Source organism: Bacillus sp. FSL M8-0277, from assembly GCF_037975305.1.
GTDB classification, from domain to species: domain Bacteria; phylum Bacillota; class Bacilli; order Bacillales; family Bacillaceae; genus Bacillus; species Bacillus pumilus.
Genome location: NZ_CP150255.1, coordinates 1,960,833 through 2,016,236 on the forward strand (window position 1 = coordinate 1,960,833; position 55,404 = coordinate 2,016,236).

A 55,404-nucleotide genomic window follows, 5' to 3' on the forward strand; every position below is an offset into this window, starting at 1 on the left:
TGATTTCACCAATCGACATATTGAGCGAATTCGCAATTTTCCAAAGAGAATCCCCTAATTTGACCTTGTATGTACTTGATGAAGATGAACTATTTGAGTTCGTTGTCTTATTGTTTGAGCTGGAATTAGAAGAGGAGTTTGATGACTGGCTCCCGCTTGTCTTCGTGCTTCCAGATACCTTTAGCTTTTGTCCAGGACGAATTAAGTCACTGTTTAAGCTGTTTAGACTTTTTAAGCTTGCCACTGACATTTTATGATTTTTCGCAATAAGCCATAAAGAATCTCCAAGCTTTACTGTGTAGCTTGATGTCGTTGAAGCATTTGATTTCGTTGCTTTTGAACCAGTTGACGAACTGGATTTTTTGCTTTTTGCGCCAGGAATTTTCAAGCTTTGTCCTGCAAAAATCATCGTCGTTTTTAGTTGATTAAGAGATTGAAGCTCCGAAATACTTGTATTGTACTGTTCGGCAATCTTCCAAAGTGAGTCACCGCTTTTCACCTTGATCGTCTGTGCTTCTGCCGGTGCAGCAAACACAGCTGAGCCAGCGATCGCTGAAACTGTGAGGCCGGTTACTACTTTTTTCTTCATAGATAAATCTCCGCCTTTCATGATTTCATTCAACAAGACTTATGTACTAGTTTTAAGTTTAGCATTTAACGACTCTGCTTCTCTTGCACTATTTTATCTTTATTTCTATTATATTACTCGACATGTAGACGTTGGGCAATAACAAATAGGCTAAAGCAGTCAACTCAAAATGCTAAAACAAAGCCATATCGTTTGTATCGGCCGTTTGCTGTATTTATAAACATTTTTTAAGGAATTTTTAAGTTGACGTTTAGAAATTTGTCAAAACAAGCACGCTGCTAGTTTCATAGTTCTATTCTACATGACAAATTTTTCTGTATCAAATGACTTTTTACTTAATTGCCTGTTTTTTCTCCTCAAATGAAAAAAGCATCCTTCCGAATGAAGAATGCAGCGATTGGTTTTTTATTTTCTGATTTCAGGTTCTTTTACAGTGAGCGGATAAAGGACTCCTTCTTTCGCAAATGACATTTTACCCGTTTCCTCTGAAACGACGAGAACAAGTGCATCGGTCATGCCAGAGAGTCCAATCGCAGCCCTGTGTCTTGTCCCAAGAGAAGGACTGACTTTTTTTGAAGTAAGCGGGAGCACATTTGCCGCAGATACGAGCGTATTTTCTTTGACTAAAAGCGCACCATCATGAAGTGGATTTCCTGGGTAGAAAATGCTTTCAATTAATGAAGCACTAATTTTCGCATGAAGATTTGTCCCTCTTTGAATAAAATCCTCGACCTCATCCCGCCTTTGTATCACAATCAGTGCCCCGTGCTTTTGCTTTGATAAGCTCTCAATGGCTAACGAAAATTGAGCAAATCCAGGTGTGAATTCTTCCATGTACGATTGTAAATAAAACGAGGAAGCCTCTGCATGCATTTCATTAAACTCATCATGTAATGACTCGAGATCACAAAGTAGACATTGCTCAATCTCATCAAGGGTATCGATAATGTCACTTGCATCCTTCATAATTTTCATCAAGTGTGTTCTCATGCCCACTTTAAATTGCACTTCTTCATTCGTACGATTGATCATTTGACCTTTTCCCTCCTCCTTTTCGTTGTCATAAAATAACAAATTATGCGCATTCTATTGTTATGGAGGTGACTTAATATGACCATTCAGAAAGTGATTCAATATGCTTGCAGCATTTTAGGTGTTGTCAGTCTTTCCTTTATTTATGCCCAAATGTTTAAAAAAACGAAGCCATCTAAGAAAAATAATCCGACAGAGAATTGATTTTTTTACATAGCATGATATAATCCTCTCGTTATTTCTGTTCAGAGAGGAACTTATGATGAGAGAAACAAATAGCATTCGAGCTAAGGTGACACTATTTTTAACCATTTTGATTCCGATTTTAATCACTCAAGCGGGTCTTTCGCTTATTACGTTTTTAGACACCGTGATGTCTGGAAAAGTGAGTGCAGAAGACCTTGCGGGTGTTGCGATCGGTTCTAGTATTTGGACACCCGTTTATACAGGACTTGCTGGTATATTAATGGCCGTTACGCCAATTGTCGCTCAGCTGATGGGCGCAGGGCATAAAAAAGATGTTCCTAAGGCTGTCTTTCAGGCGATTTATTTATCCTTTCTTTTAAGTATCTGTGTGATTGCAATTGGAACAATTAGCATCCCTTACGTATTAGGGGGACTTGGACTTGAGCAATCCGTAGAGGATATTGCGCGGCATTTCTTAAGTTTTCTTGCTTTTGGTATCATCCCACTGTTTGGTTATTCGGTGCTCAGGTCATTTATTGATGCATTAGGGAAAACACGTGTAACGATGTTTATCACGTTAACAGCACTTCCGATTAACTTTGTGTTAAACTATGTATTTATTTTTGGGAATTTTGGCTTTCCAAAGCTTGGCGGTGCGGGAGCTGGTCTTGCTTCTGCGTTGACGTATTGGGCGATTTTCATCATGAGTATTTGTATTGTCATGAAAGCAGAACCATTTGCCTCATTTCGTTTGTTTCAGAAACTGCCTCAAATCAATATCTCCCGTATGGGGCAAATACTGAAAATCGGTCTTCCTATTGGGTTTGCGATCTTTTTTGAAACGAGTATCTTTGCAGCAGTTACGTTATTAATGGGTCACTTTGATACTGTGACGATTGCAAGTCACCAGGCTGCGATGAACTTTGCTTCCATCTTATATATTTTACCGCTCAGTATCTCGATGGCTTTAACGATTGTCGTTGGGTTTGAAGCTGGTGCCAAGCGTTATAAAGACGCGCAAAGCTATAGCTATATCGGAATTGGAACGGCGGTATTATTCTCCTTGTGTACGGCAGCACTCATTTTATTATTTAGACCAGAGATTGCTGGTTTATACACAGCTGAATCGGCTGTTTTACAGTTGACACAGCAATTTTTGATTTATGCGATCTTTTTCCAGCTGTCAGATGCCATTGCTGCACCCATTCAAGGGGCGCTGCGCGGCTATAAAGATGTCAACTATACGCTCATTGCCGCATTTGTTTCATACTGGGTGATCGGCCTTCCTTCCGGCTATCTGATTGGCACCTATACCTCGTATGGGGCATTTGGGTATTGGATTGGTCTCATTGCCGGACTTGCCGCTGGTGCCATTGTCCTCTTTATCCGTCTCAGATTGATTGAAAAACGATTGCTTCAACAAGCGCCCAATCACTAAATACGACACAAAAAAAACAGCTGATCGATGTCAGCTGCCTAGCGTGTAGACAAACCCTCGCATTCGTTGTCAGCTCTGCGCGCCGGTACTCACGAATGTCAAATTCACTCCGTTCCGGTGCTCGCCCTTCCTAGACTTCAAAGGTTTTCTATCAAGCTGAAAAGAAGACAAAGGGCTAAAATCAAGATCATTTTAGCCCTTTGTCAACAATTTGAGCAGCTGATCAATGTCAGCTGCTTTTTTTTATTTAGTCATTCCATTGGTACGTCCAGAAAATTTCTTCATCGAACCATTTTTGGACGACAGGTTCTTTGTTTTTCAGCTTCTGTTCAAGCTCTCTCAGCATGCCTTCTGTTTGCGTTCTATGCGCTCTCAGTGCATTTAATTTGATATCTGCTACATCTGTAATGTCGATCGTAATATCTGCATTTCCAAGCACTTCTTCTCTATTTTTCGTAATGGCCATGCAGTATGTGACAGGACGATCTTCTTTTTTCTTACGGTAAAGAGCGCGAATCACCGCTTCCCCTGTCGCATCATGATCAGGATGTACACCGTGTCCAGGATAAAACGTCACAATCAGTGTAGGTTTGACTTCATTAATAATGGTTTCCATCACATCAGCTAAATACTCGTCGTCTTCAAATTCCAATGTTTTATCACGAAGTCCAAGCATACGTAAGTCTGTGATATCCATTTCTTTGCAGGCGCTGATTAATTCCTGTTTTCTTAATTCAGGAAGTGTTTCACGGTTAGCGTATGTTGGGCTGCCCATATTTCTGCCCATTTCCCCAAGTGTCCCGCATGCATACGTGACTGGGATGCCGCGTTTTCTACTTTGTGCAATGAGACCTGCAACCCCAAACGATTCATCATCTGGGTGAGGCAGCATCACTAGTACATGTTCATTCATGACTCGTCACCCTTTCTTCTACACCTGAAATGGTGTTTCACTAATTTGTAATGAGATCGCTAGTTTCCCGTCTGGCAAGTGCCCAGCTAACAGCAGGCGGCCATGGTCATCAAACACATAATCCGTTAATCCTTCTGCATAAATCCAGCCATCTTCTGTTTTCATTCCAACACGGTACGGACCTTGTCCTTTTATTTTCGCCTGTGAATAGACGACTTTCGCATTGCGGATATAGGCAACGACCGTCATATTTTGTTCATTTACATGAGCTGAATAAGAACCAGTGGTCGTTTCAAGATGAACGAAGACTGGACGATTTAAAAACGATTCAAGATGTGCTGTGACATCTTCCGTTTGAATTGGTTTCATGAGTGGTTCCTTCCTTCATTTTGAATTAATTCGCGCAGCTTTTTTGTATGTAAGCTGATCAGCTGCAGCTGATGATCATGCCGAAGCCCACTTTCTAATATTCTCTCTACAGCGAGTACATATTTTTGATGAAATGATTTTCTCGCCCTCGGATGAGTGCGCGCATCGCTTAAATCATCACATATTGCCTCGTGTAAAGAAGACATATCATCGACATCAAGCTGACGATTTTTCCATAAAGATTGATAAGCAGCTGTAAGCTCATTGGCTGATGACATGTAATCACCTCTACAGTTTTGGTAACAACTTATTATGACATGATCCGCCTTCAAAAAAAAGCAAACTGCTCGTAGGACTTAATGAGAATTCGCTGTTTTTTTCATGCGTAATTGAGAGGTCGTAAACAATAAAATCGCCACCCAGATACAAAGAAACGTCACAATTTTAGCTGAAGATAAATGCTCGTGATACACAAATAACCCTAAAAACAGCGTAATCGTTGGTGCAATGTACTGTAAAATACCCACTTGATAAAGAGGAATTCTTTTTGCCCCTTCAGAGAATAAAAGAAGCGGTACCGCAGTAAAGACCCCTGCAAAGAATAAGAGACCAAGCGATCCGAAGCTGTTAGGATTCATTGTCACCACAGGTTCTTTTAAGAAGAACAATAAGTACACAAGAGCTGCCGGGGCTAGAAGCAGCGTTTCAATTGTCAAACCAATGGCACTCGTGAAGCTCATTCTTTTTTTAATCAATCCATAAAAACCGAAGCTAAAGGCAAGTAATATTGCCACGACAGGAAATGAACCGTACTGAATCGTAGAAAGAATCACTCCAGCTGCGGCAATTAAAATCGCAATGGTTTGTAATTTATTGAGCCGCTCTTTCAAGAAAATGATGCCTAGTAAAACAGAGACAAGCGGATTAATATAATACCCTAAACTAGCTTCTAGCATAAGATGATGGTTGACTGCCCAAATGTACACATACCAGTTAACCGATATTAAAATAGCAGATAATAGTAATGAAAAAAGTGCCTTGCCATCGAGCATGAGACCCTTCACTGTCTGCATCGCCGGCCGGACTTGTTTTAAATACAGAAGAATACCGCACATAAAAACAAATGACCATAAAATTCTGTGCGCTAAAATTTCGCCTGACGAAATATGTTCCATCAGTTTCCAATATAACGGGAATAATCCCCATAATGTAAAAGATGCTGCCGTATAGAGAACACCTTTTGATTGCTGTTGTTCGTTCAATCTAACCATTCCTTTCTAAACCTATCGTATATTATAGCACGCACTCAAGTGAATGGGCATATACTAATTCAGGGCATTTAGAAAGGATGATTTGCATGTTTGACTGGAACCGATTATTCCCTTTTCAAAAGCAATTTTCAAAAGAAGCCTTAAAGAATTCAGACCCTAAAGACGTCGAGCAGTACGTCAATCAAGTGATGGAAAGTGTATTCGGATCCAATTATCCTGCTCAGTTCCCTTTTCAGGACCCACTCTCTCAACATCAAAAAACGAGAGAAACAGACGTCAAAAAAGAAAAAGAACCCGAAGTGGAAGTGTTCGAAACCACTGATCACGTGTTCGTTAAGATTGAGCTTGCTCGGCCGAGCACAGAAAAAGTAAAAATTAAACATACAGCCAACCTGCTGTTTATTGATCATTTTCCTGAGGAAGGCACGCAGAAAAAAGTCGTCCTCCCTGCTGCTGTCAAAAGAAAAGGAACGAAGGCTTCGTATCAGGACGGTATTTTGGAGATTATGTTTTTAAAGCATGATGATCCGGGGATTTCTGAAATCGATATTCCATTATAAAAAGCCTGCTTTGATATAGAAGCAGGCTTACTCTTTTTTCTTAATAGTATGGTGGATATCCTCCGCCATAAGGTGGTGGAACAGGCGGTGGTGGTGGTGGGTAATATGGACGGGGATAATTAAAAATCGCACTTCCTAAAAACCCGCCAAGCAGTCCGCCGACTAAAGGAGCGCCAAAACCAAAAAACAAAGGGACTCTGGATTCATATGGCGGAATGCCAGGGGCGCCGCCTCGGAAATACGGAGTATGAGGGTACATGCATTTCTCCTCCTTTGTCATGTGCCTAAGATCAGCATATTCATCAGGAGTCAAAACGTTTGGGCAAACCTGAAACTAGGCTTGTTCCTTTTTTTCATGAGATTCTGTATATTCCCCTGCCCACCTAGATACCTCATGAAACACATCATTTAGCGCATTTCCTTTTTCAGTTAAACAGTAAATGACCTTCACAGGCGTCTCAGGCAATACAGTTCGCTCTATAATCCCTTCTTGCTCAAGTTCCTTTAAACGCTCTGCGAGCATTTTTTGACTGATGGATGGGATAATGTCCGTCATGTCTTTAAAACGCTTTGGACCATCAAGCAATACATGAATAATGAGACCGTTCCACCTTTTGCCTAGCAGTAAAAAAGCTTGCTGAATGTGTGGACATAATTGAAATTCCATAAATTTCAGCCTTTCTTTTCATGATTGTTTGACAAACTAACGGTATACAATTTAAAATATATCTCTAGTTACAATAAGTAAGTTTCTCACTTTTTAGTTATTGTACCATATTATTTGCAAAAACGGGAGGAAATATCCACATGGCGACTGATCAAAAAACGATTGACATTTTAAAACAAAGAGCTTCAGTAAAAGAGTACGATACAACTCATGAAATGACAAAAGAAGAGTTAACAGAGCTTCTTGATATCACAACAAAAGCACCATCCGCGTGGAACCTTCAGCATTGGCATTTCACTGTCTTCCATAGTGCTGAATCTAAAGCGAAGTTACTTCCAATCGCTTACAACCAAAAGCAAATCTCACAAGCATCAGCTGTTATTGCTGTACTAGGTGATCTTGAAGCCAATCAAAATGGTGAAAAAATCTACAGTGAGCTGGCAGAACAAGGCTTCATTACTGAAGACATCAAAGAAACATTGATGACTCAAATCAATGGCGCATACCAAAGCGAGCAGTATGCACGTGAAGCTGCGTATTCAAATGCTTCATTAGCTGCTATGCAATTAATGATTGCTGCAAAAGCAATGGGCTATGATACATGCGCAATGGGTGGTTTCAGTAAAGACGCCTACATCAAAGAATTCAATGTAAGCGGCCGATATGAGCCAGTCATGCTGATTTCAGTTGGTAAAGCAGCGAAAGAAGCTCATAAAAGCAATCGTTTCGACATCGAAGAAGTATCTGATTTCCTTTAAAATTGGCAAGGCCTCAGCTTTCATGCTGAGGTTTTTTTATTTGGTTTCAATATTATTTCTGCATATTTTCTTTTCACTTTACCCCTTTTCACCTCCACTTTTTCTCCTTTTTAAGAATGAAAGCGTTATATTAGTATGATATTCAGCGAAATGATTGTTTTTTCTGAAAATGGTCTTGTGATCTAATCTGACAACTGCTATTATTATGAAATTACAAAAAATTCAGGAGGAAATCATGAATAAAAAATTGATACTGGCACTACTTATAGCGATTCCATTCATCGGACAGCTCGCACTGCTGCCCTTTGCGAATCGTATCCATCCATTTGTGATAGGCCTGCCTTTTTTCCACTTCTGGCTCTTACTATGGATTGTTCTCACACCAGTCTGTACATTCATCATTTACCGCATGCAACATTCAAATGGAGGAACTGACTAATGCAAGGAAATTTAACAGCTTTATTGATTACAGCAAGTATCATTTTCATCGTCGTGGTCATTGGATTTGCCGCTGGCCGTGATAAATCATCCAGACAGTCAGTAGAGGAATGGTCTGTCGGCGGGAGAAAATTTGGCGGGCTGCTCGTCTGGTTCCTCGTTGGCGCAGATTTATACACAGCTTATACCTTTTTAGGGCTCACTAGTACAGCCTATACAGCTGGAAGTGTCGCTTTTTTCGCTATTCCCTATTCAGTTCTAGCGTATTTTATTGCTTATTTCTTCTTACCAAAGCTATGGACGGTTGCGAAGAATCACAACCTCACAACGCTCGCTGATTATGCACGTGAGCGCTTTGACAGCAAGCTGTTATCCAGTCTAATTGCAATTATTGGAGTACTTATGCTCATTCCTTATATTTGTCTTCAACTGAGCGGGATTCAAGATACGTTAACTGTCGCTGGAACTAGTTATATTAATGTGAATGCAGTTGTTATTATTTCATTTATTTTAGTCGCACTTTATACATTTTTCAGCGGGATTAAAGGTCCTACATATACAGCCATTATTAAGGATATTCTCGTTTGGGTCATCATGCTGTTTATGGTGGTTTCACTGCCAATCATTCATTTTAACGGCTGGACTCCGATGATGAATACGTTAGCTAAGGAAGCTCCACAGCTTCTGACAATTCCTGACGGCGGTCCTAAAGGCATTTTATGGTTCATTACCGCTTCAGGTGTTTCTGCCCTTGCTTTGTTTATGTGGGCACATGCGGCAACAGGCGTATTTACAGCAAAAAGTGCAGATGCTATCCGTAAAAACAGCATGTTTTTGCCTCTTTATAACATCGTATTGATTTTGGTCATCTTCCTTGGATTTATTGCCTTTTTGGTCTTACCAGAAGATACGAATCCAAGATTTGCACTTCTTCATTTAATTCAAACGTCATATGGCGGCGTGATGCAGGGTCTTGCTTATTCAACGATTGCACTGGCTTCCCTCATTCCATGCTCGATCATGGCCATTGGTGCATCGAATTTATTTGCCAATAATTTATATCGTGACTTAATTCATCCGAATGTATCACCTAAAAGGTTGACCATCATCACTCGTTCAATGGTGTTTATCGTGATCGGACTGGCTCTATTATTCGGAATGCTCTTCCCAACAGCACTTGTGACGCTTCAGCTCATTGGTGTTTCAGGAATGGTTCAAATCTTCCCAGCCATTGCGATCAGCTTGTTCTGGAAAAAACAATCGAGAGAAGCAACGATTGCGGGGTTAGTTGTTGGCATCATCGTCACCTTTACAGCCAATATCTCACAAGTCACGTTCGGTCTTTATGAAGGGTTTCTTGGTTTACTAGCAAACGTTGTGGTCATCCTGATTTTGAATCCATTCTTCCAAAAGAAGGTCACATCCAATTCTGTCATGAATGAACTATTTGAAAAAGATCAAGACAAAACAGAAGCGATGGGAAACAACGCGTAAATATAAAAAGAGCAGTCCCCCTATGAGGACTGCTCTTTCTTTATTTCATTTCTTTTTTCAAGACTTCAATGGCTTTTTTCATTTGAGTATCATTTTTCTTTAGCTTATCTTGGATCTTTGTCATCAGTACTGTCGTTGTATCTCCCGTCAGAATTCCGTCTGCTTTCAGATCGTTGTCTGTTTGGAAGCTTTTGACGATCGTCTGGAAGGCTTGATCGTACTCACCATTTGCTTTTGCTTTGTAGTCAAGCGCTTGGAACATTTTTTGAGCCGCTTTGACTTCATCTCCATTGTCATTCAGCTGATACGTTTTTTTCGGGCTTAAGTATGGCAGCTTTGCATAACTTGGGAGCGATGCTTTGACCTGTGGTTCAATTCCTTTTTTATGAATCCACGAACCATCCGGCGTTAGCCACTTGGCAATGGTTAACTTGACACTAGAACCATCATTATAGCTTTGCGCATTTTGAACAGTTCCTTTACCAAATGTCTTTTCACCAATAATTTTGATACCTGAAGATTGGTGCAGAGCCGCCGCCATGATTTCTGCAGCGCTGGCTGAGCCACCATTTACAAGGACAACTGCCGGCTGATGAACTTTGCGTTCTTTTTCAGCCTTGTACTCTTCTTTCTTCCCTTTTTCTTCAACTTGCATGATGACTTTCCCTTTATCGATAAAGTCATTACTCATTTCAATCGCTTCTGTCATAATGCCGCCTGGATTATCTCTCAGGTCAATGACAAACCCTTTTGCCCCTTTTTTCTCGAGGTCATCAATGGCTTTATCTAACTCTTTTGACGTTGTTTCAGCAAAGGACGTAATTTGGATTTCTCCTATTTTGTCTTTTGTGAGTTTTGCATACACTGTTTCAACTGGAATGGTGTCTCTTGTGATGGTCACATCAACATTTCCCACTCCTTGGCGGTTAAGGTGAAGCTTGACATCCGTTCCTTTTTTCCCTCTGATTAGAGAGACTGCTTGATTGACCGACATGCCTTTTGTGCTTTTTCCATCCACCTTTAAAATACGATCATGAGGTTTCAACCCGGCTTTTTCAGCAGGAGAGCCTTTAATCGGTGCGACAATTAAAATTTGTCCATCCTTCTCTTCTACTTGAGCACCAATTCCTTCAAATGATGAAGAAATGGTGTTGTTAAATCCTTCGGCTTCCTCCTGATCCATATATGTAGAGTATGGATCATCAAGTGATGCGATCATTCCTTGAATCGCACCATCTACTAGTTTTTGATCATCCGTTTTTTCGTAATACTCATCTTTTACTTTCGTATACGCAGCCATGAGTTTACTAAACTTCTCATCTCCTGAGACATTGACAGTCCCTTGTTTTGTGATCACAAATGTAATCGCTGAGGACAGTGCCGCTGTCACCAAAATAGCGATGACGATCTTAAATTGTTTTTTCAAAAAAACACCACCTTTATCTCCTTTCATTATTATCAAGGACGATGCTTCATCCGTCAACCAAAGGATCGAAGTTCTCTTTGAAAAGATAAGCCATTTGACCTTGCATTGCATAATCTTTAAAGAGGAACTTGATAAGGAAAGAAGGGATTTTATGAGTGATTATGTAGAAATGCTTGCCTATTTTGGCGTATCTAGTGCCCATCCTGGCGGAATTGAGTTAACAAAAACGATGCTTGAGCATATAAAATTGATGCCTGATGCGCGCATACTGGATGCGGGATGCGGGACTGGACAAACGGCGGCATATTTAGGCAATATCGGTTATCAGGTGGAGGCGATTGATACACACCCTTTGATGATTGAAAAGGCTAATCTGCGATTTGAGCGAGAAGAACTGCCGATCCGCGCACTGCAAGCATCGATCGAACAGCTGCCATTTCCAGATGAAGCGTTCACTCTTCTGATCAGTGAATCTGTTTTGAGCTTTACCAACCTTCCAGCGGCACTTGCTGAGATTAAACGCGTGCTTGCCCCTGGAAGTCAACTTGTTGCGAATGAAGCAGTATTAAAAGCACCCCTTACACCGAAGGAGCTTGCCGCCGTTCGAGATTTTTACGGGTTTCACGCACTCTTTTCACTTGAAGAATGGAAGGAGCAGCTAAAAGCAGCAGGATTTCATGACGTTCGAATTCTCTCATTTGATGATCACATGGTACAAGAGGAGCCGACAGAAATGGAATTATCTGAATATATCCCGCCTTCTCTTTACGAAACGATGCAAACACACTACGATCTGATTCAAGCGCACCGAAAGCAGCTAAGCCACATTCTATTTGAATGTACCGTATAAAATGAGCGAATCTCCTATATGTTTTGTCCAAACTCTATGAGGTCTCTCGCATAGGATAAGAGGGAAAAGAGTTTGTCATAAGGAGGAAAAATATGGAGCGCTATCAAAAGCTTTGTCAGCAGCATATGGGGAAAGTCGCTAGAATCACAGATCGTAATGGCAGAGTACATGTCGGACGCATTGAGCGGGTGACAAACCGCAAAGTGTATATTCGTCCAGTCGGCGGTTCTCGCGGCGGCTTTGGCTTTGGTTATTACGGAGGGTATTACGGCTGGGGTGCCGCTTATGGCATCGGGCTTGGTTTCATTACAGGTTTCGCATTAGCAGGATTGTTCTTTTTTTAAAAGAAAAATAAAGAAGGTCCCCCGAATAGCTGGGAGGCCTTTTTATTTGATTAAATTTTCTTCACTTTATTCATGTACTCTTCAAATGTTAAATCGTGATCATGCATCGCTTTTGCTGCTTCTTTTCCAACATAGCGCAGATGCCACGGCTCATATTCATATTTTGTCATGTCTTCTTTTCCTTTTGGATAACGAATGATAAAACCATATTTATAGGCGTTTTTAGCCACCCATTTGCCATCAGGTGTTTCACCAAACTTTTCAGAGATGTCAAAGCCGGCACTTTTTGAGGAAATGTCCATTGCAAGGCCTGTTTGGTGTTCACTTTCGCCTGGTAAAGCTACTGCTTCTTGCGCTTTTTCTTTGCCTTTTAACTTGACTTCACTATCAAAAATGACCTTTTGACGGTCATAGGAGCGATAGCCAGATACGGCAGCCAGCTCAAAGTTTTTCTTTTTCGCATCTTTGAATAATGTCTCAAGTGCTTCTGCTGCTTCTTTACGAATATATCGTTTTTCAATATCCTCTGAAAAAGAGAATTCTACTTTTGGAACAACGAGATCAGAAGGTTTATAGGTTCCTGGTAATGCGTATTCTTTGTTGACAAGTGCTAGCACGTTTGCAGGATTTTGAATGGTTTTCAGCCCGCTTACCACTTTGATGTCATTGAAATATTCACTCTTTAACGTCAGCTCTTGATCCGATGAATCTGCTGTATTGTTTGAGTTTTGCTGGGTAGATGAATTTTCTGCGCTTTTTTGTTCGTTTGTTTTGTTCGATTCAGATGTACCGCTTTTTTGATCCAGCAACTGGCAGCCCGATAGTGCGGCTGTCAAACCAAGAATCGATGCGATTGAGAGTATTTTATAGCTTTTCTTCATGACATACCTTCCTTTTGCTCTTCTAAAAAAATAAAGATGCGCTACATCGTAGCACACCCTTTATACTATTATAAAACGGAGTCTAGCGCAATTAAGATCATTTCGTCAAATGTCGTTTGACGCTCTTCAGCCGTTGTTTCTTCTCCTGTGAGAACATGATCACTCACTGTCAGAATGGATAACGCTTTACGATCAAATTTTGCTGCAAGCGAATATAGAGCGGTTGTCTCCATTTCAATTGCTAGAATTCCGTATTGAGCCATGAGCTCAAGTGGTTTTTCATTGTAAAATTGATCTGCTGTAAATACATTACCGACACGTACAGCGACATTTTTTGCTTCTGCTGTGTCGTATGCTTTCTTAAGCAGTCCAAAATCAGCGCAAGGTGCATAATCAATCGGTCCAAACGCCACACGATTCATTTGTGAATCTGTTGAAGATGTTTGAGCTAAAATGACATCTCGTACGTTGACATCCCTTTTAATAGCCCCGCAAGATCCAACGCGGATTAAGTTCTGAACATCATAGCTTTGAATGAGTTCATTCACATAAATCGAAATAGAAGGTACGCCCATTCCGGTTCCTTGTACAGAAACGCGCTTTCCTTTGTAGGTTCCAGTATAACCATACATTCCGCGCACTTCGTTATAGCATTTGACATCTTCTAAATATGTATCTGCAATATATTTCGCACGAAGCGGATCGCCTGGCAGCAATACCGTTTCTGCAATTTGTCCTTTTTCTGCTCCAATATGTACACTCATTTTTTTAGCCTCCACTTACGTTTACTATGTGTTTTGTCCTATTTAGTATAAACGATTGAGCCCAAAAAAGAAAATACCAGCTAAAGCTCGAGCTGGCATCGAAAATCTCTATTTAACTCATCGTCAACAGTCGCTCACTGCGTTTCCATCCTGCCGGAAAAAGCTGATAATAGCATTTTCCCTTTTTCTTATCATCAATCACAACAATATCACCTGTTGTGATAAACCGTGCATTGTAATCACTAGGGACTGTATCATGTACATTAAATGTCGAGAATGCTTTTTCCAGAACATCCAGGTGTGTTCTGCCGCCAATCTTTGTCCGGTACACAGGCTGATGCCCACTTGCAGCGCCATATTCAGGTGTCTGATAAATGGTTAAGTGAAATGCTGAAGGTTTCTTTTGAAAAAATCTCAACGTCAATTGCATTCAAATCCCTCCCCTTTTATATAAAATTGGCTGGGGTCTGTCAATTTCCTTCTTCTATTTTTGTCGAATGATAGACAATTTTTCGTCAATCTTTTTACAAATGAGAAATAAAGCAAGTCCTATCGCAAAACCGCCTGCGACATCTGTCAAAAAATGAACGCCGATATACATTCGGCTGATCCCAATCAAAACAACACAGACCCCTGTGATCAAGTAGACGATTTTTTGTCTTTCTTTCAGCCATGGAATCATTTCAACTAATAGATAAGCTATAAACGGATAGATTGTGGCTGCATTCATCGAATGTCCGCTCGGAAAGCTGTAATACGTTTCATTGACAAGATGATCAAAGGCCGGACGCTCTCTAGCAAACAGCCCCTTTAGTTCATGGTTGATGGTCTTTTCTGTGAGATATAATAGAAAAAGCATCATGATAGAGTAATAGCGCTTATACATGAATAAAGCGACACTAAAAATGAGCATGATGGGCACGAGCAGCGCACTAATGCCAAAGTCCGTCAAAGTCAGCATGACATCATTTAAAAAAGGGAGTCTGATGCTCTCAAACCATAAGATGATCTGGTTGTCCAATGCTTGACCCGCTCCAGATACCATGAGCGCAGCAATGGCACCAAATAAAATTAAAAGAAATAGGATATACACGCGAAAGATTCTCCTCCCTCTCTTCAGAATCACTTCAAAGTATAGTGCCTACCACGCCTCTTCTTCAACTATCATTGTTTTTTTCAGCATATATTCAAACGTAATGTCAGCCAGCTCAAACGTTTCCAGCTCCGCAGGTATGTACCCTCTTTTGACCAGCTCCATGTAGAAGAATTCCGCAATTTCCTCTGTATCGATCACCAAATCTGCTTCTTTCATGACATTCCGCCTCCTTTTTTATGATGTATGAACGACGCCTGTTTTTTATTACAGTTTGTCATAATGGCTCATTCCATACATATAAATGCAGTAAACAAAAAGAAAAGGGGTTTGAGGAAATGAAATGGTTCAGCATATTAGATGGAGAAATGTTTGATCAGGTGATGGGCCGTATCTTGAGGGGATGGTTTTATGTGATTGTTTTTTTCTGTGTGCCTTATTTTTTATTCGTGTTAGGACAAGTCTTTCTTTAACCAAAATGCTCGTGTAAACTTTCCAATATAAAATCCATCATATCTTTGTATTCTGGATCTTCGAAAAATTCGTAGAGAATTTTATAGTCATTATAAATATCAAGAAGCTCATCCACTATAGATACAGCGAGAAATTCTAGTGATGCTTCGCTTTCTTGTTTCTCTTCTAATTGTAATAGAGCTGTTTGCACCATATCTTCTTCCATTTCTTTTGAGGTTTCACCGACGTAATGCACAAAAAGAAGCTGATGAACGAACTGGTCCATCTCATATTTCCTTAGGACAAGCGTTAAGTCTTCCTCTTCTGTTTCCAGCCACTCTCCGTCCTTTAGCCTCGTGAGTTCATAAATGACATCTTCCCAGCCATCATCAAGGTATCGCCATATTTCAGTCCGATGCCCAATAATTTTAAATAGCTCTTTTCCGTAATCTTTTACATATACAACATCGCCAATGAGGAACTCATATTCAATGTCCAGCTTTTCTGTATCCACAATCACCCCGTCGTACTCATCGTAAAGCTGAAGTGATGTTTCAAAATAAAGCACCTCATTATGATTGACCTCATACAAATAGTGCTGGTCAATTTGATGGACTTTTGTAATCGTTCCAACTGTGCCGTACATGACAACGACGACAATATCCCCTACTTGATATTTTGGTGCTTTCGCCTTCATTCTGTCTCCCCCTTGCCCGACTTTTGGTCTTAACGTATCGTATGCCGGCGCAAGGAATTCTGCATGGGCAACCACACCATGCAAAACGCCATTTTATTTCTCATCAAAAAACCGCTTCTCCCATCTGGAAAAAGCGGTTGTGTGTTATTTTTTTTTGACTTCTACTTCATATTGCTCAAACGCTTCGTCAAATGTTGTCATTGAGCTTAAATAATCGCCATTTAATTCTAAATAGGCACACAGCTCATGATAATCAGTGGACGCTTTCGGGAAGCTGTGATCCTCATAAGCAGCATTTGCAAAATGGCTGATTTCATCTTTCGGTTTTGGATGTCTGTACTTCATTAAATAATGGTAAAACGACTTCACCTGTTTTTCCCTCCGCGACACTCTATTTTGTTGTTATATTATACAGCAATTTGATGACTTGTATAGGCGGAGGTACAACTTATGATGAAAAGTCAAAGTAATTTCGCTTTAATAACCGCTCCATGCTCATTAATTCTTCGTATGAAATTTTTTCTGGAAGTTTTGTCTGATCCACTAAAATTAATTGATCTTCTATCCCTTTAACCGTTTCATCTTTTTGATATGTCATACCGCAGTGCGTGCAGGAAATGGACGGTGTTTCGATGATTTCAATGGATTGTGTGCCAGTGATCAGTTCCCAATAGACTGTTGTCTGCTCTGCGTTTGCTTTGTTTTCCTCACACCAATCACATGTCAGCAAGGTTATTTCTCCTCCTTTACAGTTTGATCTTTTTTGAGCTGCGCTTGATATTTTTTCTCTTTTAATTCATCTCGTTTTTCACGTTTGTTTTTGAGTGTGTCATGCTCAGGATTTGTCTCATATGCTTCTCTTCGTTTCATCCGGCTTAAATTCTCTGGCGTAAACGATTTCGCCTCATCCTCAAATAGTGCGGTAATACCAATTGCCGGGTCTTGTTTCTCTTCATAAATTTCATTAAAATACGCATCTGCCTGGCCTGCGACGTAATGCTCTGGTTCAGGGTAAGAGGTGATGACACCTTCAAAGTTACGAAGGACGACTTTGTCAGGGCTTTGCGATAATAAATAATTTGGCTGCAAGGCGATCTTTCCTCCGCCTCCTGGTGCATCCACAACAAAGCTTGGCACGGCATAGCCGCTCGTATGCCCTCTTAAGCCTTCTATGATTTCAAGACCTTTTGATACTGGTGTTCTAAAGTGGCCAATGCCCTCAGATAAGTCACACTGATAAATATAATATGGTCTGACCCGTATCATCACGAGATCGTGCATCAGCTTCTTCATAATCGGCACACTGTCGTTAATTCCTGCAAGGATGACGGCCTGATTACCTACAGGCACGCCGGCATTTACAAGACGTTCGCACGCTTCTTTTGCTTCTTTCGTAATTTCAATGCTTGTATTGAAATGGGTATTCAGCCAAACTGGATGATATTTTTTCAAAATCTCGCACAGCTCATCTGTAATGCGCTGCGGAAAGACGACCGGCGCGCGGGTTCCTATGCGAATGATTTCAACATGCGGAATGTCTCGTAAGTTTTTCAAAATGTATTCAAGCACTTGATCATTGATTAAGAGCCCATCTCCGCCGGAAATTAACACATCCCGCACCTCAGGTGTTTCTCTAATATATCCAATGGCAGCATCTAACTGCTTTTTTGGCACGCCCATACCGATCTGACCGGAAAAACGTCTTCTCGTACAATAGCGGCAATACATGGAGCACTGATTTGTTACAAGAAAGAGCACACGATCTGGGTACCGATGCGTTAACCCCGGGACAGGTGAGTCTTCATCTTCATGCAGCGGGTCTTCCAGGTCATATTTTGTTTTATGAAGCTCCTCAGCAATTGGCACAGATTGCATACGTACTGGACATCTTGGATCGTCTGGATTCATCAATGAGGCATAGTAGGGTGTAATGTTAAGTGGAATGGTTTTGGTGGAAATCTTCACCCCTTCTCTTTCCTCTTCTGTTAAGTTTACGACTTTCTCTAAATCTTCAAGCGTTTTCACGGTATGCGTCAGCTGCCAAATCCAGTCGTTCCACTTTTCCTCAGGTACATCTTTCCAAAGTTCAATGTCCTTCCAATGACGCGCCGGTTCATATAGTTTTTGATTCATATCCATTCCCCCTATCAGCATTCACCTTATACTATGCAAGTTATGTGCCAACATGGGAAAATGCCCCTATTCTTTATAGAAGGAGCTTTACCCGTGATATTCAATGGATGGTGATGCCTATATTTCGGCATCTGCATATTTCTTCAGTTTATATTGCAGTGTTTGTCGAGGGATTTTTAAAGCGGCAGCGGTTTTTTTAATATTGCCATGATGCTTGTTTAAAGCTTCTTGAATGAGTGTTTGTTCAAATGAAGAAACCTGACTTTTTAAGGAGGCATTGAGTGTTCCTTCCTCAAGCTTCTGCGTACGTAAATGAGCAGGAAGGTATGAAGGTGTGATGTCTTCCGCTTCCTTTGGCATCATCAATACGGCATGCTCAATGGTATGTTTTAATTCTCGAACGTTCCCCGGCCAGTGGTGAGCCATAAACAATTGCTTTGTTTCTTCAGAAAGGCGTTTGACGTTTTTTGAAAACTGCTGATGATAGGTTTGAATGAAATGGCGGGAAAGCAGCGGGATGTCTTGCTTTCTCTCACGAAGCGGCGGGATATGAAAAGATGACACATGCAGTCTATAAAATAAGTCTTCTCTTAAAATTTGCTTTTTCACCGCTTCAAATGGGTCCATATTGAGTGCAGTAATGAGTCTTACATCTACTTGAATCGCTTTTGCATCTCCAATGCGGCGCACCACGCCATCCTCTAACACACGTAATAATTTCGTCTGCAGCGTGAGCGGCATCGCTTGCAGTTCATCAAGAAAAAGCGTGCCTCCATCAGCTAATTCAAAGAGCCCCTTGCGATCAATTGCGCCTGTATAGCTCCCTTTGACAGATCCGAACAATAGGCTTTCAAGTAGCGATTCTGGGAGTGCCGCACAGTTTTGCGGAATGAACACTTGGTTTTTCCGATCAGATTCATGAACGATGGCTTGAACCAGCACTTCTTTCCCTGTCCCTGTTTCCCCGTAGACAACAACTGATGACGGATAAGCAGCAGCTTTTTTTGCCTTTTCAAGCATTTCATTTAAGAGCGGATCATTTGTTAAAAATGAAGAAAAATCATGCATTTGTTCTGCCCCAGCCGCATCGTGTATTCGTTTTTTTTGATCTAAACGATTCGAAAGGGCTGACAGCTTCGATACATCTTTTGCGACTTCGACCGCACCTATTAACTGGCTGTCTTCAATAATAGGCAATGTCGTATTGACGGTCTCAATTCTTTCGCCGTTTTTATTCAAATAGGTTTGCAGCGAATGATAAATGGGCTTCCCTGTTCTCAAAACATGCATGAGCGTACTTGTTTTTTCTGTTAAAGAGGGATACACATCAAGGATGTACTTGCCAATCACCTCTTCTTTTTGTAAACAGTCAAACTTAGCGGCATTATGATTGTAAAAGATCGTCATTCCTTGATCATCTACAACATGGATGGCTTCATCAATGGCTTCTAAAATTAATTCAAACCAGTCCGCTCTTTCGACAACCTTCCCCATTCTTTCCCCCTCACTTTCAGTGCCGAAAAACCGGCATCTATTGCCGGATTTTCAGCGGCTTGATCATCTTCATCACACGTTCTCCTGTCCTTTCATGTTTCGCTTTTTCCTTGCAACTTCCTGCTTTTTTGTCAATAGCGTCAAAAAAGCACCCCTCTTATGAGGAGTGCTTTCGCCCTGATGTTTGATAAAGAGACATATCGAATTCTTGCAGCGATTCCATATACAGCGGCATTATCGGCTTTCCTTCTTGAAATAATGTAAATTGGGAAGGGTATAAATTAATTGGCTGATGATAAAAAGCAAATCGCTTTACAACCTCAGGGTCAATACGACAAAAAGTATGATGCATCAGTAAATAGACATCTTGTTTCCATTTAAAGAGCCGCCTGTTTGGCGGATTAAATACTGGTGACACTTGAATCATGCCGCCCTCTTCATACATCTGAAGCCGTTCATTTGAAATCGTATAGATATCCTTAGGATGAAACTGAAAATATTGCACGTCACGCTTTGAAGCAAACCGCCTTTTTTTCTGACCTTCAATATAATAGAACGTTTTCCCATGATCTGCTGTGACAACTGTATAATTAGGTACTGCCAGCATGTCTTTCATCTCATATTTCATCGCACATAACGACGGAACCCGAATGGCGCGTCTGTTTTTTTCGTTCACCCAGCACCTTTCAATTTCATGAAGATTCCCGCCTGCGATTTGGTAGTAATCCCCTTCCTTTTCAATCACCGTTCCGTCAATGAGATCATACGGCATACTCGAAAACAAATGATGAAAGGAATGAGGCGTTTTATACGTTGTATCAAGTACATCTCTTAATGGAAAAAAAGCAGCAAAATCATTCAGCCTCATCCAAAAAACAGAATCTGCATGATGCCAGTGTTTCGGCTCATCAGCCCAATATTGTCCGTATTTTTCATGAATTAGCGGAAGCAAACGCCTTCTGTGCATGACCGAACAATGGTCCACTTGAAAGGACGCATGCTCCAATATTTGGGCTGCTTCACGCACAAAGCTCATCGTCTCAACTAATTGCTTATCAACATGCACGACCCGCTGCGAGGAATACACGATATCGATATGAGGCTTCGACTGAAAAACATCCACCATTTTCTGCAAACGATCTTGATGATACACGGTATCATCGGTTAAATAACAAATGAGCTCACCTGTTATACGAGCTAGCGCTTCATTAATTAGTGTCGCATACCGTACGGTTAACAGCCGTTTTGCAGGATGAACCGTGCGTGAATACAGATGAATGCGCTCATCTTCTAAATAGGGCTGGATCTTTTGGATGGTGCCTTGTTCTGAGCCATCATCCATAATGAGAAGCTCCCAATTTGAATACGTTTGTTCCACCATACTCTTTAGCACACGATCAATGAAATCAGGTTTATTGTAGCTTGTTAAAATCACCGATACTTTCATGATCATTATCCTTTTTAGTTAGATTAAAAAGCCCCCCAGCTGACGATGTTCACGTAAGGTACATTCACTCTTAGCTGATTTGTCGCGTTTTTAAAGACCGCTACTGTATCAAAGAGCTGCACAACAACTACGTTTTGAAGGACATCTCCATTGACTAAATGAACGCGTGGCACTGGAATGCCAAGTTCAAGCCACGGACGAAGTAATTCTTTGATGTCTGACACACTCTCTTCCTCACTTTCTTCTAATAGACGAAGAAGAAGTAAAATCAAGATGACTTCAAGTACTCCTTCTGCTTCTAGTAATTCTTCGTTCCAACCATTTAATAATTGATCAAATTCCATTCATAATCCCTCTCTCTTCGCATTTAATCTTTACTAGAGTATGAGATTCACTTCATTTAGCCTCAGCATTTGAAAACATTTTTAAAAATGTGTGAAGTGATTAAATGATAAAAAGAGCAAGGAATCAGCGTTCTGCTTATACCAAAAAAAATGAACGGCATATACATAGGGGTGAGTTTGAATTGATGAAGAAAGGATGGGGAAAAAAATGAGCGACAAGCGTGCCGAATTAAAAAAAGAACTATTGAAAGTGTTTTTCAAACCGCTTACTCGTACATTAACAGTTAATCTTGAAGAAGGAGGAGTACAAATGGAAGAAAAATTGAATGATTTATTAAGTGAAGTGGCAGCCGAGGCATCACCTTCAGATTCTGCTACAACACTCGATGTATCTCAGCCAGCAAGATGGATTTTTGCAAGACTTGCACCAGGAACCGTCATTAGCATTGTCACTGACTCAGGTGATTTAATCGGGCCAGTTCAATTCGTAGCATTCAATGCTTTAACGGGTGTTGTATTTGTTACACAAGAAAGCTCAGTTACACCAACAGGCTCTGCAACGACTTTATTAGATGTAGATAAAGTTGAAAGTGTTACGTTCACATCTTAATGTGAGAGGGCCATCATGAAGCTTCTTTATATCAGCTCTGGCTACGGCGGAATCTATCATATGTTTGATCAATGGGTAGAAGAGAGCTTCATTGATTCCCCCTTTTCATGTGTAAAGATTGACAGAGAATCTCTACCCGCTCACATGCACAAAATCCGGACATTTTCTCCGGATTTTGTTTTGATGATGATCGGTGATCATGTTCCGAGCGAAGTGCTTCATCAATTCAAACAAGAAAAGATCCCGATCGTTTTGTGGATGACAGAAGATCCTTTTTATACAGATGTGTCAGCTGCTTGCACGCGTGATGCGCGGCTCATATTAACAATTGATGAAGGAGCTTTGCCTTTTTACAAGCAATTGGGCATAGTTGACGCCTACTACTTTCCCATTCCGGCAAATACACGTATTTTTCAAAAAAATGAATCGCCTGAAAAGATGTGCATCTACGACATTGCACTCGTTGGCTACCCTTATCCCAACCGCATGAAAGCCATTGATACACTCTTACAACAGAAAAAATGGCGAATTCTCGTTGCAGGTAAGGAATGGCATCGTCATTTAAATAAGTCACGAAGACATGATCGCGATCTCACATTAGTGACCAATTGGCTGAGCCCTCAGCAAATGGCGGACATCTATCAGCAATCAGCGATTGTTCTTAACCCGCACAGACCGGCTCAATTTGCCTATAACAAAAACAAAGCCATGATTCAAAATGTAAGCCTGAACAATAGAGCGTTTGATATCGCTGCAGCTGGAAGCTTTCAATTGACGGATCTACAACCGCCTCAAGCTTTTTCAAGCTTCGCTTTTTATAAAGATGAGGACGATTTGCTGGAACAGGTTGAATATTATGGATCAAATGCCGAGAAAAGAAAAGCAATCGCACGAAACAATTACGAACAAGTCGTTTCATGGAATACATTTGAGTCATTTCCACACAGACTTTATGAAATCGTAAAAAGCGCCCTATGACCGGGCGCTTTTCTCGTTGAAATTCTTCTTATACCTAACCCTCCGCATCTCTGCGAGCCAATAAGACTTTCTCCGCTTTCTCAAGATCTTCTTCCTGTTTGACCACAAGTGATTTTTGGGAATCCATGATATACGCTCCAACAGATCCTTCTAAAAAGGAATGAATGCATTCTTTTGCATATGGAACATGAAAAGCATACACTGCTCCATTTAAACGGCCATACGTATATGGCTGCTCATGCTTTGGCATGAAAAAGTAATGATTGTCCTTATATAAAGTGGCTTCATTATTCTCATGCAGTGTCCATGTCTCATTTGGGTTTTCTAGCGCCTCTGTAAAAGATGCCACGCAGTCATAGCTCCCTTCTACTAGAAGCTGCAAGCACTTCTCAATATCTTCCGGCTGTCTTAAAGGAGACGATGGATGCAAATATAGAACAATATCAAAGGTTTTCCCCTCACGCTCTAAGTAAGCAAGCGCATGCTTCACCGCTATGAGTGACGGTGTTTGTTCTGTTACATGACTGTCTGGAAGTTCTATCACACGGGATCCGTAGTGAGAAGAAATGATTTGTGTATTGACATCCTCTGTAGAGACGATGATTTCGTCTAACTCAATCATTTGCAGTAACGGCTGAATGGTCCAATAGATGAGCGGCCGCTCCGCCAATACGCGAATGTGTTCATCATGCTGATCGCGCCTGCTTCTAAAAGCTGGTATCAAGGCTAAAATACGATTTCCCCTATACATGTATTCCCTTCTCCCCTCGCGCAAAGCTCTCTACATATTCTTCCGAGCTGATCGCAGTACTGAAGTGTTCAGGTCTCTCATTTTTCTACTTATTCTCTTATCTCTCCATATTCTATTAAAACGTCATGCAGATGGTTATAATGTGTTCACCTAATTTATATAGAAAGTGGTTCTTTTCCTCAAACGGATACCACTCTTTCACATATGATGCAAAGTAGAGAAATGAGAGTTGGGGGATTAGATATGTCCAAAAAGATAGAAACGAGTTTGAAGGCTTTTTTTCGTGACAAAACGATATTAGTTACAGGCGGTACAGGTTCAATCGGACGTCAAATTGTGAAAAAATTAACATCATGCTCTCCAAAAAAGATTATCGTCTTCAGCAAAGATGACAGCAAACAATACATGATGAAAAATGAGTATGCGGATCACCCAGAAGTCGCCTTCGCTTTAGGCGATGTACGAGATGCAAGCCGCGTGAGACAGCTCGTCAAAGGCGTTGATATCATCTTTCATGCAGCCGCCTTAAAACAAGTACCTACTTGTGAAGACAATCCGTTTGAAGCCGTGCAAACAAATATTATCGGCGGGCAGCACATCATTGAGGCTGCAATCGAACATGAAGTCAGTCATGTTGTCAACATCTCCACAGACAAAGCAGTTTCTCCGACAAATGCCATGGGTGCAACAAAATTAATTTCAGAAAAACTATTTTTCCAAGCAAACGAAAGTATTCTGAACCAAAAAACATTGTTTTGCTCTGTGCGTTTTGGCAATGTGCTTGGATCAAGAGGTTCCGTCATTCCCATCATGCTCCAGCAGCTGTTAAATGAAAAACCTTTGACCGTAACTGATCCTCATATGACACGTTTTTTTATGTCCATCGAAGAGGCTGTCTCCCTCACACTTCAAGCAGCCATCATGATGAAAGGCGGCGAAACGTTCATTCTCAAGATGGAGTCATTACAGCTTGCTGATCTCTTAAAAGCGTTTCATGAATATGCTGCTCAAATCAATGTCTCATCTCCGGAAATTCTCGTTGTCGGGAAAAGACCTGGAGAAAAGCTTCACGAAGAGCTTACATTTCCGCACGAAGCAGATGCACTATTTGAGCATGAACAATTTTATGCCATTTTACCAAGACCAAAACTGCATGCTTCCTTTCAAAAAGTCGACTTAACCAATTACACATCCAATGAAGCGCCTCTCATTACAAAAGAAAAGCTATTCCGTATCATTGAACAATTACATCACACGCATCATAAAAAATAAAAAATCGTCACACGGAAGCAGATGCCTTCCATGTGACGATTTTTTAATAGATCAATCAAATAGATGTTTCAAATCCCCATAGCCTTCTTTTTCAAGATCATCTTTTGGGATAAACTTCAAAGCGGCTGAGTTAATACAATACCGAAGACCATTTGGTCCTGGTCCATCAGGAAAGACATGACCTAGATGAGAATCAGCTGTCTTGCTGCGCACCTCTGTCCGCACCATCCCATGGCTCTTATCCACCTTCTCGGCTACTTCCTCATCTTCAAGCGGCTTTGTGAAACTCGGCCAGCCGCAATGGGCATCAAACTTATCTAAAGAAGAAAAAAGCGGCTTGCCTGAAATAATATCTACATAAATGCCTTCTTCTTTATGATCCCAGAATTCATTTTGAAATGGCGGCTCAGTGCCATTATTTTGTGTGACTTCATACTGCATTCGGTTTAATTCTTTTAGTCGTTTTTCTTTATCGTTTGTCATGATTTATCACTCCAATGGGACTCAATAAAACCCGCTCTGCCAGAACCGACATGATATCGTTCGTAGTGCATTTTGTTCTTTTTATAATAGTGCTGATGATACTCCTCTGCGGGATAAAAAGGAGCAGCATCTAAAATTTCTGTCACAATTGGCTTTTGAAAGATGCCGCTTTCGTTCAGCTTCTCTTTCGATGCCTCTGCAAGCTTTCTCTGCTCATCATGATGAACATAAATACCTGTGCGGTAGGACTTTCCTCTATCACCAAATTGCCCGCCATCATCTGTTGGGTCTATTTGCTGCCAATACAGTTCTAATAGCTTTTCATACGGGAATACGTCTGGATCAAACGTGATTTGAACCGCTTCTCTATGCCCCGTTGTATTTGTACATACTTCTTCATAGGTCGGATTCACTGTATGTCCGCCAGTATACCCTGATTCAACTTTGATAATGCCCGGCTGTTCATCAAAAGGTTTAACCATACACCAGAAGCAGCCTCCTGCAAATGTGGCTAATTCTTGTTTTTCAGACATATTAGTGCCCCCTTCATTTAAAAAATGGTATCATCATATTATAACATGATGAAAAATAATGAAAATGATACGACTTGTCTACCTAAATGATAAAAAAGCATTTTGTCGTATTTTAAAATATAATGGGGGTTTAATGATTGGAACAAAGAAAAAAAATGATGTATGAAATGGATACTTTACTGAGAACCGTATTTAAGCAGATCCGTTATGAGATTAACAGCCTGCTCGAAAACGAATTATCTCGGAATGAATTTCTCATTTTAAATCTGCTTCGTGAGCAAGGTGCAAAAAAAGTAACGGAATTTGCGTCCATTCTAGGAGTGTCAGCAAGCCATATCACAGCTGTGACCGACACACTTGTAGAAAAGGGCTGGATCACCCGTATCCGTTCTAAAGAGGATCGCCGCATCATCAAAATCCACTTAACCGATAAGGGTAAGGAAATTACTGAGCATTTTGAGAAAAAGAAAACAGAATACTTTATGGAGCGATTTGAGTCATTCGACGATGAGGAACTAAAAACAATGATCAAATTATTTAAAAAGCTGGATAAAAGTCAAAAGGATGAAGCATAGAATTTAGCGCACTGGACATGCTACGGATAAAAAGAGGTGGAATGAACCATGACAAGCCCTTATCTTTGTCCAAACTGTAAAACGAACAGAACGCGCTTTAATCTGATTGAGCAGCTTTCAGAACCTGTGAAGCTGGACCCTGCGACCGGAGCAGTTGTCGAAAGATACGAAGGAGAGCAGCTTTCTCCTTTTCACATGAGCTATCAAGGTCCTCAAATAAAAGTCCAGTGCGGTGTTTGTGGTCTCATTGAGGATGAAAAAACGTTCATTAAGCTAGCTGAATATCATCAATATTCTTCTCCTTCTTAACATGCGGGCCTGACGGAAAACGTCAGGCTTTTTTCTATGCTTCGTTTGCCTATACAGATCGCCTTTTTCATGCATACGCTACAAAAAACACCATCGCATAAGAAAGTAGGGATTGATACATGCAGCAGCTCTTTTATCATAATTATCCATACCGTCCACTCGCTGCGGGCTTCGAGCACCCTCAAAGCAGCCCTTCATCCAAAGCCTTTATTCGGCTTTTTCACGCTGCCCCAGATCTTAGTGAGCTCGCTGTTTATGTGAACCGGAATGAGGTTTTGAAAAAAATGCCTTACAGCCAGTTAACAGCTTATATGGAGTGGGATGATGGAATGTATGAGATAGAAGTGTTCAAGCTAGCTACAAAACAAAGAGTTCTTCATTCTCGTATGATGATTAAACGTGACGAGATTTACACCCTATGTATCACGGGTGCACATGCAGGTTTTGCGCTGCTGACAGAGCGGCAAGACCCTCTGATTCAACATAAGGACCTGTCAGCCCTTACATTTGTCCACCTTTCTCCAGACCTTCCTTCCATTGATATATATGAACGTGATCAAGGGGTGTTAGCTAAGGAGCTTCACTATGTAAACAGCACTCACATTCATCATTTCTCCCCAAATAAATATCATTTTGAATTGAAAGCCGCCGGCACTCAAAGTATACTGCTTGATATCCCAAAAGTTCATCTGCAAGCAAACCGGGCATACCTCATTCTGCTTCATGGATTTGCTAACGGAGAGCCAGAGCTTATGGCGAAGGTGGTCTTGTCTCAGCAAATATAAAAAAGAGCCTTTTCCATAAAGGAAAGGCTCTTTACGAGACATCTTCAGCTTTTTCTTGCTTTTGAAAATCAAAAGCAAGAATCATGATACCTAGAAATAATGCACAATAGGCAATATTTAAGTAAAACTGATCGATATTTTCTGCTCTTAAATCAGTGGCAGCTGTGATGCCAAAGTACGCAGCAAATAAAAACGACAGTAAACTAAAATATTGATAGACTCGCTTCATGATTTCACTCCTGACTCACTTTCTATTGCTTTGGATGATAATATGAGAACTCAATTTCATCGTTCTCTAGATCAATTTTGTTTGCTTTCACATACATATCATTCGTCAACGGCATTTCTGAAAGGCGCACTTCAACCGTTTTTTGATCCGGTTTCACATGAACGAATTCTGGCAGTTCATAGAACTGGCCCATGTAGCTTAGAACAAAACTAATCGGAATGCTCAATTGTCCAATTGAAAGGCCATCCACTTTCAAAAGCACATCACCATTATCTTCGACAGTTGGCGTAAATGAGACGTTTGCATCAATCGTCGAAGAGAAAGCTTTAATGGCGCCTGTTACTTTTACATCTTGATCGATCGCCACATGAAAGTCTGGCATATCGCTTGACCCTTGATTTTTCAAGTAATCATTGATAAAGCTGGTGAGTGATTCCTTTGAGCTAGATATATTAAAAGAATACTCGCTTTTCAATTCTTTAGTTGAAGCGGATTGACCGCCTGGCATTAACATCAAAATACCGCAGGCAAGTACAATCAATAGATTGATTGCAAGTAAAATAAAAAATAAGCTTTTCCACTTTTTCATACGTTCACCCTATTCCTTCGGCAGTCCTTCTTTTTTCACTTTGGAGAATAAACGATTTGCCATAAGAGAGTACCCCTTTTGGTTTGGGTGGAAATCATCATCTGCCAGTAATTTTTCATCAGAATCTTCCTCAAATAAATCTGCTACATTGATCATATCAGCGTTGCCATCTTTTTTTAGTTCTTTTTTGGCGACGGCATTCCAGTCTTTGACGACTTCATCAATGTCTTTCAGCTCAGTGAGACTGAATTTAAAGGGATTATACATGCTTACATACATGATCTTCGCATGGTCATTATGTTCTCTCAGTTGAGCAAGAATGGTTTTAAAGCGCTCCTCAAAAGGCCCCTGCTCTTTTTGAAAAGGAGCAAACGTCAAATTGAGTACATTTTGACGAACGACATGCATTAAGTCATTGCCGCCGATCGTAAAGAAAATATAGTCAGCATCTTTCAGACCGTCTTGCACCTTTTTTTCTTTTAATCTTTTTAATAAATCTACCGTTCTACTGCCTTTAATGGCATAGTTTTTTAATGTGACAGATTGCACGCCGTCCACTGCTTCTAACTTGTCACGGGTCATGCCTGCATATCCTTTTTTTTGTTGATCTCCGATTCCTTCTGTTAAGGAATCTCCAACCGCTGCGATGGTAATATGTTCTTTTACGTCTTGTGTGTCTTCTAGTTTATCCTTTATGCCAGCCTCTTGCGCGGAACATGCAGAAAGAACAAAAGCTAGAGACATCACAATCAAAATCAAACGAGCCTTCAAACGATGATGTCCCTCCTTTTTCTGATTAAAAAAGTGTATCATGTTTTTGCTCATTTGAACATCTTTATGCTAGCTACGGATCAGCGTTTTGATGTCCTTGATGATGTCATCATATGGCGTGTTTTGTACACCATCATAATTTTTCATCACTTTTCCTTCTTGATCAACTAGGAAAAACAATGACTGATGGATCACTTGGTCTTCATCTTCAGGTTTCTTCACAATGGTTTTAAAGCTTTTCATTGCGAATTTTTCAATTGCTGACTGCGAGTAACCAGTGAGGAAATCCCAATTTTTAAAGGATAAAGGATATGCTTTTGCAAATTCTTTTAGCTTTTTCGGTGAATCTACCTCCGGGTCCACGCTAAAGGAAATGATATGCGCATCCAATTTTTCTTCTTTTAACCGTTTTTGCAGCTCTGTCATATGTGCAGTCATCGGCGGACAGATCGTTTCACAGCTTGTGAAAATAAAATCTGCCACCCATACTTTCCCCTTCAAATCATCCAATGACACCTTTTGTCCATCCTGATTTTCATATTCAAACGGCTGTATTTGATAATTTAACGCATCTTTGATTTGTCCATTTGAACATGAGACTAAAAGAAGCACGCTTATGATCATAAGCGCACCAAGTGAGGCTCCCCTTTTTTTAAGCATGGTACGTCCATCCCCTTTTCGAAGTCAATCGGTATAAAAAGTAAAGCCTATTGCACCTTTTCCAGTGTGACACGAAATAATTGGTGTTGTGTAGGCGATGTCAACAGGTGCTTCAGGTGTATGATCAAGCAGTGCTGATTTGAGCTTTTCAGCGAGTTCTAATGCATCTGCATGCGCTATCCCAATGGCTTGAACTGTTTTTCCTTTCACCGCATGTACATACTGTTTGGTTAAATAGCGGACAAGAGCAGAATAGCTTCTCACATTCGCTTCTGGCGTGTATACCCCGTCTGTTAAGCTGGCAATTGGTTTGATGTGAAGAAGTGAGCCGATCAGCGCCTTCCCTCTTCCAATTCTTCCACCTTTCACGAGATTTTCTAATGTATCGATTGTGACAAATAGCTTTGTTCCAAGACGGATTTTATCCATTTCTTTGATGATGTCTTCACGGCTTGCACCATTTTGTGCAAGTTCGGCTGCTTTGGTGACTTGAAACCCTAATCCATATGAAATAAAGTTTGAATCAATCACCGTGATGTTTCCGTCTACCATTTTCGAAGCGCTTTCAGCAGTTTGAACCGTACCACTCATCCCACCCGTTAAATGGATACTAATGACTTCGCTTCCATCTGCCGTCAGCCTTTCATATAATTCGACGAATTGACCGATCGCAGGTTGAGACGTTTTCGGCAATTCCTCAGCGGCCTCCATTTTTTCAATAAATTCATCTGGCTGTATATTCACTCGGTCAATATAATCAACCCCAGAAATGGAGATATTGAGCGGAATTACGTGAATGGAAAGATCATTGATTTTTTCTTGCGGAAGGTCCACTGTTGAATCTGTTACAATTTTAATTTGTTTCACTATTGTCTCATCCTTGCTGTCTTAGTCTTTACTTATGATATTACCTTATTTCGTGCAAACTTGAAAACAACTGTCATGACGTTTTTGAAATTGTCACATTTTCTTCTTATCATGAAAAAAATCCTTGCCAAGCTGAGCAGCAGCCATTTTAAAACAGCCGCTCACTCCCTTTGACAAAGATTCCTTTTTACGCATTGTGTTTCAGTGTAGGCTCCTGATAGATCTGCTCATATGTGCTCCACTTGACGTTACGTTTCACATCCTCTCTGAAAGAGTACACAGCTCTCTTTCCTTTAGATACATAGACTTTTTTCAAGAAAGCTTCAAGTCTAAAGGTGAGCATGAAACGATACGGCTCATCTCCCTTTAGTACAGGAACTTCTGTTACCTTGATCTGAGCTCCATCCATCCGTCTAAAACATATTGTTTTGAGCAGCACAAACGATCAATCCTCTTTTCCAATGTTCTGTTACGCCTAAATAAATAGGTGGAATAAATCTTGATCTTTATTCACTTCAACATAATGGAATCCTTTTTTATTCATCCGTTCAATGAGCGCCGCATAGTCATCTCTTTCTTTCAATTCGATGCCAACAAGCGCGGGCCCTTTGCTTCGGTTATTCTTTTTCGTATATTCAAAGCGGGAGATATCATCATTTGGCCCTAATACTTCATCTAAAAATTCCCGAAGCGCACCTGCTCTTTGCGGAAAATTGACAATGAAATAATGTTGAAGCCCTTCATAGATCATCGACCGTTCTTTGATTTCCTGCATTCTGCCAATATCATTATTTCCTCCACTGACAATACAGACAACATTTTTCCCTTTAATCTCCTCGCGATGGGCATCCAGCGCTGCGATCGGAAGTGCGCCTGCCGGCTCTGCTACAATCGCACATTGATTATAAAGCTCTAAAATGGTTGTACATACTTTCCCCTCAGGTACAAGACTAATTTTATCGACAACAGACTGTAACGATGTAAACGTCTTTTCGCCAATCCGCTGAACCGCTGCTCCGTCTACAAACTTATCAATGGAATCAAGTGTCACAACCTTGCCCTTTTCATGAGAGGCATGGAGTGAAGCTGCGCCAAGTGGTTCGACGGCAATGATTTCGGTTTCTGGGGCGATATTTTTGATATATGTACCAACTCCAGATAACAGACCTCCACCTCCAACACTTGCAAATAAAAAGTGAGGCTCCACTTCGATATCATTTAATATTTCTACAGCAGTCGTTCCTTGTCCTGCCATCACATCTAGATCATCAAACGGATGGATAAACTCACGCTTTTCTTCATCTCCGCATTTAACTGCTTCATGATATGAATCATCAAACGTATCTCCGGTTAAGATAATTTCAACATATTCTTTTCCGAAAAGCTCTACTTGAGATACTTTTTGCCTTGGTGTCGTAGCAGGCATAAAGATTTTTCCGTGGATACCTAGATATTTACAAGAATAGGCAACACCTTGTGCGTGATTTCCTGCACTTGCGCAGACAATGCCGTTTTTTAGTTTATCTTTTGGAAGCTGGCTCATTTTATTAAAAGCGCCTCTTAATTTAAAGGAACGAACTACTTGCAGATCCTCTCTTTTTAAGTAGACATTACATTCATATCGTTCAGAAAGTCGCTCATTTTTTTGAAGAGGTGTATGAATGACTACATCCTTCAAATTTTGATGGGCCTTTAAAATGTCTTTCACTTGAATTAGCGTGTTTTCTTTGAGCAACGGTTTCATGTACAAGATCCTTTCTCTTTAACCTTATTTAATTTGTCATTATAACATGAATATTCAAAAAATAAACCAATAGATCATAGATCAAGCATAAATTTCATAAACTTTTTCGTTTCTCTGTACATTTGGTTTTATTGGGTGTTACAATAGAACCAATTAGAACCATAAAGAAAGGAATCACCCGATGACCACACATTCGTTTACATCTATATATGGAGAGCATCAAGAAATGAAGCGTGCCATTCACCTGGCAAAGCAATTCACAAAGCACGAGCAGCCTGTCTTGATCACAGGAGACATTGGCACAGGCAAAACACGATTTGCCCATGAAATTGCTCATGCATCGGCTTCAAACGCTTCACTGACACATCTATATTGCCCCATCTTAGATGAAGATACCTTGCAGAAAGCCTTCACGGAAAAGACCCGTCAAATCCTTTATTTAGACGAAATCGCCGCATTAAGTATTCCTATGCAGCATCAGGTTGTTCGTTTTCTAGAAACATCTCCTGCAACAAAAATCATTGCCACTTCGTCTTTATCAATAGAGGCATTGAGGGTTTCATCTACCTTTTTACCTGAGCTGTTTTATCGCTTAAATGTTTTCCATTTGCCCTTACCGTCATTAGCAGATCGAAAAACTGACATTCCTGTGTTAACAACTGCTTTCTTTCAGGAGCTGAGCATGGCGCCTGATATTGATCCAAGTGTTTGGGAAACCTTGCAGGAGTATCCGTTTGAAGGAAACGTACAGGAACTCAAAAATATCGTTCATTATGCTGCAGTCATTCTCGAGGGGCAAACGGTATTTTTACACCACCTGCCGCCTTTTGTGTTAACCCCTCTTTCGCCGGAGGTAAAAGGAAAAAAGGAAGATCATCAGCTCACACTAATGGAAAAACAAGAGTTTGTTTTCCTGCTAGAAGCCATTAAATCTCTCAATGAGAAAGGTGAAGCAGCCAGCAGACGCATCTTGTCTGAATTAAGCAAGCAAGGCGACATCCCGCTGACCCCTCAGCAGGTGAGGAGCCGATTAGATGATCTTGAGAAAAAAGCATACGTGACGAAAGGAAAAGGCAGGGCCGGCACAAAGATTACACTTGAAGGTCTTTCATTCCTGAAGTCACTTGATGGTTATATACCGGTTCAATAAAAGGAGGACATCCATTGTTTACTGTAAAAGAAGAAATTGCAAACGCCATTACACATGGCATTGGCGTTATTTTATCCATACCAGCCATTGTTTTTCTCGTGTTATTCGCTGTTCAATACGGCACTATCACAGAGATCGTGAGCTTTTCAATATTTGGGGCATCCATGCTGCTGCTCTATTTAAGCTCGACCTTGCTTCATAGCATTCGGCACAAAAAAACAAAAGATGTATTTGAAATCCTCGACCACTCGGCTATTTATGTATTGATCGCTGGTACCTATACGCCCTTTTTACTCGGACCATTAAAAGGCGCACTCGGCTATACGCTTCTTGCAATTGTATGGGCTCTTGCTGCTGGCGGTATTGTCTTTAAAATCTTTTTCGTCAAACGGTTTATCATTGTGTCCACCCTCGTTTATTTATTAATGGGCTGGATGATTATCATTGCCATCAAACCACTTTACATTGGATTAACGGGCGCAGGATTTGGCCTCTTGCTGTTAGGCGGTCTATTGTATTCAGTCGGAACCATCTTTTATATTTGGCGGAAAATCCCCTATCATCATGCCATTTGGCACAGCTTTGTTCTCGGCGGCAGTGCATCAATGTTCTTCTGCATTCTCTTCTACTGTGTGAACATTCCTGCTGCATGAAAAAAACCAGCATCCGAAAGTGGATGCTGGTTTTTCTATGCGCGCTTTTGGGCGTAATCGCTCATCATGACAGGTGCTTTAATATGAATATCAACATTAACAGGGCGCAGCCTTTTCACGACTTTCCCAGTTAATAGACGATCCGTTCCACTTGTTTCAACCGGTACAAGCGGACAATCACAATCTTCAGCAAGTGCCTCTGCCATGTGACGATATGATTCTGAAAGCAATACACTCTGCCCCGATAAGATTCTTTCCTTTGCTTCTTCTAATAAGGCATCATCAGATTGATTCTGATGAATAACCGCCATCTTCTTCAGCCATTGTTTTAAAATGGGATATCGAAAAAGATTCGGCTTTGCCATGAAAGCAAATGGTTTTTCAAGGTGACCAATCAATAATGTGGTTGTGACTGGATTCAGTGCCTGTGTGATATAAATAACGGGTCCATCTGGCAGCTTCTTTTGCTGGTGAATGGTCATAACTGATCCTGACTGGTCAATACATCCTCGGGCAAACCTTTTTGCATGCTCATGAATGAGATGCATTCGTTTCGTATAGGAAATGCGTGGATCAGTTAATTCATGGGCATGCAAATGCCTCATACTTTTAAAAAAGGATACAACAACATAAAGCGTTAAAAACCAATAACGAAACAACCGTACTCCTCCTACTCATTTATCCTTTTTTATCATATACGACAAATTCATAATTGTAGGGGTTCTTTTCGTCACGATGGCCTTTTTTGCGTGATACAACCGTCCATTCGTTTTCATTGTAATCAGGAAAGTAGCGGTCTCCTTCAAACGCATGGTGAATATGCGTGATATATAGACGATCCGCATATGGCATCATTTCTTCATACAGCTTAGACCCGCCGATGATAAATAACTCGGTCTCGCTTTCCCCAATTGCCAAAATATCGGCAATGGAATGGACAACCTCGCATCCTTCTGCTTCAAAAGAAGAACTTGTTGTGAGCACGATATTTCGGCGGTTAGGCAGCGCTCGTCCAATGGATTCAAACGTTTTTCTGCCCATGACAATCGTATGGCCGCCTGTGACCTTCTTAAAATACGCTAAATCAGCTGGTAAATGCCAAGGCATTTGATTATCTTGACCAATGACTCTGTCTTTTCCTGTCGCCACAATCATCGAAATCATACACTGACTTCTCCTTTAATATGCGGATGCGGATCATAGTTCTCAAGTACAAAATCATCGAACGTGAAATCGAAAATGCTCTTCACATCTCTTGAGATGCGAAGCTGCGGAAGCGTGCGTTCCTCGCGCTCTAGCTGCATTTTCACCTGCGGAAGATGATTCTGATAAATATGTGCATCTCCTAGCGTATGAACAAACTCTCCTGGCTCAAGATTTGTGACTTTGGCAATCATCATCGTGAGAAGAGCATATGAAGCAATATTAAATGGCACGCCTAAAAAGATATCTGCCGATCTTTGATAAAGCTGGCAAGAAAGCTTCCCGTTTGATACGTAAAATTGAAACAGACAATGACATGGTGGCAGTGCCATTTGATCAATTTCAGCCGGGTTCCAAGCGCTGACGATCAGTCTTCTTGAATTCGGATTATGCTCGATATCGTGGATCAGCTTTGTGATCTGATCCACTGTCTCACCGTCCCCACTAGCCCAAGATCGCCACTGAGCTCCGTATACACGGCCCAGTTCGCCATTTTCATCTGCCCATTCGTTCCAAATACGGACACCATTTTCCTGAAGATATTTGACATTTGTATCACCTTTTAAAAACCACAGTAACTCATGAATAATTGATTTCAGGTGCAATTTCTTTGTTGTTAACAGCGGAAATCCTTCCTGCAAATCAAATCTCATCTGGTAACCGAACGTGCTGATTGTACCTGTTCCCGTTCTGTCACCTTTTTCATCCCCGTGCTGTAATACATGACGGCATAACTCTTTGTATTGTTTCATTTTTTTCATCCTTTATTTATGTTCTTGTTGTAGTTTACCTTATTTCCGCTTTTGTTTAAACACCAAAAAAACATGCCTGCATAATCATGAGCAGACATGTTTTTCTTTTATACTTGATTCACTCGATCCTGCTCTTCATCCTTAATATCTTGGTGTGAGTGAGCAATACGGCTAGCTGCTGCTGCGGCAAGCGCGGCGACAAGATCATCAAGGAAGGTATGCACTTCACCTGGACGACCTTCATCTAATTCCTTGATAATACCAAATTTCTCTTTATCTAAATAACCGAAGTTGGTCAAGCCGATTGATCCATATACATTGACAATGGAAAGCGGAATAATCTCATCAATTCCATATAGCGGCTCATCTGTTTCAACTAAGTGCTGTAAAGGTTCTGGCAACAGCTTTTTTTCTGCCAGCTGATCAAGGGCAAGTCCTGTTAAAACCGCATGGACAATTTCCCTTTTATTCAACACTTTTTCAACATTTTCAATACAGACACTAAGTGGAAGGTTTGGATGATATTTTTCTTGAAGCTTTAGCACAATGTGTGCAATATCTTCAATTTTCACTCCGCGTTCGTTTAACATTCGTTTTGTAATCTGCACCATTTCGTTCATTGTATACTTTTTCAATTGGCATGACATCTCCTTCTAGTGGCTCATCCAGCTCGGCGGGGTGTTTTTGTCCCAGTAAATATTACCGAGTTCATGATGCGTCTGGAATCCATCTTCTGCTGTATGGTAGTGAAAGTTAAACCAATATCCGCTGTGTGGCGGCTGATCTCTTCTCACATGAAAACGGAGCAAATCTTCTCCAGTCTTCCGGTTGTAGATGTGAAAGATTTTTTCGCCATTTCCGCTTGAAGGCTGATCAGTTAACACAACATCTTGAAATTTTTCGTCATCTTTGAAATTTGTTAAAACATCGGTTAACACTTGTTCAATTTTCGGTTGAATCTCTTCTCTGTACTCGTCTTCAATGACAGGTGTGATTTTACGGCCGAATTTGAGAAATGACTGATTTTCTGCACTTGATAGAACCTCTTCCTTATATTGCTCAAAGGGGTCTACCTGCTCTTTGCTTGCCTCTTGCGATCGTTCCCAGCCTGATGTATCATAAACCGCTGTATAAGGCGTTTTATCAGGTGAAGAAAGTTCAGATGGCTTGTCTGTCATCAAAGCCGACGGAGGAGAGACCAAACCAAAAGTTGCAATGGTAAAGAGCGCAACAAGCGTTTTTCTCATCCACATCTTCATGATATCTAATTCCTTCCATAAGTTATCATACTGCTATTCTAGCATATAATGAATTTTCAGTCATTCAATTTGGTCACTGATTTGAGACTTTCTTTTTCATAATAAAACGTTTACAATGACAGTAATGGCAACTAAAATTTGGGAGGAATGGGTATGCTTGAAGGCTTTTTCGTCACAGCTTCCTTGCTGACACTGTTTTATTTTGTCTATATGGAGATTACGGATTAAAAGCCCTTAGAGAGGGCTTTTCAGATTGTTGACAAAGGGCTAAAATGATCTTGATTTTAGCCCTTTGTCTTCTTTTCAGCGTGATAGAAAACCTTTGAAGTCTAGGAAGGACGAGTACTGGCGCGGAGCGAATTTGACATTCGTGAGCACCAGCACGCAGGACTGACACCGAATGCGAGGGTTTGTCTACACGCTGAAAAGCCCTTAGAGAGGGCTTTTTTCTTTCTCGATATACCCATAATGAAATTGGGCTGTTTTTCGTTTGATGACGTGAAATTGGTAAGAGTCCGCTGTAAATCGTGTGCTTTTCCAATGATCTTTTAACACCACTCTTTTTCTTGCCACCCTTAATGCTTCTTGCACGGCTGCTTCGTGATCAAAGTCGTGCTCTGCCGCATGACGTAGCGGCGCTATACTTGTAGATTCTTGGATCGTTTCCTCAAACATCGGATCAAAATAGACGATATCAAATGAACAGTCAGGATACTTCTTTAGCTGCTCGATACTGTCTCCACTGATAACAGAAATCCGTTTCATCGCTTCATCAGCTTCCTCTATCCCCGTCTCCCATGTATTCAGTCCTTCTTTCACTAGTAACGCCGTAATGGGATTCTTTTCAATACCGACGACCTGTCCATTCCTGCCTGTCGCACAGCTTGCAGTAATCGCATCAGACCCTAAGCCAAGTGTGCAATCTAAAAAGGAATCGCCCGGCTTTAGCTGTGCTGCTTCAATTAAAGGATCCTTTTCTTCGCGCAAGAGCCGCTTCAACCTGAACATAGCTGAGCTTGGATGAAAGAAGAACTTTTCACCATTTGGCTGATACCATTCAAATCTTTCCTTTCCAACAACAAGGACATCTCCTCGTTTCATCGCAAGCTGCTTGACAGATTGTTTGCGTCTTTCTACATACTCACCATGTAAATCTTCTGCAAGAGCCTTCGCTGTTTCAATCGTTTGTTCATTTGCTCTAAAGCTTGTTGTAATGAGCATATCGTTCCTCCATCATGATCAAGAAAAAATGCCCTGATCTAGTTACAGGGCATTTCAACACGTGTATTAGCAATGTTTTTCAAATGCAGTTAAGACATTTTTCATGATATCTTCCATTTCATGACCTTCAATTTCGTCACGCGGGATAAAATGAACGAGTTCATTTCCTTTTAAAAGGGCCATAGAAGGAGATGATGGCTCTTCACCAGTGAAGTATTCTCTCATTTTTGCCGTTGCTTCCCGGTCCTGCCCAGCAAATACTGTGACGATTTTGTCTGGCGCTTTTGCTGCCTTCATCACAGCTTGAGTCGCTGCTGGGCGTGCTAAGCCGGCAGCACAGCCGCATACAGAATTAACAACAACAAATGTTGTTCCTTCAGCCTCTTGCATCGTTTGTTCTACTTCTTCTTCCGTCGTCAGTTCTTGGAATCCTGCACTTGTCAGCTCTTGGCGCATTGGCACAACGAGCTGGCGCATATATTCTTCATATGCCATTGACATAAAAAAGCCCCCTCTAAAATCCTTATGTTGTGAATAAAGGATACTATAGAGAGAGCCAATTTTCAAATGTTCTATTTCAGATTAAATTTTCATGATTCCGCCTGTGTTGGCTGATGTCACAAGTTTTGAATATCTGGCAAGATAGCCCGTTTTCACTTTTGGCTCAAAGCCTTTCCAGTTCGCTTTTCGTTTTTCCCATTCTTCCTCTGGAACCTCTACGCTTAAAATGCGCTGCTCAATATCAACCACGACATGGTCACCATTTTCAACAAAGGCAAGCGGGCCGCCTTCAGCTGCTTCAGGAGAGACGTGTCCGATAGACAAGCCGCGAGAAGCGCCGGAAAAACGTCCGTCCGTAATTAAAGCAACCTTTGGTCCAAGACCCATCCCGACAATTTGTGAAGTAGGAGCAAGCATTTCTGGCATACCAGGTCCGCCTTTAGGTCCTTCATAGCGAATGATGACAACATGTCCTGCTTCTACTTTTCTATTAATGATGCCTTCAAGAGCTTCTTCTTGGGATTCAAATACGATCGCAGGTCCTTCGTGACGTGTGATCCCATCTTGTACTCCGCCCGTTTTAATGATGGCTCCATCTGGCGCAAGGTTTCCAAATAAAACCGCTAAGCCGCCCTTTTCAGTAAATGGCTTGTCGATTGGATAAATGACGTTATAGTCTTTAACCTCGTGACCTGCAATGTTCTCACCCATCGTTTTCGCTGTGACGGTCATTGTATCTAAATGAAGGGCGCCTTCTTTTTTGGACAATTCATTTAGCGCAGCTGTGACACCGCCTGCTTCATGTAAATCCTCAATATAAACATCCGAAGCTGGAGCAAGTTTTGATAAATGAGGCACACGCTCTGCTACTTCATTGATGCGTTCAAGTGAATATTCAACACCTGCTTCATTTGCGATCGCCAGTGTGTGAAGAACTGTATTCGTTGAACCACCAAGTGCCATATCTAATGCAAATGCGTTATCAATTGCTTTCTCAGTCACAATATCACGTGGTTTAATATCCTTTTTAATGAGCTCCATTAGTTGTTTTGCTGACTTTTTCGCAAATTCTCTTCGCTCTGGTGATGTCGCCAAAATCGTTCCATTTCCAGGAAGAGCAATTCCAAGTGCCTCTGCTAAACAGTTCATTGAGTTTGCTGTAAACATACCTGAACAAGATCCGCAGGTCGGACAGCCAAACTGTTCTAATTCATTTAATTCCTCTTCGTTAATTTTACCTGACTGGTAAGCACCGACGCCTTCAAATACAGAAGAAAGGGAAATCTTTCTGCCATCACTTGTTCTACCCGCTTCCATCGGTCCACCGCTGACAAAGACCGTCGGAATATTGACACGCATTGCTGCCATCATCATCCCCGGTGTAATTTTATCGCAGTTAGGAATACAAACCATTCCATCAAACCAGTGAGCAGATACAACGGTTTCGACAGAGTCAGCAATGATTTCACGGCTTGGTAGTGAATATCTCATCCCGATATGGCCCATCGCAATTCCATCATCGACCCCAATCGTATTAAATTCAAATGGGACCCCGCCAGCTTCACGAATGGCTTCTTTCACAATCTTTCCGAATTCCTGAAGATGGACATGTCCTGGGACAATATCAATATAGGAATTACAAACAGCAATAAATGGCTTGCCGAAGTCCTCATCCTTTACCCCCGCTGCTCTTAGTAAGCTTCGGTGAGGTGCTCTGTCAATTCCTTGTTTAATCATATTACTACGAAGTTCTGCCATCTGTTTAAAAAGCCTCCTATACTACAAGTCTTGTTGACTGTATGATTTTGAGTTGATTTTATTTTACAAATTTTCTGTTTATTTAGCCACCGATGAATGACCGATGACCAGCATGGCTGCTGAAGCTAGTGTTCAGCATGGCTGCTGAAGCTAGTGTTCAGCATGGTTCGTGTCATAAAATCTGACCTCCAATATTCTATATTGGTACTACTATATAGAGTTTTTTCGTATATTTCAACAATATTCAAAATAATTTTTCTAAAAAAATTTTTCTGTCTATGATTTTAGAAAAACAAGCTACCTATCATTGGCAGCTTGCTCATAAGTCTCATCATTCTGATGCATTTTTTCTACTTTCTGTCATTTGCTTCCATACTGAGCCTTTCGCTTCTTCTCCGTGCTCAATGCGCTCAATCGCCATTTTCACTTGAAGGCTGACTTCAAATTCAGGGTCTTGCTCAGCTTCTTTTAATGCGTCAAGTGCTGTTTCGTCACCTTCTTCATAAAGAAACATCGCTGCACGCCAGCGAACAAGTTTACTTGGATCCTTTAATGATTCGATCATTGCTTCTATAGCACTCGGGTCACCAAGGTCTGAAATGCAGTCTCCAGCGGTTCTGCGGACCGTCACTGTTTTATCTTTAAGCCCTTTATATAAAATAGGCAGAATAGCAGGATCTTCAATCATTCCAGCATTCACAACGGCTTGTCTGCGAATCGATGTTTTAGGGTCCTCCATTGCTTTCATTAAAACAGGTATATCCTTTTGCTCTGGCTGCATTTGCTCTAAATGGGCAAAACGCTTTTTCCAATCTTCCTCGCGCAGCATTTCTTCTGTCACATCATATGCCTTACGGTTCACCTGTCGATCTACAGCTTCTTGTCCTTCTTTGACTGCCTCTGTTAAGCGGGCTAAACGTTCGTCATCATAGGCTGCTTGGAGCTCTTCTGTCACTTCCTGGCCGATATCTGCAAAGTCACCAAAACGAACGCCATGTTCTTTCCACACACGTTCAAATACGACATTGTCTGAACTGCTTCTGAGCTTTAAAATGGCTGCTTGGAAGCGTTCAGGCATACCAAACCGCTCTTCTCTTTCACCGTCCGTTAATTTGACTTGCATCGGAATCCCATTAAACATTTGGATGAACACTTTGACTTCGCCAAATGTGTCACCGCCAGACTGCGACCCTTCCTGAAGGCCTTCTGTTTCTTGACCAAAGGCTTCTCTGACCTGCTGCAAAATGCCCTGCCAGTCAAACTTTGCATTACGCTCAACCGCTAAGAAATCTGCGACATGATAAACACCTTTTACACCTTCAATGTTCAAAATACGCTTAATCATCTCTGGCGCTTCGTCTTTTTGATCCTTTTTGTAGTTGTTGCTTTTCCCGCCGGCAAGTGCTTCTGTCAAAATGACCTTCATCGTATTTGGACTTGGCGTCGGTTCTATCGCTGTTATTTTCATCTATACATCCTCCTTACACACATAAAGACCCTACTCATCTGTAAGGCCGCATTCTTCTTTCCATGTCTTGATAAATAGGCTCATCAAATCATGCCGCTCCTCAGCAAGCTGCTTTCCAGAACGAGTGTTCATTAAGTCTTTTAATTTGAGCAGTTTTTCTTCCATATGTTTTAGCACAGAGCCCTGCTGCGTGTCCTTTGTATAGTGGGGTTCCCCTTTTGCGCCTGCATAAGTAAACACCCTCGCAATACCGGTTGCTCCTATCGCATCGAGCCGATCTGCGTCTTGAACAATGGCCCCTTCTAACGTTATTGGTCTATTCTGCTTATGTCGATGACGAAAAGACATCGTTGTAATGATGTCCATGATATAACGAATATCTCGCGTATGAACTTCCCAAGAAAGGAGCTGAAGCTCAAGCTGCTTTGGTGAAAGCTTCCATTCACCCGGCAGCTTTTCATCTATGACATCATGAACAATCGCTGCCATTTCGATCACAAACAGAGAGCCGCCTTCCTGATTAGCAATCTGGCAGGCAAGCTGCCGCACACGATCAATATGAGCCGCATCGTGTCCAGTCGGTTCATATTTCAGCCGATCTGAAACAAAGGAGGCAGCTGCCTCCAATTGTTTTTTCTGCATGACGGTGAGCACCTTATTTGTCCAAAAGAGCGATGATGGAGCTTTCTAATTCTTTTGGTGATGTTTTCGGAGAGAACCGCTCAGTGACTTCTCCGTTTTGATCCACGATAAATTTTGTGAAATTCCATTTCACTGTTTTTGTGCCAAGTACACCTTTTGCATGACTTGTTAAATGTTTGAAGAGCGGGTGCGCGTTGTCACCATTGACATCTACTTTCGCAAACATAGGGAAGGTCACCCCATAATTCAAAGAACAGAATTCTTGAATGGCTTCTTCTCCTTCTGGTTCTTGGTTCATAAATTGGTTACATGGAAATCCTAAAATTTCAAGGCCCTTTTCATGATATTGATCATATAGCTCCTGCAGTTGTTTAAATTGAGGAGTCAGTCCACATTTGCTTGCTGTGTTGACAATAATGAGTACTTTTCCTTTGTAATCTGCCATTGATTTTTCTTGACCGTTAATGGTCTTGACCTGAATATCATAAATTGACATCTCATAGCCTCCTAGGATTCACTTTTTCCTATCGTAACATGCTTCTTTTATAAAATCGCTTTTTATGCTTCCGGTTAAAAGAGTCCTGTCACACTGCCGTCTTCTAATAAATCCATCTCGAGCGCCGCTGGTTTTTTAGGTAATCCAGGCATTGTCAGAATGCTTCCAGTTAAAGCAACAATAAATCCTGCTCCTACAGATGGTTTTAACTCACGAATCGTAATGGTAAAACCCTTAGGTCTCCCAATTAAAGCTGGATCATCTGAAAGTGAATATTGCGTTTTTGCCATACAAACCGGTAAATGCCCCCAGCCGTTTTCCTCGATGGCTGCCAGCTGTTTTCTTGCTTTTGAAGTGAGTGTGACCCCGTCTGCTCCGTAAACCACTTTGGCAACTTTAGATAATTTTTCTTCGATGGAATCATGCTCTTCATACAAATAGGAAAAGCTGTTCTTCTTCTTTTCAATAAGTGTTGCGAGTTCTTCGGCAAGTGCTGTCCCGCCTTCGCCTCCTTCTTCCCATACATTCACAGCTTGGACTGGGTGGCCATGTGCGTGGCACCAATCTTCTATCGCTTGAATCTCTTCTTTTGTATCACTGATAAATCTGTTAACTGCGACAATGTACGGAAGACCGAAAGCTTGGACGGTTTCAATATGCTTTTCTAAATTATGTATACCTTTTAATACAGCTTGTGCATTTTCTTCTTTGAGTTCTGTTTTCTTCATTCCGCCATGCATCTTTAATGCTCTGACAGTCGCCACAATGACAACTGCACCAGGCTTGAAATCACCAGCTCTTGTTTTAATGTGCAGGAACTTTTCTGCTCCAAGATCTGCTCCAAATCCAGCTTCTGTTACGACATAATCGGCTAATTTCGCCGCCATTTTAGTTGCAATTAAACTATTACATCCATGCGCAATATTGGCAAAAGGACCGCCATGAACGAGGGCCGGAGTTCCTTCAATCGTTTGTACAAGATTCGGTTTGAGTGCGTCTTTTAAAAGTAACGTCAGAACACCTTCATATCCAAGTGCACCAACAGTGACTGGCTCCCCATCTTGATTATAGGCAACAACAATAGAAGAAAGACGTTTTTTCAAGTCGGTTAAGTCTTCTGCTAAACAAAGGATGGCCATCATTTCGGAGGCAACCGTGATGTCAAACCCGTCTTCTCTAGGATACCCATTTACCTGTCCACCAAGTCCGACAACGACCTGTCTTAAAGCACGATCGTTTAAATCAAGCACTCGCTTCCATACAATGCGGCGCGCATCGATGCCAAGTTCATTTCCGTGATGGATATGGTTATCAATGAACGCAGATAAGGCATTATGTGCAGAAGTAATGGCATGAAAATCTCCTGTAAAATGAAGATTGATTTCTTCCATTGGTAGCACCTGTGAATATCCTCCACCTGCTGCACCGCCTTTTATACCCATTGTAGGACCTAATGAAGGCTCTCGCATTGCTATGATTGCTTTTTTCCCTATTTTTTCGAAGGCTTGACCGAGCCCGACTGTGACGGTGGACTTCCCTTCACCTGCTGGCGTTGGATTGATCGATGTGACAAGGATCACATGTCCTTCTTTTTGTTCTTTTAAACGGTCAAAAATAGTCAAAGATATTTTCGCTTTTGTGAAACCATAGCATTCTAATTCTTCGTCATGTATTTGCAGCTTTGCTGCGATGTCTTGAATAGGTCTCAGCTTTGCCTTTTGGGCGATGTCAATATCTGATAAATGCTTTGTGATCATAAATAAACGGCCTCCTTTTTTTCGAGAAACAGCTTTGTTTTTGCTCTGTTTTTCATTGTAACATAATTGAAACATTGAAATATCGCCAGAAAGTTCCTATAATGAAATGAAATTATCTTTGGTTCAGGGGGTGGCGAGTTGCCTATTAACATACCAGTTCATCTGCCGGCAAAACAAATACTAGAGAGCGAAAACATTTTCGTCATGGATGAGACAAGGGCATTCAAGCAAGATATCCGTCCTTTGAATATCGTGATCTTAAATTTAATGCCAAAAAAAATACAAACTGAAACGCAGCTGCTAAGAATGCTCGGAAATTCTCCTTTGCAAGTGTACTTTACGTTTTTGATTCCAAGTACGCATACACCGAAGAATACGTCGAGAGAGCATCTAGATGAATTTTATACGACCTTTGAATCGATTCGCCATAAGAAATTTGATGGAATGATCATCACCGGCGCACCAATTGAGCATTTAGCTTTTGAAGAAGTATCCTATTGGAAAGAGCTGCAGGACATTTTGGACTGGAGTAAAACGAATGTGACGTCTACTCTTCACATTTGCTGGGGTGCACAGGCAGGCCTATATCACCATTATGGTATTGAGAAAATCAAGCTTGCTGAGAAAAAATTTGGGGTATTTGAGCATCTTGTGAAAGAGAAAAAAGAAAGATTAGTCAGAGGTTTCGATGAAGTATACTATGTCCCACATTCGAGGCATACAGATATTAATACACAACAATTAAAAAACACGCCGAATTTGAAAGTATTGAGTGTCTCTGAAGAAGCGGGTGTTTGTTTAATTGTTTCAGATGATGATAAACAAGTATTTTTAACTGGACATCCTGAATATGATACGGACACATTGAAGCAGGAATATGAAAGAGATTTGTTGAAGGATGATACAGTCCAAAAACCTGTCCACTATTTTATAGAAGATGGTGACACATTAGTCCCAGTGAATCGATGGAAAGCCCATGCCACTTTACTGTTTATGAACTGGCTCAATTATTATGTTTATCAAGAAACACCATACGTTTGGGAATAAAATAGACTGTAGTCTGATGATAAATGGCCAAAATGTGTTAAAATACAAATGGCTCTGTCTTCCATTATCAATTTAGTCTTGTCGTTTTTTAAAATTAGTTTAATTCTTTCGTAACGAATGATATGCTCTGACTGTTTATATGTTATCTTTATGTATATGTAGACCTATGAGATTAATAGTTTTCGTACGAAGTTTTGTTGTTGTTGATTACATTTGAGGTGAATATTCTTGAATACCAATAAAAAAATATTAATCTTGACCGCAAATTATGGAAATGGACATATGCAGGTGGCTAAAACACTGTATGATGAGTGCAAATCTCAAGGCTTTGAGCATGTTGTAGTTTCTAATTTGTATCAAGAATCAAACCCCATTGTGTCGGAAGTGACTCAATATTTATACTTGAAGAGCTTTTCCATTGGGAAACAATTTTATCGCTTGTTTTATTACGGTGTAGATAAAATTTACAATAAACGCAAATTTAACATTTATTTAAAAATGGGAAATAAGCGTCTTGATGAACTTATTCAATTACACAATCCGGATATGATTATTATTACATTCCCGATGATTGTTGTTCCTGAATACCGGAACAAAACAGGAAAAGTCATCCCGACATTTAATGTCATGACAGATTTCTGTCTTCATAAGATTTGGGTACATGAAAACATCGACCGGTACTATGTTGCAACCGATTATGTGAAACAAAAATTAGTGGAAATCGGCACACATCCAAGCGATGTCAAAGTGACAGGCATTCCTATTAGACCACAATTTGAAGCAGACGTGCCAAAATCGAAGATTTATAAAAAATATGGATTATCATCAAACAAAAAAGTTCTTCTGATTATGGCCGGTGCTCATGGTGTACTGAAAAATGTCAAGGAATTATGTGAAGCATTGCTTCTAGACAGTGAAGTACAAATTGTTGTTGTATGTGGAAAGAACGCAGCGCTTAAACAATCACTAAGCGATCTTGAACAAGCACATCCAGATCAATTGAAGGCGCTTGGATATGTGGAACAAATTGATGAATTGTTCAGAGTAACAGATTGTATGATCACAAAACCAGGCGGCATTACTTTAACAGAAGCAACTGCAATCGGCGTCCCAGTCATTCTTTACAAGCCTGTCCCTGGACAAGAAAAGGAAAATGCTCATTTCTTTGAAGATTATGGGGCAGCCATCGTCATCAACAGACATGAAGACATTTTAGAATCTGTGACCAACTTGCTTCAAGATGAAGAAAAGTTAGAAACCATGAAACAAAACATGAAAAATCTTCACTTAAAGCATTCTTCTCAAACCATTTTGGAAGATATCGTTGAGCAATCAGATATCATCACGAATAACAAAACGTATGCTCGCGCATTATCATAAAAGGTGTCCGTCAATGACGGACACCTTTTTTCTTTATCCTTGATTTCCATTTGTTGTGTACACTTCTTCAAACGGCTGCACGACAACAAAGCCGCTTCCGCTAAATTTCATTTGAATAGACTCTCCGCTTCCTCTGCCAATAAAGGTTTTGAATGAAACATCTGTCACAAATTCAGTTTTTAAATCCCCTGACCATGCAACTGTCGCATTTGGATCTGTATAGACAGAGTCACCCGGCTGAACAATCAATGTGAGCGGCTCATAATGACTCGTAATCGCAGCAAGGCCTGGTCCTTCTAATTTGACATTAAATAATCCGCCTGCAAGCATCCCCGACACTTTTTTCATCAATTTGATATCCCAGCGGACTGAAGGTTCAAATGCGAGCAAATCATTCCCATTCACAAAAATGGATTCGCCTTCAGCCAAACGAAGAATTGAGATTTTTTTGCCTTGATCTGCTACATATAATTTCCCATCACCTGTTGCCTTCATGAGTGAAGTGCCTTCTCCTGACAGCATTTTTTTAAACATTTTTGAGACGCCATGTTCAAACACGCCCTCACGTTCAAACTTGATTTTGCCTCGGTACGAAACCATGGAACCTGTTTTTGCCCAAATGGTATCAGTCAAATTAATTTCTAAAAGTCTTGATGTTTCAAGTTCGAAGACCCCTTCTCCCTTATCTTCCTGCTGCGTATTCTGAACAAATTCTTCGAGTGTATAACGATTCATGATAGCACCTCTTTCTGTATTTTTTTTATATACGGACAAACTGTGCATAAAGTTTCAGAAAATGGGGACGGTTTAGCTATTATTGTTATTTGTCAAAAAAAATCAAACATTCTGCTCAAAATTTGGCTCTCCCGCTTGACGCTTTACTTTTGATGGTGTATAGTGGAACCATCATTTAACAACTGCAAAGTCGTTAGGTGATGAAAATTTTTTTTAGTATGCCAAAAGGTATGCTACAGTACTAGGAGGAAAAAGCAATATGCAAAACGGTAAAGTAAAATGGTTCAATAATGAAAAAGGTTTCGGCTTCATTGAAGTTGAAGGCGGAGACGATGTATTCGTTCACTTCACAGCTATCGAAGGTGACGGTTACAAGTCTTTAGAAGAAGGACAAGAAGTTTCTTTTGAAATCGTTGAAGGTAATCGTGGACCTCAAGCTGCAAACGTAACAAAAATCTAATCAACTAAATCAATGATGCAAAATAAAGAGAGGCTTATGCCTCTCTTATTTGATTTTCAGCTGAATTTCAATTGCTAAAATATTTTGCTTCAGTCGTTGTTCAATTTCAGAGATATCTTTTTCGAGAAAAGGTCTTCCCTTCTTTGCTACATCTACAAGTTGCTCTAGATCGCTGTACACCTCTTGAAATGTTCGATGTAATACCGTTTCGAACTCCTTATTATTCATACCGGCCTTCCCCTTTTCCTCTAATATCCGTCACTTAGTCAAAAAGTAACTCAACCAAAACTTTCTATAGTTATATCGGCTCATTTTTCGGAATATGTTCTTTTTTTACACATTCTATCCGTTTTTTTTCAAGAGCGAATGTTTGAGCAGGGAAAACCGGTCCGTTCGTTTATTTTTTGAGCAACGTTTGGCCATATTCTTTTATTTTCTCTCCAACAGTGCATTGCTGTATGCAAAAGGAATGGGCATATTTTTTGCCAAATTCTTTTCGAAAATGCTTCTTAATCAAACAATCTGAACAATACGTGTCTTGAAGATCGGTCAATTCTTGTACTGCTGTTTTTTTATCCACATTATTCAGCTCCGTCTGCTTCTAATTTCAATGTACTTTCGATTGGGACGTCTGCAAGAATCTGTCTTGCAAGCTGATCCGCTTCTGCATTTTGTTTCCGATCGATGGCTTCATAGGTTGGCGTCAGCTTCAGCTCTTTTAAAGCCGCTTCAATTCGGTCAAGCCATTTGTTATGTACATCATCATAACAAGGCCATTCTCCTTTTAACTGATTCATGACAACAAGTGAATCTCCTCTAATCGTGACAGAATTTCTGCTTGCCCCCAGGTCTTTTAAAGCTTTTACTGCCTCAAATAAAGCCGCATACTCTGCTTCATTATTGGTACTCCCTTGGAAAGGCTGATTTTTTCTCAATCGATAAGCGTCTTTTCCTAGCTTATAGTAGACGACAACACCAAGACCAGAGTCACCGGTTTCTTTGTGAAAACTTGCATCAAAATAGACTTGAAGCTGATCAGGTTCAAGCTTTAATTCTTCATTTAGCTTTTCAAGCTCTTTTATAGACCACATAGCCCCTTTTTCATCTTCAAATGACAGAAGTGACTGTGGTTCTTTTTTGTCAATATGTTTTGCTAACCTCAAGGCCTCTTTTAGCTCCAACCAATCTTCTTGGTAAAAAGCAATGGACCCAATTGATTTCACTTTCATTGTGTAGTGTGCTCTTAGTTTCATTGATCACATCGCCTTCCCGTGCTTTTAAGGTAAACATACGTTATGCTATAATCAAAAAGTTACATTTACAATGAGAAAGGAAGTTCATGTCACTTGTTTAATGAAGGTATTTGGATCTTATTTGCGATCATTAATTTTATCATTGTTCTTCTATTTTATAAAGGATTTGGCAAGATGGGCCTTTTTGTCTGGATTGGCTTTGCGACGGTTGCCGCAAATTTACAAGTTGTCAAAACCGTTGAATTATTCGGCCTAACGGCAACACTTGGAAATATTTTATATGGCAGTGTGTTCTTTGCAACGGACGTATTGAATGAAAAATATGGACAAAATGAAGCGAGAAAAGCTGTCTGGATTGGTTTTGCTACCCTTTTAACACTAACTGTTGTCATGCAGGAAGCTTTGCTTTTCCATCCCGCTCCATCTGATATCTCACAATCATCGCTGGAAACCATATTTGGCTTTATGCCAAGGGTTGCACTTGGCAGTCTCGCTGCTTATATCATCAGTCAAATGCTAGATGTTTATGTATATTCGTTTATTCGCCGCATATTTCCTTCCGATGGCGCGCTCTGGGTGCGCAATGCCGGAAGTACGATGATTAGCCAGCTTCTTGATACATTGATTTTCACGACCATTGCCTTTCTTGGCACGTATCCATTTCATGTATGGATAGAAATCTTCATCACGACATATGTCATTAAATTTATCGTCGCTGCGATTGCAACACCTTACGCGTATGCAGCGAAAAAAATGGTTCCGCTTGATGAAAGGGTGAAATGATGTGCCAGCAGAAATATACATTGACGGTGCGAGTGCAGGGAATCCAGGTCCCTCTGGCATCGGCATTTTCATCAAATATAATGGAAAGGCTGAGTCCTTCTCCATTCCTCTTGAACCCATGAGCAATCACGAAGCAGAATTTTCTGCTCTGATCGAGGGGATGAAAATATGCGCAGAAAAAGGATTGCGTACCGTTTCATTTCGAACAGATTCACAAGTAGTTGACCGCGCAGCCAATGCAGGATTTGCTAAAAATCCAGCCTTTCAGCACTTTATCAAAGAGATGATCGAGCTTCAAAGCCAGTTTGATTTATTTTTTATTAAATGGATTCCGAGTAAGGAAAATCAAATAGCAGATCAGCTCGCCAGAAAAGCGATTCACCTATCTAAAGGATGAATCGCTTTTTTTCGGTTATGCTAATGTGTGTGAGGTGATACTGATTGGATAAAGAAAATAAAGGTCGTGTCACAAATGGGACAACCCCACAAGGTGATGCGCAAACAAAAGATAAACAGCCACTATCTCAGCTGGAAAATAGAGCAAAGAAAAGCAATACAAAAAGATGAACCTTAGAGATCGGCTTTAGCTGATCTCTATTGTACTTAAACGATTCATCATCGGTTCGATTCCTTTGATTTGATGGTGCCTCAGCATAGCAGCAGCACGTTCTTGATTGATGTTCATTTTCGTCTCATCCATTGGACAGCTGAGCGGGACATCACATTTAATCTCTGCCAATAGACGAGAAAGCTTCAAATCTTCTAATCCTGCTTGCATTTTATTTTGCTGCGCAGCCGTTAGTTCATGGACATTTTCTAACAAACCGTCAATCGTTTCATATGTTTGAATAAATTTTAAAGCAGTTTTTTCTCCGATTCCTTTGACACCTGGATAATTATCACTTGCATCACCCATGAGTGCTTTCATATCAATGAGTGCCTTTGGCGAGATTCCCATTTCCTCTTCAAATAAGGCTTTTGTATAATGCTTATAATTGCCAATTCCTTTTTGCATCAGGGCAACAGTCACTTGTTCATTCAAAATTTGCAGCAAATCTTTGTCACCAGTTAGGACAGTCACACGTGCTTCTTTTTGGTAAAGCGTAGCAAGTGTACCAATACAATCGTCTGCTTCAAAGCCCTTTAAACCAATGTTCACAATTCCTAGTTCTTCTGTAGCTTCTTTTGCTAAATCGAATTGCGGAATGAGCTCGACAGGCGCCTCTCCTCGATTTGCTTTATACTCTTGAAACAATTCGTTTCGATAGGTTTGGCTTCCCATATCCCAGCAGCACACAATATGAGTTGGCTCAAATGTCTGTACAGCTGTTAATAAGTGCTTCAAATAGCCATTCACTCCATTTGTTGGTACACCGTGGTCATTTATCATAAAATTGCGATGGACAGCCGTCGCATAAAACGATCTGAACAAAAGCGCCATTCCATCTACAAGCAGTACGTGTTTATTCATTCTCTTAAACTCCCTTTTCAAAACAATACTCCCATTCTATCACAGAACACAAAACTAGACATGAAAAAGGCGCCTTCTTCTTTTACAAAAGAAGAGGCAGCCCGTTTACTTTTGACCGTATTGCATTTTTTTCGTTTCTGCTTCTGCATAGGACGGCATGTCTTTTTGTTTAGGGTCACGCTCATCCTGCTGCTTTGTCTGTTGCTTTTTTTTCATGATCATTCCCCTTTCTCGGTACATTCATTAAGATGACCAAAAAAGAGAAAGTTACTCTTTACTTCTGTTTCTGCTCGACATACTCTCTGACCATATCATTCGTCACAAGCTTACGAAGCGGAACAATACCGCCTCGTGCAAGCTCATTCATCTTCGACGTAATGGCGTTGATCTCGTCTGTTGTAAATGGCTCGTTTTGCTCACATTTGACAACAGCCATCTCTATTGCTTGTTCTCTTTTCTGTTCAAGCTCAAGAAAGGACTGAATATGAGCATGCTGCTTTTGTGAGTGTGCTGAAATCTCTTCGTGTACGCTCGTCATTTTCTATCAACTGCTTTCTTTTTTATTTAGTCTACCATGAATCAAATGGTTTTCAACTGGTTCTTCCATTCTTCTGTTTGTTCATAAACTTGTTCAATGACGGCCTGCTCTTTGGCATCTGTCGTTAGGCTCGTGATAAATGTTTGTTTTTGTTCACTTAGCTGCTCGAGCGCTTCTGTTTCATATCTTTCCGTAAACGTCTTCACCATCATGTCGTACCTGCTCAGTAATTCTTCTTTTTCTTTATCAGCCCATTTTGTGGTTAACTGATGAAGAATGTCTCGAATCGCTTCAATAAACGCAGCCTTTCCATTCTGTTCAAAGAAAACTTTCGGTGATTTTTGTTTCTTTAAGAGCGGTTCGAATGGCGTTAGTTCAGCTTCGATTTCAATTTGTTTCAGCTCAGCATTTTTCTCTTCAGGCGGCGACAGTGAGAGAGAAAAGTAAGGGTCTTCTGCACATGCCGCTTGCAATCCTTTCTCCCACTCCTCTTGGAAGTATTGATGAATAAACGATTCCATTCGGATATCAAGCGCCTTTAACTCCTGTACAAATTCAAATTCATAATCCTTTAGTGCCTTCTCAAGTGCTTTTTTCAATTGCTGTCCGAAATTCCCTTGAGATATTCCAGGATAAAAGGCTGTCTTAAAGAGATCATTCGCAAATAATGAGAGGCGCTGCACAATATGATAGAGCTGTTCATGTAAGTCCTTTTTCACGCTTTCTGTCACTAGCTTAGATTGCTTTATCTGACTCATTTGATCAAGAATCGCTTCATAGGATGCGTCTATCTTTTTCTTTTCCGCTTGCTTCTCATCTTCTGACTGATGCAGCGTCGCATGCAGTTTGTCGACCGTTCTACATAACGTACGTGCTTCAAAATATAACAGCTCGATCGCATCTTTCGTTAATTCTTCCTCTATAAAATAGTCGAGCTGCTTTCTAAGCTTTGCGTATTGATTATAAGCTGTCTCTCCCTTTCCTTCGATCTCTTCCTTACTGGATACATGATGAAGGTTTGGGTTTCTTATCCCTTCTTTTGTGAGCTCATTTTTCACATAGTCAAAGACGGTGTCAAGCTCTGCTTGATCCTTTGCGAGATCAGCTGCATTGATAATAAAGAACATTTTATCCATGCTAAATGAATCTTTTACAAGCCCAAGCTTACGTAAAAATGACCGATCTGCCTTCGAAAAAGAGTGCTGGTAGTAAGTTAAATAAAGAAGCGCATCTGCGTCCTTCATATATTGAAAGGCGATCTCTGTATGACGCTTATTCATACTGCTAGCGCCTGGCGTATCAACAATAGTCAGCCCTTTATCTGTTAGAGGTGTACTCAAATAAACCGTTACTTCCTTCACCACACAAGAAACAGCTTCTTCCGCCACATATGGTCTCAGTTCTTGAAGGGTGACATGAAGCGGCGTTTGCTTAGTAATGTGATCAACGAAACGGGTATGTGCTTGTAAAAAATGTTCAACAATGACGCGGTGATCTTGTTCAAGCTGTCTTTTTTTAAGCGTTCGTTTGAGCTTGGATGTAAACGCCTCCCCTTTTTCTTCTGAGATCGTAAATCCTAGGATCTGATTGAGCTCCTCTAATATATCCTGTTCTGTTTTGAACACCACTTTGACACTTTCATGCGGGTGATCTTCCGTCGGCCGCGTTAGCTTGTTAATGGTTGCCGTTGTTGGTGTGGGAGAGGAGGGCAGCACCTTTCTCCCGACGAGTGCATTTGCAAAGGAAGATTTCCCCGAACTAAAAGCCCCAAATAAAGCGAGTGTGAATTCTTTTGCTTGCAGCCGTTTTGTTCGTTTTTCAAAGGACTTTCTTTGAGATTGGAGCGCATCTAATGGCAATAAAATCTGAGAAAGCTGCTCAAACTGGTCAATCGACTGTGCCGTCGTGACATGCTGTGACTGACGCATTTGAGGTTGATCAATCTGCTTGTTCGGTTTTTCTTGGTCGCTCTCTTCAGGATGAATGGTCGCTTGCTCCTCCTTTAGCAGATCATGCTGCATTTGTCTCTTTTTCGCATAAAACCAATCTTCTTCGATCTGTTCATCCGTTCCATTTTGCC

Annotated in this window: 72 protein-coding genes (2 of these 72 running past the window's edge); 22 read left to right on the top strand and 50 right to left on the bottom strand. The window is 40.8% G+C overall.

The features are described from left to right. Positions 1–589, bottom strand: the start of a protein-coding gene (locus MKZ05_RS09620; RefSeq protein WP_050943919.1) for a peptidoglycan endopeptidase. Its footprint begins 728 nt before the window's first position; the window shows 589 of its 1,317 coding nt (coding positions 1–589); its start codon is at positions 587–589; its stop codon lies beyond the left edge, outside the window. A gap of 405 nt (positions 590–994) precedes the next feature. Then, positions 995–1,621, bottom strand: coding sequence for a sporulation-specific diadenylate cyclase CdaS (gene cdaS / locus MKZ05_RS09625; RefSeq protein ID WP_339159926.1), 627 nt, complete (start codon positions 1,619–1,621; stop codon positions 995–997). Positions 1,622–1,699: 78 nt separating this feature from the next. On the opposite strand from cdaS, the gene MKZ05_RS09630 reads away from it, so the two are divergent. Together MKZ05_RS09630 and MKZ05_RS09635 are read left to right on the top strand one after the other, a co-directional pair. Beyond that, a complete protein-coding gene (locus tag MKZ05_RS09630; RefSeq protein ID WP_003215647.1) occupies positions 1,700–1,825 on the top strand; it encodes a hypothetical protein in 126 nt (41 codons plus the stop codon). Positions 1,826–1,883: 58 nt separating this feature from the next. Then, complete coding sequence (locus MKZ05_RS09635) at positions 1,884–3,245, top strand: MATE family efflux transporter (protein ID WP_050943918.1); 1,362 nt, start codon at positions 1,884–1,886, stop codon at positions 3,243–3,245. 247 nt (positions 3,246–3,492) lie between these two features. Here the strand turns inward: MKZ05_RS09635 and bshB2 are convergent, their stop codons facing one another. The 4 genes from bshB2 to rarD all read right to left on the bottom strand — a co-directional run bounded on the left by bshB2 (position 3,493) and on the right by rarD (position 5,798). Further along, positions 3,493–4,158, bottom strand: coding sequence for a bacillithiol biosynthesis deacetylase BshB2 (gene bshB2 / locus MKZ05_RS09640; RefSeq protein WP_339159930.1), 666 nt, complete (start codon positions 4,156–4,158; stop codon positions 3,493–3,495). An 18-nt stretch (positions 4,159–4,176) separates the two neighbouring features. Further along, positions 4,177–4,527: a YojF family protein gene (locus MKZ05_RS09645; protein WP_050943916.1), complete on the bottom strand. Its 351-nt coding sequence runs from the start codon at positions 4,525–4,527 to the stop codon at positions 4,177–4,179. Next, complete coding sequence (locus tag MKZ05_RS09650; RefSeq protein ID WP_003215525.1) at positions 4,524–4,805, bottom strand: hypothetical protein; 282 nt, start codon at positions 4,803–4,805, stop codon at positions 4,524–4,526. The genes MKZ05_RS09645 and MKZ05_RS09650 overlap by 4 nt, the downstream gene beginning before the upstream one ends. 78 nt (positions 4,806–4,883) lie before the next feature. Then, entirely contained in the window at positions 4,884–5,798 is a 915-nt protein-coding gene (gene rarD, locus MKZ05_RS09655; protein WP_049754910.1) for an EamA family transporter RarD, read from the bottom strand. A gap of 86 nt (positions 5,799–5,884) precedes the next feature. On the opposite strand from rarD, the gene MKZ05_RS09660 reads away from it, so the two are divergent. Further along, positions 5,885–6,358: a hypothetical protein gene (locus tag MKZ05_RS09660; RefSeq protein ID WP_003216069.1), complete on the top strand. Its 474-nt coding sequence runs from the start codon at positions 5,885–5,887 to the stop codon at positions 6,356–6,358. Between the two features lie 40 nt (positions 6,359–6,398). Here the strand turns inward: MKZ05_RS09660 and MKZ05_RS09665 are convergent, their stop codons facing one another. Both MKZ05_RS09665 and MKZ05_RS09670 read right to left on the bottom strand, forming a co-directional pair. Beyond that, positions 6,399–6,617: a hypothetical protein gene (locus MKZ05_RS09665; protein ID WP_003215921.1), complete on the bottom strand. Its 219-nt coding sequence runs from the start codon at positions 6,615–6,617 to the stop codon at positions 6,399–6,401. A gap of 75 nt (positions 6,618–6,692) precedes the next feature. Next, on the bottom strand, positions 6,693–7,025 hold the full coding sequence (locus tag MKZ05_RS09670; protein ID WP_003215692.1) for a winged helix-turn-helix transcriptional regulator: 333 nt from the start codon (positions 7,023–7,025) through the stop codon (positions 6,693–6,695). A gap of 140 nt (positions 7,026–7,165) precedes the next feature. On the opposite strand from MKZ05_RS09670, the gene MKZ05_RS09675 reads away from it, so the two are divergent. From MKZ05_RS09675 to MKZ05_RS09685, 3 genes are all read left to right on the top strand, one after another. Then, the gene (locus tag MKZ05_RS09675; protein ID WP_003215532.1) at positions 7,166–7,783 is read left to right on the top strand and encodes a nitroreductase family protein; all 618 of its coding nucleotides are present in this window, start codon (positions 7,166–7,168) and stop codon (positions 7,781–7,783) included. A gap of 235 nt (positions 7,784–8,018) precedes the next feature. Further along, the gene (locus tag MKZ05_RS09680) at positions 8,019–8,222 is read left to right on the top strand and encodes a DUF3311 domain-containing protein (protein ID WP_003215965.1); all 204 of its coding nucleotides are present in this window, start codon (positions 8,019–8,021) and stop codon (positions 8,220–8,222) included. Next, complete coding sequence (locus MKZ05_RS09685; RefSeq protein WP_050943914.1) at positions 8,222–9,715, top strand: sodium:solute symporter; 1,494 nt, start codon at positions 8,222–8,224, stop codon at positions 9,713–9,715. The genes MKZ05_RS09680 and MKZ05_RS09685 overlap by 1 nt, the downstream gene beginning before the upstream one ends. A 40-nt stretch (positions 9,716–9,755) precedes the next feature. Here MKZ05_RS09685 and MKZ05_RS09690 read toward each other — a convergent pair whose 3' ends face one another. Beyond that, positions 9,756–11,141 carry a S41 family peptidase gene (locus MKZ05_RS09690; RefSeq protein WP_137055085.1) on the bottom strand — a complete coding sequence of 462 codons (1,386 nt, stop codon included), beginning with the start codon at positions 11,139–11,141 and terminating at the stop codon, positions 9,756–9,758. A gap of 151 nt (positions 11,142–11,292) precedes the next feature. Between MKZ05_RS09690 and MKZ05_RS09695 the strand changes: the two genes are divergently transcribed. Both MKZ05_RS09695 and MKZ05_RS09700 read left to right on the top strand, forming a co-directional pair. Continuing rightward, the gene (locus MKZ05_RS09695) at positions 11,293–11,991 is read left to right on the top strand and encodes a class I SAM-dependent methyltransferase (protein ID WP_284907222.1); all 699 of its coding nucleotides are present in this window, start codon (positions 11,293–11,295) and stop codon (positions 11,989–11,991) included. Positions 11,992–12,083: 92 nt separating this feature from the next. Further along, positions 12,084–12,335: a hypothetical protein gene (locus tag MKZ05_RS09700; protein WP_003216113.1), complete on the top strand. Its 252-nt coding sequence runs from the start codon at positions 12,084–12,086 to the stop codon at positions 12,333–12,335. 50 nt (positions 12,336–12,385) lie between these two features. On the opposite strand, the gene MKZ05_RS09705 is transcribed toward MKZ05_RS09700, so the two are convergent. The 12 genes from MKZ05_RS09705 to cgeC form a co-directional block, all read right to left on the bottom strand. After that, entirely contained in the window at positions 12,386–13,216 is an 831-nt protein-coding gene (locus MKZ05_RS09705) for a M15 family metallopeptidase (protein WP_003216072.1), read from the bottom strand. Positions 13,217–13,284: 68 nt separating this feature from the next. Then, positions 13,285–13,980, bottom strand: coding sequence for a purine-nucleoside phosphorylase (deoD, locus tag MKZ05_RS09710; RefSeq protein WP_309217872.1), 696 nt, complete (start codon positions 13,978–13,980; stop codon positions 13,285–13,287). Between the two features lie 112 nt (positions 13,981–14,092). Continuing rightward, positions 14,093–14,410, bottom strand: a complete 318-nt coding sequence (locus MKZ05_RS09715) for a hypothetical protein (protein WP_003215750.1) — start codon at positions 14,408–14,410, stop codon at positions 14,093–14,095. A 54-nt stretch (positions 14,411–14,464) separates the two neighbouring features. After that, positions 14,465–15,073, bottom strand: a complete 609-nt coding sequence (locus MKZ05_RS09720; RefSeq protein ID WP_339159937.1) for a phosphatase PAP2 family protein — start codon at positions 15,071–15,073, stop codon at positions 14,465–14,467. Between the two features lie 48 nt (positions 15,074–15,121). Continuing rightward, the gene (locus MKZ05_RS09725) at positions 15,122–15,292 is read right to left on the bottom strand and encodes a YozD family protein (RefSeq protein ID WP_003216084.1); all 171 of its coding nucleotides are present in this window, start codon (positions 15,290–15,292) and stop codon (positions 15,122–15,124) included. Positions 15,293–15,542: 250 nt separating this feature from the next. After that, positions 15,543–16,223: a hypothetical protein gene (locus MKZ05_RS09730; RefSeq protein WP_012010279.1), complete on the bottom strand. Its 681-nt coding sequence runs from the start codon at positions 16,221–16,223 to the stop codon at positions 15,543–15,545. Between the two features lie 144 nt (positions 16,224–16,367). Beyond that, complete coding sequence (locus tag MKZ05_RS09735) at positions 16,368–16,592, bottom strand: YozE family protein (protein WP_003215834.1); 225 nt, start codon at positions 16,590–16,592, stop codon at positions 16,368–16,370. A gap of 79 nt (positions 16,593–16,671) precedes the next feature. Continuing rightward, on the bottom strand, positions 16,672–16,953 hold the full coding sequence (locus tag MKZ05_RS09740) for a YokU family protein (protein ID WP_050943908.1): 282 nt from the start codon (positions 16,951–16,953) through the stop codon (positions 16,672–16,674). A 2-nt stretch (positions 16,954–16,955) separates the two neighbouring features. Continuing rightward, positions 16,956–18,356, bottom strand: a complete 1,401-nt coding sequence (gene ablA / locus MKZ05_RS09745; RefSeq protein ID WP_003215473.1) for a lysine 2,3-aminomutase — start codon at positions 18,354–18,356, stop codon at positions 16,956–16,958. Between the two features lie 117 nt (positions 18,357–18,473). After that, positions 18,474–19,850, bottom strand: coding sequence for a sigma-54-dependent Fis family transcriptional regulator (locus MKZ05_RS09750; protein ID WP_003216007.1), 1,377 nt, complete (start codon positions 19,848–19,850; stop codon positions 18,474–18,476). A gap of 157 nt (positions 19,851–20,007) precedes the next feature. Then, positions 20,008–21,303: a glycosyltransferase family 2 protein gene (locus MKZ05_RS09755; RefSeq protein ID WP_339159941.1), complete on the bottom strand. Its 1,296-nt coding sequence runs from the start codon at positions 21,301–21,303 to the stop codon at positions 20,008–20,010. A 17-nt stretch (positions 21,304–21,320) separates the two neighbouring features. Next, the gene (gene cgeC / locus MKZ05_RS09760) at positions 21,321–21,641 is read right to left on the bottom strand and encodes a spore maturation protein CgeC (RefSeq protein ID WP_050943905.1); all 321 of its coding nucleotides are present in this window, start codon (positions 21,639–21,641) and stop codon (positions 21,321–21,323) included. 208 nt (positions 21,642–21,849) lie between these two features. On the opposite strand from cgeC, the gene MKZ05_RS09765 reads away from it, so the two are divergent. After that, entirely contained in the window at positions 21,850–22,251 is a 402-nt protein-coding gene (locus tag MKZ05_RS09765) for a hypothetical protein (RefSeq protein WP_065098203.1), read from the top strand. A 15-nt stretch (positions 22,252–22,266) separates the two neighbouring features. Then, positions 22,267–23,229 (top strand): DUF3880 domain-containing protein, encoded by a 963-nt coding sequence (locus MKZ05_RS09770; RefSeq protein ID WP_284907216.1) that lies wholly within the window; start codon positions 22,267–22,269, stop codon positions 23,227–23,229. A 34-nt stretch (positions 23,230–23,263) separates the two neighbouring features. Here the strand turns inward: MKZ05_RS09770 and MKZ05_RS09775 are convergent, their stop codons facing one another. Continuing rightward, positions 23,264–23,980, bottom strand: coding sequence for an acylneuraminate cytidylyltransferase (locus MKZ05_RS09775; protein WP_284907215.1), 717 nt, complete (start codon positions 23,978–23,980; stop codon positions 23,264–23,266). Positions 23,981–24,223: 243 nt separating this feature from the next. On the opposite strand from MKZ05_RS09775, the gene MKZ05_RS09780 reads away from it, so the two are divergent. After that, positions 24,224–25,252, top strand: a complete 1,029-nt coding sequence (locus tag MKZ05_RS09780; protein ID WP_050943901.1) for an SDR family NAD(P)-dependent oxidoreductase — start codon at positions 24,224–24,226, stop codon at positions 25,250–25,252. Positions 25,253–25,303: 51 nt separating this feature from the next. On the opposite strand, the gene msrB is transcribed toward MKZ05_RS09780, so the two are convergent. Both msrB and msrA read right to left on the bottom strand, forming a co-directional pair. Then, positions 25,304–25,735 carry a peptide-methionine (R)-S-oxide reductase MsrB gene (gene msrB / locus MKZ05_RS09785; RefSeq protein ID WP_012010290.1) on the bottom strand — a complete coding sequence of 144 codons (432 nt, stop codon included), beginning with the start codon at positions 25,733–25,735 and terminating at the stop codon, positions 25,304–25,306. Continuing rightward, on the bottom strand, positions 25,732–26,268 hold the full coding sequence (gene msrA / locus MKZ05_RS09790; RefSeq protein WP_339159946.1) for a peptide-methionine (S)-S-oxide reductase MsrA: 537 nt from the start codon (positions 26,266–26,268) through the stop codon (positions 25,732–25,734). The genes msrB and msrA overlap by 4 nt, the downstream gene beginning before the upstream one ends. A gap of 137 nt (positions 26,269–26,405) precedes the next feature. Between msrA and MKZ05_RS09795 the strand changes: the two genes are divergently transcribed. From MKZ05_RS09795 to MKZ05_RS09805, 3 genes are all read left to right on the top strand, one after another. After that, positions 26,406–26,843, top strand: coding sequence for a MarR family transcriptional regulator (locus MKZ05_RS09795; RefSeq protein WP_050943899.1), 438 nt, complete (start codon positions 26,406–26,408; stop codon positions 26,841–26,843). A gap of 48 nt (positions 26,844–26,891) precedes the next feature. Further along, positions 26,892–27,152, top strand: coding sequence for a hypothetical protein (locus tag MKZ05_RS09800; RefSeq protein ID WP_012010293.1), 261 nt, complete (start codon positions 26,892–26,894; stop codon positions 27,150–27,152). Between the two features lie 119 nt (positions 27,153–27,271). After that, entirely contained in the window at positions 27,272–27,937 is a 666-nt protein-coding gene (locus MKZ05_RS09805; protein ID WP_339159949.1) for a DUF4397 domain-containing protein, read from the top strand. A 31-nt stretch (positions 27,938–27,968) separates the two neighbouring features. On the opposite strand, the gene ypmT is transcribed toward MKZ05_RS09805, so the two are convergent. The 7 genes from ypmT to ilvA all read right to left on the bottom strand — a co-directional run bounded on the left by ypmT (position 27,969) and on the right by ilvA (position 32,797). Continuing rightward, positions 27,969–28,166 (bottom strand): protein YpmT, encoded by a 198-nt coding sequence (gene ypmT, locus MKZ05_RS09810; RefSeq protein WP_012010295.1) that lies wholly within the window; start codon positions 28,164–28,166, stop codon positions 27,969–27,971. 22 nt (positions 28,167–28,188) lie between these two features. Beyond that, positions 28,189–28,755, bottom strand: coding sequence for a YpmS family protein (locus MKZ05_RS09815; protein ID WP_050943897.1), 567 nt, complete (start codon positions 28,753–28,755; stop codon positions 28,189–28,191). A 9-nt stretch (positions 28,756–28,764) separates the two neighbouring features. Continuing rightward, complete coding sequence (locus tag MKZ05_RS09820; protein ID WP_034620452.1) at positions 28,765–29,526, bottom strand: SGNH/GDSL hydrolase family protein; 762 nt, start codon at positions 29,524–29,526, stop codon at positions 28,765–28,767. A gap of 69 nt (positions 29,527–29,595) precedes the next feature. Next, positions 29,596–30,186 carry an SCO family protein gene (locus MKZ05_RS09825; RefSeq protein ID WP_003216134.1) on the bottom strand — a complete coding sequence of 197 codons (591 nt, stop codon included), beginning with the start codon at positions 30,184–30,186 and terminating at the stop codon, positions 29,596–29,598. A gap of 24 nt (positions 30,187–30,210) precedes the next feature. After that, the gene (locus tag MKZ05_RS09830) at positions 30,211–31,053 is read right to left on the bottom strand and encodes a DegV family protein (protein ID WP_339159951.1); all 843 of its coding nucleotides are present in this window, start codon (positions 31,051–31,053) and stop codon (positions 30,211–30,213) included. A gap of 187 nt (positions 31,054–31,240) precedes the next feature. Further along, positions 31,241–31,492, bottom strand: coding sequence for a YpmP family protein (locus MKZ05_RS09835; RefSeq protein WP_003215729.1), 252 nt, complete (start codon positions 31,490–31,492; stop codon positions 31,241–31,243). A gap of 36 nt (positions 31,493–31,528) precedes the next feature. After that, a complete protein-coding gene (gene ilvA, locus MKZ05_RS09840) occupies positions 31,529–32,797 on the bottom strand; it encodes a threonine ammonia-lyase IlvA (RefSeq protein WP_003215464.1) in 1,269 nt (422 codons plus the stop codon). A 181-nt stretch (positions 32,798–32,978) separates the two neighbouring features. Between ilvA and MKZ05_RS09845 the strand changes: the two genes are divergently transcribed. Next, positions 32,979–33,947, top strand: coding sequence for a sigma 54-interacting transcriptional regulator (locus tag MKZ05_RS09845; RefSeq protein ID WP_284907212.1), 969 nt, complete (start codon positions 32,979–32,981; stop codon positions 33,945–33,947). A 14-nt stretch (positions 33,948–33,961) separates the two neighbouring features. Continuing rightward, entirely contained in the window at positions 33,962–34,600 is a 639-nt protein-coding gene (locus MKZ05_RS09850) for a hemolysin III family protein (RefSeq protein WP_003215766.1), read from the top strand. Between the two features lie 35 nt (positions 34,601–34,635). On the opposite strand, the gene MKZ05_RS09855 is transcribed toward MKZ05_RS09850, so the two are convergent. From MKZ05_RS09855 to MKZ05_RS09910, 12 genes are all read right to left on the bottom strand, one after another. Continuing rightward, entirely contained in the window at positions 34,636–35,259 is a 624-nt protein-coding gene (locus MKZ05_RS09855) for a 1-acyl-sn-glycerol-3-phosphate acyltransferase (RefSeq protein WP_212045986.1), read from the bottom strand. Positions 35,260–35,278: 19 nt separating this feature from the next. Then, positions 35,279–35,764 (bottom strand): dihydrofolate reductase, encoded by a 486-nt coding sequence (locus MKZ05_RS09860; RefSeq protein ID WP_003215564.1) that lies wholly within the window; start codon positions 35,762–35,764, stop codon positions 35,279–35,281. Beyond that, the gene (locus tag MKZ05_RS09865) at positions 35,761–36,555 is read right to left on the bottom strand and encodes a thymidylate synthase (RefSeq protein ID WP_212045985.1); all 795 of its coding nucleotides are present in this window, start codon (positions 36,553–36,555) and stop codon (positions 35,761–35,763) included. Before MKZ05_RS09865 ends, MKZ05_RS09860 begins: the two co-directional genes overlap by 4 nt. Positions 36,556–36,662: 107 nt before the next feature. Beyond that, positions 36,663–37,190: a phosphatidylglycerophosphatase A gene (locus tag MKZ05_RS09870; RefSeq protein WP_003215861.1), complete on the bottom strand. Its 528-nt coding sequence runs from the start codon at positions 37,188–37,190 to the stop codon at positions 36,663–36,665. 18 nt (positions 37,191–37,208) lie between these two features. After that, positions 37,209–37,814 carry a YpjP family protein gene (locus tag MKZ05_RS09875; protein ID WP_003215665.1) on the bottom strand — a complete coding sequence of 202 codons (606 nt, stop codon included), beginning with the start codon at positions 37,812–37,814 and terminating at the stop codon, positions 37,209–37,211. A gap of 432 nt (positions 37,815–38,246) precedes the next feature. Continuing rightward, positions 38,247–39,035: a class I SAM-dependent methyltransferase gene (locus tag MKZ05_RS09880; RefSeq protein WP_339159956.1), complete on the bottom strand. Its 789-nt coding sequence runs from the start codon at positions 39,033–39,035 to the stop codon at positions 38,247–38,249. Positions 39,036–39,101: 66 nt separating this feature from the next. Beyond that, positions 39,102–39,536, bottom strand: a complete 435-nt coding sequence (locus MKZ05_RS09885; protein ID WP_106028787.1) for a BrxA/BrxB family bacilliredoxin — start codon at positions 39,534–39,536, stop codon at positions 39,102–39,104. An 81-nt stretch (positions 39,537–39,617) separates the two neighbouring features. Further along, positions 39,618–41,294, bottom strand: a complete 1,677-nt coding sequence (ilvD, locus tag MKZ05_RS09890; protein ID WP_050943890.1) for a dihydroxy-acid dehydratase — start codon at positions 41,292–41,294, stop codon at positions 39,618–39,620. Between the two features lie 331 nt (positions 41,295–41,625). Beyond that, the gene (locus MKZ05_RS09895; RefSeq protein ID WP_003215956.1) at positions 41,626–42,762 is read right to left on the bottom strand and encodes a conserved virulence factor C family protein; all 1,137 of its coding nucleotides are present in this window, start codon (positions 42,760–42,762) and stop codon (positions 41,626–41,628) included. A 30-nt stretch (positions 42,763–42,792) separates the two neighbouring features. Then, the gene (locus tag MKZ05_RS09900; RefSeq protein ID WP_137055071.1) at positions 42,793–43,404 is read right to left on the bottom strand and encodes an HD domain-containing protein; all 612 of its coding nucleotides are present in this window, start codon (positions 43,402–43,404) and stop codon (positions 42,793–42,795) included. Positions 43,405–43,417: 13 nt separating this feature from the next. After that, a complete protein-coding gene (locus MKZ05_RS09905) occupies positions 43,418–43,900 on the bottom strand; it encodes a glutathione peroxidase (protein WP_003216059.1) in 483 nt (160 codons plus the stop codon). Positions 43,901–43,974: 74 nt separating this feature from the next. Then, positions 43,975–45,657: a formate--tetrahydrofolate ligase gene (locus MKZ05_RS09910; protein WP_137055070.1), complete on the bottom strand. Its 1,683-nt coding sequence runs from the start codon at positions 45,655–45,657 to the stop codon at positions 43,975–43,977. 138 nt (positions 45,658–45,795) lie between these two features. On the opposite strand from MKZ05_RS09910, the gene metA reads away from it, so the two are divergent. Together metA and MKZ05_RS09920 are read left to right on the top strand one after the other, a co-directional pair. Next, a complete protein-coding gene (gene metA / locus MKZ05_RS09915; RefSeq protein ID WP_339159963.1) occupies positions 45,796–46,704 on the top strand; it encodes a homoserine O-succinyltransferase in 909 nt (302 codons plus the stop codon). Between the two features lie 228 nt (positions 46,705–46,932). Next, positions 46,933–48,084: a diglucosyl diacylglycerol synthase gene (locus tag MKZ05_RS09920; RefSeq protein WP_003215454.1), complete on the top strand. Its 1,152-nt coding sequence runs from the start codon at positions 46,933–46,935 to the stop codon at positions 48,082–48,084. Positions 48,085–48,117: 33 nt separating this feature from the next. Here MKZ05_RS09920 and MKZ05_RS09925 read toward each other — a convergent pair whose 3' ends face one another. Then, positions 48,118–48,819 (bottom strand): AIM24 family protein, encoded by a 702-nt coding sequence (locus MKZ05_RS09925; RefSeq protein WP_050943887.1) that lies wholly within the window; start codon positions 48,817–48,819, stop codon positions 48,118–48,120. 259 nt (positions 48,820–49,078) lie between these two features. On the opposite strand from MKZ05_RS09925, the gene cspD reads away from it, so the two are divergent. Continuing rightward, the gene (cspD, locus tag MKZ05_RS09930; RefSeq protein ID WP_003215784.1) at positions 49,079–49,279 is read left to right on the top strand and encodes a cold-shock protein CspD; all 201 of its coding nucleotides are present in this window, start codon (positions 49,079–49,081) and stop codon (positions 49,277–49,279) included. Positions 49,280–49,324: 45 nt separating this feature from the next. Here cspD and MKZ05_RS09935 read toward each other — a convergent pair whose 3' ends face one another. The 3 genes from MKZ05_RS09935 to MKZ05_RS09945 all read right to left on the bottom strand — a co-directional run bounded on the left by MKZ05_RS09935 (position 49,325) and on the right by MKZ05_RS09945 (position 50,532). Next, the gene (locus MKZ05_RS09935; RefSeq protein ID WP_003215507.1) at positions 49,325–49,507 is read right to left on the bottom strand and encodes a hypothetical protein; all 183 of its coding nucleotides are present in this window, start codon (positions 49,505–49,507) and stop codon (positions 49,325–49,327) included. Positions 49,508–49,676: 169 nt separating this feature from the next. Further along, positions 49,677–49,859 (bottom strand): zinc-finger domain-containing protein, encoded by a 183-nt coding sequence (locus MKZ05_RS09940; RefSeq protein ID WP_003215998.1) that lies wholly within the window; start codon positions 49,857–49,859, stop codon positions 49,677–49,679. A 1-nt stretch (position 49,860) separates the two neighbouring features. Then, the gene (locus MKZ05_RS09945) at positions 49,861–50,532 is read right to left on the bottom strand and encodes a ribonuclease H family protein (RefSeq protein WP_003215694.1); all 672 of its coding nucleotides are present in this window, start codon (positions 50,530–50,532) and stop codon (positions 49,861–49,863) included. A gap of 93 nt (positions 50,533–50,625) precedes the next feature. Here MKZ05_RS09945 and MKZ05_RS09950 point away from each other — a divergent pair, with 93 nt between their 5' ends. From MKZ05_RS09950 to MKZ05_RS09960, 3 genes are read left to right on the top strand one after another with little or no spacing between them, the layout of a single operon-like run. Next, the gene (locus MKZ05_RS09950) at positions 50,626–51,315 is read left to right on the top strand and encodes a queuosine precursor transporter (protein ID WP_003215661.1); all 690 of its coding nucleotides are present in this window, start codon (positions 50,626–50,628) and stop codon (positions 51,313–51,315) included. A 1-nt stretch (position 51,316) separates the two neighbouring features. Further along, positions 51,317–51,712 (top strand): reverse transcriptase-like protein, encoded by a 396-nt coding sequence (locus MKZ05_RS09955; RefSeq protein ID WP_003215503.1) that lies wholly within the window; start codon positions 51,317–51,319, stop codon positions 51,710–51,712. 44 nt (positions 51,713–51,756) lie between these two features. Continuing rightward, positions 51,757–51,882, top strand: a complete 126-nt coding sequence (locus MKZ05_RS09960) for a hypothetical protein (protein WP_003215584.1) — start codon at positions 51,757–51,759, stop codon at positions 51,880–51,882. A 16-nt stretch (positions 51,883–51,898) separates the two neighbouring features. Here the strand turns inward: MKZ05_RS09960 and MKZ05_RS09965 are convergent, their stop codons facing one another. From MKZ05_RS09965 to MKZ05_RS09975, 3 genes are all read right to left on the bottom strand, one after another. Continuing rightward, on the bottom strand, positions 51,899–52,786 hold the full coding sequence (locus MKZ05_RS09965; protein WP_339159970.1) for a 5'-3' exonuclease: 888 nt from the start codon (positions 52,784–52,786) through the stop codon (positions 51,899–51,901). Between the two features lie 274 nt (positions 52,787–53,060). Next, positions 53,061–53,324, bottom strand: a complete 264-nt coding sequence (locus MKZ05_RS09970) for a YpbS family protein (protein ID WP_050943884.1) — start codon at positions 53,322–53,324, stop codon at positions 53,061–53,063. 41 nt (positions 53,325–53,365) lie between these two features. After that, a protein-coding gene (locus tag MKZ05_RS09975; RefSeq protein ID WP_339159973.1) for a dynamin family protein crosses the window boundary here: on the bottom strand, positions 53,366–55,404 show its 3' portion. It continues 1,561 nt past the right edge of the window; only the last 2,039 of its 3,600 coding nucleotides appear in the window; its start codon lies beyond the right edge, outside the window — the gene reads right to left on this strand; it ends in the stop codon at positions 53,366–53,368.

Coding starts and splice junctions, on each gene's coding strand:
- cdaS (WP_339159926.1), bottom strand. CDS start 1,621: ATGATCAATCGTACGAATGAAGAAGTGCAATTTAAAGTGGGCATGAGA.
- MKZ05_RS09630 (WP_003215647.1), top strand. CDS start 1,700: ATGACCATTCAGAAAGTGATTCAATATGCTTGCAGCATTTTAGGTGTT.
- MKZ05_RS09635 (WP_050943918.1), top strand. CDS start 1,884: ATGAGAGAAACAAATAGCATTCGAGCTAAGGTGACACTATTTTTAACC.
- bshB2 (WP_339159930.1), bottom strand. CDS start 4,158: ATGAATGAACATGTACTAGTGATGCTGCCTCACCCAGATGATGAATCG.
- MKZ05_RS09645 (WP_050943916.1), bottom strand. CDS start 4,527: ATGAAACCAATTCAAACGGAAGATGTCACAGCACATCTTGAATCGTTT.
- MKZ05_RS09650 (WP_003215525.1), bottom strand. CDS start 4,805: ATGTCATCAGCCAATGAGCTTACAGCTGCTTATCAATCTTTATGGAAA.
- rarD (WP_049754910.1), bottom strand. CDS start 5,798: ATGGTTAGATTGAACGAACAACAGCAATCAAAAGGTGTTCTCTATACG.
- MKZ05_RS09660 (WP_003216069.1), top strand. CDS start 5,885: ATGTTTGACTGGAACCGATTATTCCCTTTTCAAAAGCAATTTTCAAAA.
- MKZ05_RS09665 (WP_003215921.1), bottom strand. CDS start 6,617: ATGTACCCTCATACTCCGTATTTCCGAGGCGGCGCCCCTGGCATTCCG.
- MKZ05_RS09670 (WP_003215692.1), bottom strand. CDS start 7,025: ATGGAATTTCAATTATGTCCACACATTCAGCAAGCTTTTTTACTGCTA.
- MKZ05_RS09675 (WP_003215532.1), top strand. CDS start 7,166: ATGGCGACTGATCAAAAAACGATTGACATTTTAAAACAAAGAGCTTCA.
- MKZ05_RS09680 (WP_003215965.1), top strand. CDS start 8,019: ATGAATAAAAAATTGATACTGGCACTACTTATAGCGATTCCATTCATC.
- MKZ05_RS09685 (WP_050943914.1), top strand. CDS start 8,222: ATGCAAGGAAATTTAACAGCTTTATTGATTACAGCAAGTATCATTTTC.
- MKZ05_RS09695 (WP_284907222.1), top strand. CDS start 11,293: ATGAGTGATTATGTAGAAATGCTTGCCTATTTTGGCGTATCTAGTGCC.
- MKZ05_RS09700 (WP_003216113.1), top strand. CDS start 12,084: ATGGAGCGCTATCAAAAGCTTTGTCAGCAGCATATGGGGAAAGTCGCT.
- MKZ05_RS09705 (WP_003216072.1), bottom strand. CDS start 13,216: ATGAAGAAAAGCTATAAAATACTCTCAATCGCATCGATTCTTGGTTTG.
- deoD (WP_309217872.1), bottom strand. CDS start 13,980: ATGAGTGTACATATTGGAGCAGAAAAAGGACAAATTGCAGAAACGGTA.
- MKZ05_RS09715 (WP_003215750.1), bottom strand. CDS start 14,410: ATGCAATTGACGTTGAGATTTTTTCAAAAGAAACCTTCAGCATTTCAC.
- MKZ05_RS09725 (WP_003216084.1), bottom strand. CDS start 15,292: ATGAAAGAAGCAGATTTGGTGATCGATACAGAGGAAATTGCGGAATTC.
- MKZ05_RS09730 (WP_012010279.1), bottom strand. CDS start 16,223: ATGAAGGCGAAAGCACCAAAATATCAAGTAGGGGATATTGTCGTCGTT.
- ablA (WP_003215473.1), bottom strand. CDS start 18,356: ATGAATCAAAAACTATATGAACCGGCGCGTCATTGGAAGGACATTGAA.
- MKZ05_RS09750 (WP_003216007.1), bottom strand. CDS start 19,850: ATGGGGAAGGTTGTCGAAAGAGCGGACTGGTTTGAATTAATTTTAGAA.
- MKZ05_RS09755 (WP_339159941.1), bottom strand. CDS start 21,303: ATGATCATGAAAGTATCGGTGATTTTAACAAGCTACAATAAACCTGAT.
- cgeC (WP_050943905.1), bottom strand. CDS start 21,641: ATGGAATTTGATCAATTATTAAATGGTTGGAACGAAGAATTACTAGAA.
- MKZ05_RS09765 (WP_065098203.1), top strand. CDS start 21,850: ATGAGCGACAAGCGTGCCGAATTAAAAAAAGAACTATTGAAAGTGTTT.
- MKZ05_RS09770 (WP_284907216.1), top strand. CDS start 22,267: ATGAAGCTTCTTTATATCAGCTCTGGCTACGGCGGAATCTATCATATG.
- MKZ05_RS09775 (WP_284907215.1), bottom strand. CDS start 23,980: ATGTATAGGGGAAATCGTATTTTAGCCTTGATACCAGCTTTTAGAAGC.
- MKZ05_RS09780 (WP_050943901.1), top strand. CDS start 24,224: ATGTCCAAAAAGATAGAAACGAGTTTGAAGGCTTTTTTTCGTGACAAA.
- msrB (WP_012010290.1), bottom strand. CDS start 25,735: ATGACAAACGATAAAGAAAAACGACTAAAAGAATTAAACCGAATGCAG.
- msrA (WP_339159946.1), bottom strand. CDS start 26,268: ATGTCTGAAAAACAAGAATTAGCCACATTTGCAGGAGGCTGCTTCTGG.
- MKZ05_RS09800 (WP_012010293.1), top strand. CDS start 26,892: ATGACAAGCCCTTATCTTTGTCCAAACTGTAAAACGAACAGAACGCGC.
- MKZ05_RS09805 (WP_339159949.1), top strand. CDS start 27,272: ATGCAGCAGCTCTTTTATCATAATTATCCATACCGTCCACTCGCTGCG.
- ypmT (WP_012010295.1), bottom strand. CDS start 28,166: ATGAAGCGAGTCTATCAATATTTTAGTTTACTGTCGTTTTTATTTGCT.
- MKZ05_RS09815 (WP_050943897.1), bottom strand. CDS start 28,755: ATGAAAAAGTGGAAAAGCTTATTTTTTATTTTACTTGCAATCAATCTA.
- MKZ05_RS09825 (WP_003216134.1), bottom strand. CDS start 30,186: ATGCTTAAAAAAAGGGGAGCCTCACTTGGTGCGCTTATGATCATAAGC.
- ilvA (WP_003215464.1), bottom strand. CDS start 32,797: ATGAAACCGTTGCTCAAAGAAAACACGCTAATTCAAGTGAAAGACATT.
- MKZ05_RS09845 (WP_284907212.1), top strand. CDS start 32,979: ATGACCACACATTCGTTTACATCTATATATGGAGAGCATCAAGAAATG.
- MKZ05_RS09860 (WP_003215564.1), bottom strand. CDS start 35,764: ATGATTTCGATGATTGTGGCGACAGGAAAAGACAGAGTCATTGGTCAA.
- MKZ05_RS09865 (WP_212045985.1), bottom strand. CDS start 36,555: ATGAAACAATACAAAGAGTTATGCCGTCATGTATTACAGCACGGGGAT.
- MKZ05_RS09875 (WP_003215665.1), bottom strand. CDS start 37,814: ATGAAGATGTGGATGAGAAAAACGCTTGTTGCGCTCTTTACCATTGCA.
- MKZ05_RS09880 (WP_339159956.1), bottom strand. CDS start 39,035: ATGCTCATTACAACAAGCTTTAGAGCAAATGAACAAACGATTGAAACA.
- MKZ05_RS09885 (WP_106028787.1), bottom strand. CDS start 39,536: ATGTCAATGGCATATGAAGAATATATGCGCCAGCTCGTTGTGCCAATG.
- ilvD (WP_050943890.1), bottom strand. CDS start 41,294: ATGGCAGAACTTCGTAGTAATATGATTAAACAAGGAATTGACAGAGCA.
- MKZ05_RS09895 (WP_003215956.1), bottom strand. CDS start 42,762: ATGAAAATAACAGCGATAGAACCGACGCCAAGTCCAAATACGATGAAG.
- MKZ05_RS09900 (WP_137055071.1), bottom strand. CDS start 43,404: ATGCAGAAAAAACAATTGGAGGCAGCTGCCTCCTTTGTTTCAGATCGG.
- MKZ05_RS09905 (WP_003216059.1), bottom strand. CDS start 43,900: ATGTCAATTTATGATATTCAGGTCAAGACCATTAACGGTCAAGAAAAA.
- MKZ05_RS09910 (WP_137055070.1), bottom strand. CDS start 45,657: ATGATCACAAAGCATTTATCAGATATTGACATCGCCCAAAAGGCAAAG.
- MKZ05_RS09925 (WP_050943887.1), bottom strand. CDS start 48,819: ATGAATCGTTATACACTCGAAGAATTTGTTCAGAATACGCAGCAGGAA.
- cspD (WP_003215784.1), top strand. CDS start 49,079: ATGCAAAACGGTAAAGTAAAATGGTTCAATAATGAAAAAGGTTTCGGC.
- MKZ05_RS09935 (WP_003215507.1), bottom strand. CDS start 49,507: ATGAATAATAAGGAGTTCGAAACGGTATTACATCGAACATTTCAAGAG.
- MKZ05_RS09945 (WP_003215694.1), bottom strand. CDS start 50,532: ATGAAACTAAGAGCACACTACACAATGAAAGTGAAATCAATTGGGTCC.
- MKZ05_RS09965 (WP_339159970.1), bottom strand. CDS start 52,786: ATGAATAAACACGTACTGCTTGTAGATGGAATGGCGCTTTTGTTCAGA.
- MKZ05_RS09970 (WP_050943884.1), bottom strand. CDS start 53,324: ATGACGAGCGTACACGAAGAGATTTCAGCACACTCACAAAAGCAGCAT.